Origin of the sequence: Vibrio cyclitrophicus (assembly GCA_023206055.1) — a bacterium.
GTDB lineage: Bacteria > Pseudomonadota > Gammaproteobacteria > Enterobacterales > Vibrionaceae > Vibrio > Vibrio cyclitrophicus_A.
Genome location: CP065367.1, coordinates 692,056 through 749,726, shown reverse-complemented (window position 1 = coordinate 749,726; position 57,671 = coordinate 692,056). Strand labels below are relative to the sequence as shown.

The following is a 57,671-nucleotide window of genomic DNA, read 5'->3' as shown; positions in this document are numbered from 1 at the left end:
TATTCATCAGTCCATTCAAGCTTTACCCACAACCGAATCTATCCTGATAACCGTCGGTGAGAATCGTGAACAGCGAAAGAAAGCCAAGGGTGATGAGCAAAAGATGCAAGCAATGAAGAAAGAGGCACAGTCTTTTCTTCGAACTCACTACCGACAACAAGCTCAAGCTCGCCATCTACAAAGCGTTGAAACGCCTTATGGTTTTCAAGAGCGCATTATTCAGTTTTGGAGCAATCACTTCGCCATTTCGGTCGACAATCGAAAGTTGATGCCCTTAGCTGCGAGTATTGAAAACGATGTGGTTCGCAAGCATTGGAATGGTAATTTCAGCGATATGCTGATGGCTTCTTCAAAACATCCAGCCATGCTTCTTTATCTAGATAATCAACTCTCGATTGGGCCCAATTCCAAAGTCGGTAAGCGTCGTGATAAGGGGCTCAACGAAAACCTCGCTCGTGAAATTCTAGAGCTCCACACCCTCGGCGTTGATGGTTCCTATACCCAACAAGATGTAATTGCTTTGGCCAAAGCGATCTCGGGGTGGGGTATTAAATTCCAATCTCCAAATGCTGGTTTTCGATTCGCCAATAACCTCCATGAGCCCGGCAGCATTATCTTACTTGGAAAACCTTACTCCCAATCAGGTATCTCACAAGGGGAGTCGTGTTTAGGAGCCTTAGCTAACCACAAAGACACGGCCAAACATTTGGTTGATAAGCTTTGCGAGCATTTTATTGGTGACACGCCTAAAGATCTCTCAGAACAAATGATCGCGACATATCTAAAAGGTAATGGTGAGTTACTGCCCGTTTATCGCTTGTTGCTGGGAAGCAAAGAAGCAAACGAACCCAAGCCCAATAGATTCAGACCACCGAAAGAGTGGCTATTTGCGGTACTTCGCAGTGCCGACATTCCTCTTAATGATAAGCAAGCACTGAACACTCTCAACACACTAGGCCAACCACCCTTTAAACCGGGTTCACCTGCAGGATGGTCGGATCAAGACAGAGACTACAATAGCCCTTCGGCATTAACCCAGCGTATGCAAGTCGCTAATCGGCTAGCCTCAATCGCGATAAAGTCGGCTAAGGCCTCGGGTACAAAACCAAAGGTGGTAGTAGATGACGTGATCGCAGCTTTATATGGCGATGCGATTGATGAACATACTCAAATTGTATTGAGCAAAGCCGACAGCGCTGCAATGCAACTTTCCCTGTTGTGGTTAAGCCCACAGTTTCAATATCGTTAGGAGTGGGTATGAAAAAGACAAACGGTTCGCAGAATATGAAGTCGCAGAGTCATGAGCCACACAATCACGACCTACAAAGTATTGATCGTCGCCAGTTTATGGGCCTTGCCGCAGCTGTTGGTGTGAGTGCGATGTTGCCATTTCCAAGCTTTGCCAAAACACGTTCAGACAATATCTTTGTTTGGATATCACTGCGTGGCGCGATGGATGGGTTAAACGTTGTGGTACCTCATGCTGATCCTGATTATGCAGATCTAAGACCGAATATTGGCTTGAAGACTAAGCAACTACTTAACCTAGATAGTTTCTTTGGGTTACACCCTTCGCTTAAAAGTTGTCATCAATGGTATGAAAATAAAGAAGTCAGCTTTGTTCATGCTTGTTCAACCGCTTATCGCGAGCGTTCTCATTTTGATGGACAAAAGATATTAGAAAACGGCACTTCCGATCCTTTTAATACCGAAGGGTGGCTTAACCGTTTACTCACGCTGAGTTCCTCCCAATACGATGGAATTGCGATTGATTCCGGGCTGCCGCTCATCATGCAGGGTGAATCTACCGTGGCAAGTTGGTATCCAAACCGCTTGAAAACACGCGACAAACAAACCGAGCTACTTGAAGAACTCTTCCAAAGTGACCAAATGTTGTCTGCTAATTTCGAAAGTGTAATGAAAATCGACGAGTTGGTGGGTGACCAAGGCGTTGGCAAACAATTTAAGTCATTGATGCGTAAAACGGGCGACATCTTATCTGCTGAAAACGGGCCAAACATCGCAGCACTAGAATTAGGTGGTTGGGATACCCACGCAAATCAAGGCAGCGTCAATGGTAGATTGAGTAACCAGCTTAAAACCTTGGATGCAGGGTTAGCGGCGCTTAAAGAGTCGTTAGGTTCACGCTGGAATAATACGGTGATCATCGCCGCAAGTGAATTTGGCCGAACAGCGAAGGAAAATGGCACAAAAGGCACCGATCACGGCACTGGTAACGTCATGTTGGTTGCGGGTGGTGCGATGGCTAGCAAGGCTTTAAACACATCGAGCTCAGGCGCATCTGGAGGCAGAGTTATCGCAAACTGGCCGGGATTAAGCCAAGAGAATCTGTACCAAGGGCGAGATCTCAAACCAACTACCGACATGCGAGGCGTAATCAAAGGCGTGTTGAACCAGCATCTGTCGATAGAAGAAAAGCAACTCAACACCATCTTCCCTGATAGTGAGATGATAAAGCCACTTCAAATGATATGAAGTGGCTTTGAGCCTTAGATTGTGGGCTTTGGTACATCGCTTTGGATGTGGTTTAAGACTTAACCGCCAACAATGCCCCGAATGTTACCAATCCAACCCCACACGCTTGGTTGAGCCTTTTCTTGGCTTTCAACAAGTGTTTTTGCAGCGTCTTCGAAGTAAATAACATAGCGACAATTCCAAACCACAAGCCGTGAAGGACAATCATGTAAAGCCCGTAACCGAGAGCGACATGTTGGTTAGCAGCATCGGGTGAGATGACTTGGCTGAAGATGCTCAGGAAGAACAACATGGTTTTAGGGTTGAGCACGTTACACAGAAAGCCTTGCGCCAAGTAGCGCCAAATACTGATGTTTTGCGTCGTTCCTTCCATAGGTGCGAGTTTGCTGTCTGCGCTTAGAATGCCTTTTATTCCAAGGTAAACAAGGTAAGCGGCCCCTGCGTATCGAATGATGTCGAAAATCTGCTCATTCTGTGAGATTAAGTAACTAATACCCAGCATCGAATAGCTAATGTGAACACAAATCGCTAGGCTGACACCTAGTGCTGTCCAAATACCGGCTTGTCTTCCTTGATTAACGCTATTTTTCAAAACTAAAACGAAATCAGCACCGGGGCTTATAACAATCAATAGTCCTAACACCGCTAAGCTTAACCACTCCATAAATACTCCAACTCTCTTATTTAATGAGCTGGCATTGTATGGTTTTTTATTGCTGCCTATAATCGAAATGAATTCCATCTATCTGTGAGAAAAAATCACACATGAGACATTTGAAAGCATTTCATATTTTCCACGTAGCAGCGCATTCGAGCAGTTACAGTGATGCGGCGGATAAACTCAATATCACACATGGCGCAGTGAGTAAGCAGATCAAGGTATTGGAAAATCACTTATCTCACGCCTTGTTCTATAAACAGGGCAGGAATGTGTGTCTCACCAAAGAGGGGGAATTACTCAAAGGTTACACAGAGCAAGCGTTCCAAGCCTTGGAAACTGGAGTCCATAAGCTTAATCAGCTGAATCATCAAGCGTTGGAGGTTTCATGCGAACCCACATTGACCATGCGCTGGTTAATGCCTCGACTCGGTGATTTCTATAACGAATCCGGAATTGATGTTCGATTGTCTACCGCAGGTGGGCCTGTGACATTAGGCGCAACTGGATTAGATATGGCCATTCGCCGAGACGACTTCAACGTAACCGAGCATTACAAACAGATACCGTTAGTTGAAGAGTGGGTTGGCCCTGTGTTCTCGCCTGATTACTGGCAACAGGTCAAAGACAAGTTAGCCGATGTAAAATTACTGCACAGCAGCACGCGACCAAACGCTTGGAGCCACTGGGCATCCATCACCAAAGATAGTGAATTTGATCGCCGATTGGTGTCACAAACTATATCAAACCAGACCTTTGCACACTTCTATTTCTGCTTTCAAGCGGCCGTTGATGGGCTAGGAGCGGCTCTTGGTTCTTATCCATTGGTGGTTGATGATTTGAATAGAGGCAACTTAATCGCACCGTTCGGCTTTGTGCCTTCCGGTCATCAGTACATATTGCTCACACAAGATAACAAGCGCGATGAGCCAGAAAGCCCGTTTGTGGTTTGGCTGAAAAATGAGTTATCGCAGTGTGTTCCAACCTTAAAGGAATGACAGTCTTCGACCTAGAAGTTTACTTGTCTTATGTCAGACTCTAGTTCGTTATTGTGGAAATCACTCAATAGGCAAAGACAGCACACCGCCATTGAGTTCGACTTGTTTTAGCCATTCGGTTGGAATTTCACCATCTTCTTCGTAGAAACACGCCGCTAATACAGCGCCAATCACAATCGCACGCCCGCAGCTGTCACCACCACATAAGATATTGTCACGAATGCCTTGTTTAAAGCTCTGAGCGCCAGCAATAATGCGAATCAGTAGTGGGAACGCGGCACTCAATTCACAATGTAATCCGAACTTTTTCGCGGCATCTGTTATGGAAAGTTCGGGCTCAGCCAGTGCTTCATCGATTTGATCGTGGATAAACTTGCTGCAGGTTTGTCGTACCATTTCTACTGACTGTAATGGTGAATTGCCTTGTATCGCGGCTTGAATCAGTAGGGTGATGGCTTGTGCCCACTCTACTGCTTTATCATTATTATTAGTGACTCGAACCGCACTTTCGACCATAGCCGGTAAGGTGTGAGAGGTGTAGGTACACGCCACCAAAGGAATCAGTTTTGAAACCGCAGGTAATTGGGTGTCATCTGCGCCACAGGCTGTAATTGGAGCATCTGCTAGCTCTAGTTGATGTATGTTCAGCAAGCTCATACGAGTCGCTTTATCAATGTAACCTTGCCAACTGCCACCAAAATCAAACCAGAAACGGAAGTGCTTAATGTAACTCGCTTCATCGTAGTGTTGGTTACCGACTAAGCTATCGACCATCGCCAATAACTGAGCACCGTATTGCGATTGGTCGCCAGCGGATTTTCCTTGGTGGGCAAAGTAACCTTTGTCTTGATAATCGAACTGGTTTGGTGAGCGAAATTCTGGTTCAAAACCCGCAACCTGTAAGATCCTCTCTTGGTCATACAGCCAATGTAACCCCATTGAAGCGGCGTCTCCAACCAATGCGCCCACAACGGCGCAAAAAGCTCTTTCTTTATGATTGTCCATGCTGAGTGAAGTCCTTGAGAAGATCCAATGGAATTTGATACTTCAAGTATAGTGTCTAAATGATGGGTTTGCTGTGTTTCAGTAGAGAGTTTTGAAGCAATTAATCCTGATTGGTCAATGGGTTAAACCAATCAGGGTAAGTGGATGAATATTATGACTTAGGTGGCTGTGTTGGCATCTAACCGACACTTGAATACTCGTCTAAATAAACAATGACACTAGCGGTTAAGGTAAACACTCGAGCGTTGTTCAATGACTTTGAAAATACGTGAAAGGGTGAAACATAACGCGAAGTAAACCGCGCCAACAATCAACCAGATCTCGAAGATCAAACCGGAAGAGTTCGCCATTTCAGTGCCAACAAATGTCATTTCTTGAATCGAAATCAGCGACACAATCGAGGTATCTTTTACTAGAGAAATTGCCTGACCTGCTAAAGGTGGCGTGATTGCGGTTAATACCTGTGGGCCAACCACATATCGATACTTAGAGAATGCAGATAAGCCGAGAGAGTCGGCCGCTTCCCATTGGCCTTTAGGAATGCTTTCTAAGCCGGCTCGAATAACCTCAGCGATATAAGCGGAAGAGAGCAGGCCAATACAGATAACGCCAGACGCTAAGTTTTCCCATAGGTTTGCAGGCCCGAATAGGAAATCTTGAACAGCGTTAATTTCACCATTGTGTTCACGTAAAAGGCTTTCTAAACCAAGCAAAGGGATCAACTGGTTAGACACAAAGAAGTAAAAGATAAACACAAACACCAATGGTGGAATGTTTCGAACCAACTGGATGAAAAGCAGTGCCGGTGTTTTGAATAAAGCGATCTTAGAGTGTCTTGCTACCCCTAACAGTGTGCCGAAAGAGAGTGCTAACACCATGCTCCATAAGCTCAAACGCAATGTTGCGACCAAGCCTTGGAAGAAATAAGGAATACTGCCTTGAGACGGTGGAATAAAGATTAACGTGAACGCGTCTTCCCATCGCCACTGATAATTAATACCGACAGCAGAGCGATAATACAGCCAACCTGCGAACGCACAAATGATGGCAAACAACACTCCATCTAATAGATTGAGGCGTTGATACCAAGGCTTCGTGTGAAGGTTGGGCTTGGGCGTTGATAATGCGCTAGTACTACTCACGTCATTCCTGTTTAAACGATGATAATTAATGTGTTGTGAGAGGTGGCTATGAGTTTATAGCTAACTCGAGTGTTTCTTAAAAGGCAGTACCAGCAAGGTACTGCCTTGATTGGTTCTTTAGCGTTCAATTGGCAGTCGATTACTGACCTTGAGCAATCTGATCTTGCCAATCTAGAGTAGAGAACCAGTACTCGTAACGCTCTTTCAACCAACCGTCTTCAGTACGTGCTTTGATCCACTCGTTGAAGAACTCAGTTTTGTCTGTTTCGCCTAGGCGCACAGCAAATGCTTCGTTGCCTTTAGAAAGACGCTCTTCAAATGGAATGAATAACGTGTCTGCGTTTTTGATCGCTTCGTGCTCTGGTTTCGGGCTAGATGCGATAACCGCGTGTGCATTGCCGTTTAGCACTTCTTGGAACGCTTGAGCATCGTCATCGAACTGAAGTACTTTTGCTTTCGGGAAAGTTTCACGAGCCACTTGAACTGTGAATGCACCACGGCGTGCTGCAATTTTCACACGGCGAGAATCGAAATCAGAGATCTGAGTAAAGCCTTCAGCCAATTCTTTGTTTGCTGCTAGTTGAACACCAGAATGAGAGTAAGGTTCAGTAAACAAAACACTCTTAGAACGCGCTTCAGTGATCGACAAACCGCCGATGATCACGTCGAACTTGTTCGACAGTAGAGAAGGAATAATGCCATCCCACGCCGTCGGTACAAACTCAACTTTCCAGCCTGAATCTTCAGCTAGGCGTTTTGCCACGTCGATTTCAAAGCCAACAAGATCACCTTGTTTGTTACGCATCGCCCAAGGTACAAAAGTCGACATACCAACACGCAGAGAGCCACGTTCGTTGATTTTATCTAGGTTAGGCGTTTCAGAAGCAAGTGCAGGCAAACTTACGGCAAGCGCAAGTAGAGCTGTAATTGCGGTTTTAAATAGCTTCATGCTGATAAATCCTTATTGTGTTCGCCAGTTAGCCCCGAGCTTATGCTCAAGCCAAGCTGCAACGGCAGAAAGTGAAAGTGTAAGTGCGAGATAAATGATCGCCACAGAGAACCAGATCTCAAATGGCATCGCGGTTTCAGAAACAATGTTTCTGGCTTCGGTTGTCAGGTCGAAAATCGCCATGACACTCACAATCGAAGAGTTTTTGATAAGGGAGATAACCTCATTCGTCAAAGGCGGCAACGTGCGTTGAATCACCTGAGGAAGAATCACATCCCAATAAGTATAGGTCTTTGATAAGCCCAAAGATTGAGCGGCTTCAAATTGTCCTTTAGCTATGCCATTTAAACCGGCACGAAATATCTCGGCAGTGTACGCCCCTTGGAAAAGTGCCAGGGCTAAAACAGCCGTGCTAAAGCGATCCAGCCCTAGTACGGGACCGAACACAAAATAAAGTAAATAGATTTGTACTAATAACGGCGTATTACGAATCAACTCGACATAGCTGGTGGCTAAGGCTCGCCCAACCACAGAATTAGAGTTGCGTAATAGGGCTGTGGTTAAACCAATAGCCAGCGTCGCGACCAAAGAAATCAAAGAGATATTGATGGTGACGAGTAGCCCTTCCATCAATTCTGCAGGCCACCATTCGCCGTCTTCATAAAAGGCGATGTAGTCGGGCACGCGTTCCCACTGCCAGCTGTATCCCATGGCTTGTGCGCCAGAATCGAGGATCCAGATAACAGCGGCCGCGAGCACAACAATTTGTACCAATGCAGATAGGGCAGGTTTTACAATTTTAAGCAGCATCAGTAAGTCAGAATCTGATTTAGGAACGCTTGAGTACGCTCGTGTTGAGGATTCTCGAATAGACATTGTGGCGTATTGGATTCCACGATTTGCCCTTCATCCATAAATATGACACGGTCGGCAACACGTTTCGCAAAGCCCATTTCGTGTGTCACACACACCATGGTAATCCCTTCACTTGCTAGCTCAACCATTACATCAAGCACCTCATTGATCATTTCCGGATCAAGGGCGGATGTCGGTTCATCAAACAATAGCAGTTCTGGCTTCATACAAAGAGAGCGAGCAATCGCAACACGTTGTTGTTGGCCACCAGAAAGTTGAGCTGGGTATTTATTGGCTTGCTCGGCAATGTGCACACATTCGAGATAATGCATTGCCGTTTTCTCTGCTTCTTCTTTGCTTTTCTTGAGCGTACGAATTGGGGACAGAGTCAGGTTTTCAAGCACAGTAAGATGGGGGAACAAATGGAAGTGCTGAAACACCATTCCGACTTGACCTGGAGTGTTGAATTTGCACGGAAGCGCTTGTTCTAGCACGGAAAGCTCGCCACTTTCGAAGGGTTCTAGCTGATTGATACAGCGGATCAAGGTTGATTTACCTGAACCAGACGGTCCGCAAATCACCACTATCTCTCCCTGTTCAATATTTAAATCGATATCCTTTAGGGCATGAAAATCACCATACCACTTGTTAAGTGACTTAAACTTAACCATTTCCTTGAGATTGTTCAAATCGTTGTTCATACCTAGTAAAGAGACAGGTTTACCTTAACAATATAGAAATATGATTGCACATAAAATTAGGGACTTATGAGAATTTAATAGCATCTTGTAGGGCAAATAAAAAGCAGCGCCCAAAATGGACGCTGCTTTTGATATACGTAGGGCCAAAGTATTTGGTTCAGTGTGATGTCATAAATCTTGTTTACGGCACTTCACTTGTTCAAATTGTCTTTGTAATTCTACTTTGTTCAGTCTGCTTTAAGCTTTAACGAGATTAGTGAATTGCAGACTCTAGAATCTCACGTGTTTTCTCTGGCGTGATTGCTTGGTTCTCACCAAGTTGCAGGTAACCGTGTGATTCAAGCTGAGCAACAACGTTGTCGATTGCTTCCGCTTTAGTTGCTTCGTAACCGTCGAACATAGTTGCTACGTCTAGGCTGTGGTAGAACGCTTCGATTGCATCGATAGTGCGCTCTGCCAAGTCAGCACCCGCTTCTAGGTCAAACACGTTACGACCCATTTGCTCTAGCTTGCCACGCTTCGCTTCGATTTGGTTACGAAGTAGTGAAGGTTGAACAATCGCAAGTGAACGTGCGTGGTCTACGTGCCATAGTGCTGTGAACTCGTGGCCAATCATGTGTGTTGCCCAATCTTGAGGAACACCCGTACCAATCAGGCCATTAAGTGCTTGGTTTGCTGTCCACATTAGGTTTGCACGCCATGCGTCGTTGTCACGCTCGTCGTATTGTTTACCCAGTACAAGAAGGTTTTTAAGCAATGTTTCTGCGTAACCGTCTTGAACCATCGCGTCTGTTGGCATTGTGATGTATTGCTCACACACGTGCACCCAAGCATCAACCAAACCATTCACTAATTGGCGCTCTGGTAGAGACTTCATTACATCTGGGTCCATTACCGCAAACTTAGGCTGTACTGCAGGGTTAAGGAAAGCCAGCTTCTCTTGAGTCGCTTTACGCGTGATTACCGCACCCATGTTAGATTCAGAACCTGTAGCAGGAAGCGTTAACACTGCACCGATTGGCGTTGCTTCTGTTACTTGGTGTTTGCCCGTTAGGATGTCCCAACCGTCACCGTCGTATTTAGCTGCTGCAGCCACATACTTAGAACCATCGATTACCGAACCACCGCCAACAGCGATAATGAATTCTACGTTTTCTTCTTTAACAAGAGCGACGGCTTTGTCTAGCGTCTCTTTCGTTGGGTTTGCTTCAACACCAGAAAACTCAATCCAAGCGTGATCTTTAAGAGATGCGACTACTTGGTCGTAAACACCATTGCTCTTGATTGAACCGCCACCGTAGATGACAAGTACTTTCTTTGAAGTATCAACCGCTTGGCTAATAGCGTTGATTTGGCCTTGGCCGAAGTGGATTACTGTAGGGTTAACATAAGTAAATTGCATTGTAGGTTCCTTGTGTAAAGCTAGATTTTTTATTCTGATTTATTGCTCAATTTCTATATTTGCATATTAGTACAGGAATTTAGGGTGGTGAAGGCCAGCTCCTCCAAATTAATTGCCTATTTCTACAAACTTGTTATTCTTTTTGGGCTTTTGTGCAAATACACTCCGCACCTTGAATGGAATATCACCCGTTATGAATACACTCGCTCAGTTAATGCAGTCTTACGTTGAATACAAAGGTTGGGATGATCTCGAAGGGATCAGAGAAACTGAGATCGAGGGTGTCTGGTTTTACCGAAGCAGTGGTGGTAACCAGCGCCAACCTTTTACCTATCAGTCTGGCATCATCATGCTTGGGCAGGGTAAAAAGAACATCTATATCGGTGAAAGGCCTGTTACTTACGCCGCGGGCGATTACCTCGTAGTTGGCGTGCCAATGCCATTAGAGTGCGAAGCCTTACCCGTCGATGGAGAACCCTTGCTTGGTTTGTCTATTAACATTGATTCTCAGCGTTTACACAGCTTGGTGAAAAAGCTGGAAGACCAAGGCTTTCTCGAAAGCTACTGCAACAAACATAAGCAGAACTCGAGCGGTTTAGAGTCGACCCCTATGGAAGACAGGATGCTAGAAAGCTTTACTCGACTGATCAAAACCCTGCATTGCGATATCGAAGCCAACATATTGGGCGATGCGCTTGTTAGCGAAATTGTTTATCGCGCACTAACGGGCTCAGAAGGGCGTGTGTTATTCGATCTTGCCCATCACGATGGCCATTACGCACGTGTTGCTAAAGCACTGTCTAAAGTACATGAAGAGTATGACCAAACCATTACCGTTCAATCGCTTGCCGATGAAGCGAACATGAGTGTGTCTGCTTTCCACAATGCTTTTCGTAACGTCACCTTTGAATCACCACTTCAATACTTGAAGAAGGTAAGGCTCAACAAAGCCAAAGAGTTGATCCAGTTAGAAGGCCTACGAATCAACGATGCCGCACGCCGAGTCGGCTATTCCAGTCCATCCCAATTCAGCCGCGAATTTAAGCGCCACTTCAATACTACTCCAAGAGCGGTTTAGTCTTTACTCAATATTTATGTCCCGAAACGTGCGGCATTTCATGTTGTGCGATATCACGCATATCTTTTGGTTGATCGAGAAGTATTTATTTTATAAATATCTGTTTAGTCGTTGCTTTTCTCTCGTCAGGAAAGCTTAATTTACAGACATTTTCTAGGAGTTCTCTTGCTCGATTTATTGAAGAAAGTAGCATTAATTAATCTAACAGCAGCATTGGTTGTTTTAGCGCTATCTCAGTTTTTTCCTTTCTTTGCCACGACAAGACTTGTCGACTTTCTGTTTTTTGTGGTCATTGTGATTTGGGTTCTAGCGAAGTTAATGTGGGAAGGTGGTGTTCATAGTAAGACGACACGTCTTGATGACCCTAGAACAGATAAAGTCTACAAAATGGTCGAAGGGCATGACTTTGATAAAGACCAACAAGAACACTACCGAATGAATTACCAGACAGGCTTAGTGTTATTCATCGCTGGTTTACCCGCTTTCATTGCTTGCTTTGTTCTGCAATTTCTCTGAGTTCCAGTAAAGTAAATGAGTCCAACGATACTGAATGCTTGGGATTTTTAGCTTAAAGTGTGTTTTGTGCATCTATGATATTTAAAGGTTCACCAATAAGATGTTAGCTGACAAGGAAGTGATGGAAGAGTATTTGGAACTAGACATGCTCACGTTAGAGGTTATTTCTAAAGAAGCCGGGTTTCCAATCGACAGAGATGTATATTTAGCATCACGAACTGAATCAATTGAGCAAGGGTTATTGTTTGAATATCGCCGTGGAGATAAGTTAATTGGCTATACGACGTTGCGTGATCTAGGCGATGGTCAGTGGTTTGTGCCTATGTTTGTGGTGCACCCAAACTATCGTAGTAAGGCCGCTTTCCTTTCTTTGTTTCGCTCCATTGCCGATAACCTAAAAAACAAACACTCAACTGTGTTAGTGAGTAATGTCCTACGTCTTAATGACTTGTCGGTGCGGTTTCACAAGCATCTAGGTTTTGAGATCACACGTGAAAACCATTTAGGCTACGAATTCTCGCTAGATTTAACGCCTGAAGTAAAAGACAAATGGTCAAGCTTCTTAGGTGCTCGTCGTTAATGTTTTGAAAATTACAGTGGCTACTCCTAGGCTGACTTATCGGATACCTTGAACGAACACTGATGTATTGTTGAGTTAAGTGAGTAAATGTATCTAATTGTAGGTATTTTTAGTGAGTTGGTATTTGATTGTCGAGTATATTATTAACGTATTTATATAAAATAGCCTTCTAAAATAATTAGTTAAATAGCTTAAGATTTTATTCAGTATATATTAATGTAAATTCAATGAATCTGATAATAAGGCTGTTTTATTGTGAACAACCTATCAAACAGTAGCTAAATTTTTGGAATGACTCATAGAATTATCTGAGAGAGTATTCAAGATTATTGAATAGTTTAAAAATTAAAGAGAATTTAGCTGTTGATAAAGCCAAATATGGCGGATATTTAGTCGTGTGATGACTAATTATTCTGTAACTTACTGATTTATAGTCAACTGAGACTCTGATGGATATCACGTTCACCCTAAAACAATTCACTTAACATGGCGCTACTTTAATCATTCTTTCCAATACGATTGTTCAACATAAACACGTATTCCTATATTATTTAAAGGATAATTTCGATGAGTAGCGATATCATTAAAGTTTCAAGAAATACTGAAAACGCACCAACAAATTCTGTATCTACACAAACGGTCGCTTTTTCTCATTATAATAACTTTTCAGCTCAATTACCTGTCGACCCTAAAACAGGTGAAGTTGTGATTGGTGATATTAAAGACCAAGCAGCACAATGCTTAAATAATATTAAGGCCATTGTTGAAAGCATCGACCATGTTATGGATGATGTCGTGAAGATTAATGTTTTCGTTAAGAATATTTCTGATATCGATGCTATTGATGAAGTCTACAAAAGCTTCTTCAACAACAGTCTTCCTACACGTACAGTCGTGGGTGTCGCTGCGCTGTCGAACAGTGACGCTTTAGTTCAAATGGATGCGCTTATTTCAAACGGCGAAGGCACTAAACCACAAGCACCTTGCGCACTAGTTAAGGTCTCAAGAAATACGGATAATGCGCCTCAAAGTGCTGTGTCCACTCAGACCGCGGCTTTTTCTCACTATAATAATCTTTCAGCTCAATTGCCTATCGATGTAACCACAGGTGAGTTGGTTGATGGTGGTATCGAAGCGCAAACGGCACAATGTCTATCAAACATTAAAGCGATTCTAGAAAGCATCGGTCATGTCATGAATGATGTGGTTAAAACCACGATTTACCTTAAAAATATTGAAGATGCAGAAAAGGTGAATGAAGTTTGCTCTAAGTTCTTCCCAGGTTATGTGCCAGCACGAACGGTTGTTAATGCCGCTGACCTACCAATGGGCGCTGTAATTCAAATCGATACGTCTGTTTCACATGGCGATGGCACGCCGCCACAACTGCCAGAAGACACTCGCTTACTGGTTATCGAAGCTAATAATACGGTTGATGCGCCATTTATGGCTTATTCGCACACTGTTGCTTTTTCTCACTACAACCATATTTCTGGTCAACTGCCTGTAGATCCGAAAACCAATGAGGTGGTTGCTGGTAGCATAAAAGAGCAAGCTGAACAGTGCCTACAAAATATTAAGGCGATCATTGAAAGTGTTGACCACAGCATGGACGATACGGTGAAAATTAATATTCAGCTTAAAGATGTTTCAGATATTGATGCGGTGAACGAGATCTACACTACGTTCTTTAACGCTGACTTACCGGCAAGAACGGTGGTAGGGGTTTCAGAGATTCCTATGAATGCTTTAATTCAAATTGATGCAGTCGTTTCTAACTGTGAAGGGACACCACCACAAGACGTAGTTGCTTAAACCCTCGATAATATCGATCAGATCTCGGCTTTAGCTTCTAAACAGGCCGTGATCTGATTCGCTCACCTCATTACTCAAATCAATAGAAGCGACCCGCCTAAGCTTATCCCTTAAATATGGTATTTATAAGGTTGAAGTGTTTTAATATGAAAAACAGACGCTTAACGTAATCAAGAAACCAGTTTATGCAATTTCGAGCCATTTTACTGCTGTGCCTTATGCTCATAGGGTGTTCGTCCAATCAAGAGTTGGTACCCGACCCAACAACCATCACGTTATTTTATGGTGATACATCAATATCCGCGGGTATTTTGGAAGATAAAACATTCAAATCAGTCCTCGCTGATAGGGTCGAAAGCGTTACGTTTTCAGGCTCAATATCAAAGCAAAACTCAGGTTATTTTGTCGATATATTAGTGATTCGAGAAATGAAAGAGCCACGTTCAACACGACAACTGAACACCTCGCTTGTTATGAAGCCGAGGGAGTTAGTGGATGTTGGCGGTGTGAATAACGATGTTTTTAGGGTAATCCTCGAGTAACAAAACTAACGTGTTCAATTAATCTGAAATTTTGCTTTACCTCAACCTAACTTCAAGTCTTAAGCTTCTCTTACTCATTGAAAAGGAGCTTATTATGCAAAACAACTACGTAAAAGAACTTGCCGTTAAAACTTACCAAGAAGATCTTCAAAAAGAGTACGTTAAATCTAAAGTTCGCCCATTTCATGCCCCGAGTTTTATTGGTGGGGTGTTGTTGTCAGTTGTGTTAGTTGGACTGTTTTAGTAAATAGGCTCGTGGAATCTTTGATCTACTGCCAACTATCACCACTCCAATTGACTTGAAGGCTCACACATTTGCTTCGGCTTGTTGTGATTTTAGTATTAGGGTGAACATGACATATTAAATAAGTGTAGGGGATTAATTATGGATGTATTTTTACACTTACTTCACCCAAGTGATGTCAGTGCTTTATTAGAGTTTGAAGTTGAAAATAGAGAGTGGTTTGAGCAATTTGTCCCAGCTCGGGAAGACCGTTTCTATTCCAATGCGGGCGTTGCCGAACAAGTCACGAGCTTTCTAACAGCGTATGACAATGGCGAGATGATTCCTATGTTGATCAAAAACGTTAATGGCACTGTTTGTGGACGAATCAACGTTCGTGATATCGACCAGAACACTGAAAGTGGAGAACTAGGTTATCGAGTCGGCCACGCATTTGGTTCTAAAGGTGTTGCGTCTAACGCAGTGAGGAAGTTACTTATCTACTTGACCGAGCACTCTTCACTTAAATATGTTGATGCCTATGCATTCGTGGGTAATGTTGGTTCCAACAAAATCTTATCCAAGGCCGATTTTGACTTAGTTGAACATGTAGAGAATTACGCAGTATTCAAAGGACAAAATCAAAACGCCAATTATTACCGTAAAGCGATACTTTCTTAAGCGAATGTTTGATATTTATTATTTGTCCTATGATCAATACGATAATAGATTTAGACAAGATGAGTTCACACCAACTGTGGTGCGAAACAATACAGAGATCAGTTTATGAACATTGTGACAGTCTATAGTGGTAATCAACAGGTATACGCGAATCTATATCAGGGTTATGCCGCAGAGTTTTCAAAGATCATCGGAGATAAACCAGACGAGTATGGCTTGTTTGAGATTTACCCGACGCTTGGTGAGACCGTAACGGGTTACTTACTCTACATTGATGGAGTTCCTGCAGCGTTAACCGCTATTGAAACCAAAGCGCCAAACGAGTTTGAGATCTGCGATTTCTATGTCGTGCCTTATTTTCGAAAAAACAAAGTCGGGAAACGGTTTATCTGTGAGCTGTTTGAACATCTAAAAGGCAGTTGGGAGATCAAGCAAGTACTCGGCGCAGAGCATGCTGTTAAGTTCTGGAGAGAGGTCGTGAATGACTACACATCAGGTAACTACGTGGAAGATCAATATCAGGACGAAAAATGGGGCTTGGTAACGAGACAGTGCTTCAACCACGATGCGAGTGCAGAGTAAAACTTTATACATTAGAAGCTGGCAGCGTCCTTCTAGCCAGCTTCGAGCCTTTTTATTTCAAGGTTTAAGGTTACTTCTAGTTACGGCCACTTATAGATTTACGGTTACTTCTGAGGTTTGTTACGTTCGATTACGCTTATAGCAATCGCCAAGAACAGGATGTCTTTCACTAGGAAGAAGTTAGTGACTAAGATGCCATCCGATACTTTCCAAGCATTTGGCGTTGTAATTAGGAAGCTGAGTGTCACAACAAAGATAGCCGCTGCAGCGATGCCTGAATAGAAGGCAACTGTCGGTTTCTTAAATCCAACGATCAATCCAATCGCGACAATGATCTCCGCGCCACCTACCATGTTAGACACAGCTTGTACTGAGAACAGATTGTAAAGCCAGTTCATTGCAGGATGATTTGCGATTAACGGTTCAATGAGCATCGCTTCGGTTGGCGTAAACTTGTAAATACCAATCCAAGCGAGCACTAATGCTACGCCAACCACTCCAAGGTTATATCCCACATTAGTCTGTTTTAAATCATAGGTTTGAACATGCATAAAAGTACTCCATTTAATAAAATCCCTGAATATGACCGCATGAGTACAAAATTAATTTCGATGTGAGAATAATACTTAATCTTTTTTAGTAAGCGCTAGTTCGAGACTTCATGAATCAAGCCGAAACGTGGTTGGTTGCAAAGGGGAGTTTTAAAGCAGGAAGAGGTCCATTCTAATTTTTGTTTTCAATATTAGGAATTTGGATTAGATTACGCTGACGTAAATCCTAATTATAAGAAGAGAATCGCACGTGAAAATCCATAGAATTAACCCGACCAAACGTTGGTCAGATGTAACCGTATTTAATGGCATCGCAAGCTTTGTTGAAGTACCAGAGACGGATACATCGGCAGGAATTAAGAGTCAGGTTCAGCAAATTTTTGATCAAGCTGAAGAAATGATGAGCTTGGTCGACAGCGATAAATCTCGCGTATTGTCGGTGACTATTTACCTAACGGATTTTGCTAACTTCGATGCACTGAACGAAGTGTGGGATTCATGGTTCCCTGAAGGCAGCGCACCAAGCCGTGCATGTGTAAAAGCTGAACTGGCCAACCCAGAGCTATTGGTTGAGATGTCGTTTATGGTTGCTGCGGGTGAGAAGTTTCAATAAGCCGAACTATCGGTAGCAATAACCTTCGTCAATTCAAGTAACCAACAGATAAAACAAAGCCACTCAGGTGAATCACTTGAGTGGCTTTTTCGTTTTACACGCTACCCGAAACTAAATCGGATTAGGTATTAGGCGATGCCTTGATCTCTTGCCATCTGCTTCGCAATCTTCGGTGCGTGCCATAAACACGGCAGCAAGATGAAGGATACAGGAACGGCTGTGATCACAATGAACGACTGTAGGGCAGAAATACCGCCAGAGCCCATCGAGATAAGTGCAATAGCTACCGCACCCATGATGATACCCCAGAAGGTACGTACTGCTGCGTTCGGCTCTGTTGTGCCTGTCATTACTACACTGATTGTGTAAGTCATTGAGTCACCTGTCGTCACGATGAACGTGGTCGTCAGGATAAGGAACAGAATCGCGATCAGAGTAGGGAACGGCAGTTGCGCAGTAATTGCTAGAAGAACTGCTGGAAGGTTGAACCCTTCGAACGCGCTAGAAATAACACCTGGGTTCTCTAATTCAAACGCTAAACCACTACCACCAACGATGCTGAACCAGAAACACGTCACAAGTGGTGCAACGATGCTAATAGAAACGATCATTTGGCGAATGGTACGGCCACGTGAGATACGAGCAATAAAGATTGCCATCATCGGACCATAGCCTAAGAACCAGCCCCAGAAAAACACCGTCCAGCCACCTAGCCACGCCGTATCTTGGCGGTAAAGCGCCATTGGGATGAAGTTATCAACCATTTCGCCCATGCCTTGCAGGTAACCGTCAACGATGAAGCTCGTTGGGCCAACAAGAAGGATGTAGCCGATTAGACACACAGACAAGATGATGTTGTAACGGCTTACTAGTTGGATACCTTTATTCACGCCGCTCAAAGCAGAAAGCGTGTACATAGCGATGGCAAAGATAATAACGACACTTTGAGTAGCAAAGCTGTCTGAAATACCAAACAGTTCGCTCAATGCGTAGCTGATTTGTAGGCCAAGGAAACCGATAGGGCCGATAGTACCCGCGGCTACAGCAACAATGCTGCATGCGTCGACTACATTACCCACCCAGCTGTTAATAGCCTTATCGCCAAGCACTGGATAAAGCAGAGTGCGAGGCTTAAGAGGAAGGCCTTTGTCGTAATGCAGGTGCATTAACACGATAGAAGACAAGCCACCTAAGATTGCCCATGCAAGGAAACCCCAGTGCATGAAAGATTGTGATAGAGCGTTAAACGCCATCGCTTGAGGATCAGCGTTGCCATAAAGTGGTGGAGCTGAAACAAAGTGAGCAATTGGCTCTGCTGCTGCCCAGAACACACCGCCGCCAGCTAGCAGCGTACATAGGACGATAGACATCCATTTAAAGGTGGTCATTTCAGGGAGGGCAAGCGTTCCTAAACGAACGTGGCCTGTGCGCCCTAGTGCAAGCACTAAGCCGATGATGAAGTTGAGTAGTAATAGGACTTGCCAGAAAGCACCGAACCACTTAGTTGAGTAACTAAAGCCGATGTTAACAAGTTCGGACAACACGGAGGTGTTGGTGAAAGCGAGGATGACAAAGAGGGTTAAAAAACTGCCACTAAGCCAAAAGACTGGGTTTCCGAGTTCCAGTTTTTCACCCAAAGATTGAGCTTTATTGAAATCGATAGAAGTAGATTCTGCGTTGATGTTTTCGTTGGCGACTTGCGTCAAGTTGGACATTATTTCTTCGCTATATTTGGCTCTTTCAAGCCTATGTATTTCTCCCACACTTGCATAGAAATGTGAGGTTCGTCAAAAAAGCCGCCGATACTAACACATTTGTTATCAAAAAGTGGGCGAATTCCCAAAAGAATCCCAATTCGCCTTTAAATCACTACTTTTTGGTTAGTTTTGATACGAATTATTTTCTCGAATCCAAATCACATTTCCGATTCTTGAGACATTATTTTTTAGCTTTCCGAAATAAATTAATATTAGTTGTTGGTGCAAAATAAGTGTCGACTCATTGCATGCTATAAACAAATTAATGCGAGTCATTTTATAAATACCGAATGTTTTAGGTGTTTAATTGGCGCTGTTACCTACAGTTGTTTTGCGAAGAGATTTAAGTGGTGAGGAAAATGCCATTTAGATTAAACATCTTGAAACAACAACTTAAGGGATAGCTAACATGCACCTAAACCAAGGAAGAGTGGCCAAGAAGGTTTTTACACTCAGTACTCTCACCGCGTCATGCTTAATGGCGTTCAACAGTTATGCGGCTGTTGATTGTTCAACGTTAGAAACGTGGGATTCTGCCACGGTGTACACTGGTGGTGATCAGGTTTCACATGACGGCAGCGCGTACTCGGCAAATTACTGGAATCAAAACAACAACCCGAGCCAATTTGAAGGTGACTATGCACAGTGGAAAAAGCTAGATGTGTGTAGCGGCAATGGAGGCGGTGGTACACCAAATGAAGCGCCAACCTCTTCGTTAACAGCGCCAACCGCATCCGATGTGATTGTTGAAGGCGATAATGTGGTACTTAGCGCAACAGCACTGGATTCTGATGGCAGTGTTGCTTCGGTAGAATTCTTTGTCGATGGTTCTTCGGTTGCAGTAGTGACAGCGGCACCATTTGAGGCGGCTTGGGCTGCAACGTCTGGTAACCATCAAGTTTCAGTTGTTGCAACGGATAATGAAGGCGCAGCAAGTGTTGCAAGCGCGGTTTCTGTTTCTGTTGATTCAGCACAACCAGGTAATGAAGCACCAACAGTTTCAGTAGCCCTTTCAGCGACATCTGTGGATGTTGGTGGTGTCGTCACACTGACAGCAACGGCTGCAGACAGCGATGGCACGGTTGATAAGGTTGATTTCTACGTAGCGGGTGCTCTTGTGGGGACAGCAGCGACAAGCCCATACACGCTAGATTACACAACCACTCAAGCAGGCTCTTTAGCGGTTTACGCGAAAGCGACAGACAACCAAGGTGCAACGGCGGATTCAGCACTGGCTTCTTTGACAGTTAACGGCGCTCCAACGGTGAGCACATGTCGACCTGATGGCTTGTATCAAACGCAAGGTATCGATGTCCCTTACTGTACGATTTACGATGATGAAGGCCGTGAGAAGATGGGCGCGGATCACCCACGTCGTGTGATTGGTTACTTCACAAGCTGGCGTGCAGGGGACGACCCACAAGCGGCTTATTTAGTGAATGATATCCCTTGGGAACAACTCACACATATTAACTATGCGTTCGTGAGTATTGGCTCCGATGGCAAAGTAAATGTCGGTGATGTGAATGATCCTGAAAACGCTGCGGTTGGCAAAGAGTGGCCGGGTGTGGAAGTTGATCCTGCATTAGGCTTCAAAGGTCACTTTGGTGCGCTAGCGACAGCGAAGAAAAAACACGGCGTTAAAACGTTAATCTCAATCGGTGGTTGGGCTGAAACCGGTGGTCACTTCGCGACTGATGGCAGTCGAGTTGCTGATGGTGGTTTCTACACCATGACGACAAATGCTGACGGCTCTATCAATCATCAAGGTATCGAAACATTCGCGACTTCAGCGGTTGAAATGCTTCGTAAATACCAGTTCGACGGCCTAGATATTGACTACGAATACCCAACCTCAATGGCGGGTGCTGGTAACCCATACGACAAAGACTTCATGGAACCACGTCGTCAGTACCTATGGGCTTCGTACCAAGTATTGATGAAAGTGCTGCGTGAGAAGCTTGACGTGGCGTCTGCGGAAGATGGCAATCATTACATGTTAACTATCGCGGCTCCTTCTTCTGGTTACCTATTGCGCGGTATGGAAACATTCGATGTCACCAAGTACCTAGATTACGTCAACATCATGTCTTACGACCTTCACGGTGCGTGGAACGATCATGTTGGTCATAACGCTGCCTTGTTTGATACAGGTAAAGATTCAGAGTTAGCACAGTGGAATGTATACGGCACTGCGGCTTACGGTGGTATCGGTTACCTGAACACAGATTGGGCTTACCATTACTTCCGTGGTTCAATGCCAGCAGGTCGTATTAACATCGGTGTGCCTTACTACACTCGTGGCTGGCAAGGTGTGACAGGTGGCGAAAATGGTCTTTGGGGCCGAGCTGCACTTCCAAACCAAGCCGAATGTTCAGCAGGTACAGGTGAAGGTGAGAAGAACAATTGTGGTCATGGTGCAATTGGTATCGACAACATGTGGCACGATACCGATCCTAAGGGCAACGAGATGGGTGCGGGTTCCAACCCAATGTGGCATGCGAAGAACCTAGAGAAAGGTATTTGGGGTTCTTATGCGGATGCTTACAAGCTTGATCCTGTAAACGATCCAACGGATGTTCTAACGGGTACTTACACGCGTAACTACGACAGCGTGGCGGTTGCACCTTGGTTGTGGAATGCAGAGAAGGGCGTATTCCTTTCTACGGAAGATAAGCAGTCTATCGATGTGAAAGCAGACTACGTTATCGATAAAGAGATCGGTGGCATCATGTTCTGGGAACTAGCAGGGGATTATAACTGTTATGTACTCGATGCGAGTGGCAACCGAACTTCAATCGATACGACAGAACAAGCGTGTAACAGCGGTAACGGTGAGTTCCATATGGGTAACACCATGACGAAAGCTATCTACGACAAGTTTAAGTCTGCAACACCATATGGAAACAAAGTAGCGACGGGAGCTATCCCAACAGAAGCGCTCGATATCGCGGTATCAGTTGGCGGCTTCAAAGTCGGTGACCAAAACTACCCAATCAATCCTAAGATCACGTTTACAAACAACACTGGTCAAGCACTTCCGGGTGGTACCGAGTTCCAGTTCGACATTCCAGTATCAGCGCCTGATAACGCGAAAGATCAATCGGGTGGTGGTTTGACTGTGATTGCTTCAGGTCATACTCGTGCGGATAACATCGGTGGATTAGACGGAACCATGCACCGAGTGGCGTTTACTTTGCCGACATGGGAAGAGCTTCCTGCTGGCGGTGTGTATGAGCTAGATATGGTGTATTACTTGCCAATTTCAGGCCCTGCAAACTATGCAGTGAGCGTGAATGGCGTCGATTATGCATTTAGCTTCGAGCAACCCGATCTACCATTAGGTGACATCAGCTCTGGTGGTGGTAACCCTGGCGACGGTGGTACAAACCCTGGTACGTGTGACACTGCAGGTTTAACGGTTTACCCAGATCTACCTCAGAAAGATTGGGCAGGTAATCCAAGCCATGCAAACACGGGTGATCAAGTCGTTCACAACGGTAGTATTTACCAAGCTAACTGGTGGACAAGCTCTGAACCTGGCAGTGATGGTAGCTGGACTCAGGTATGTTCTTAATCTAACGCTAGAACATGTATTTGTAGATAATAAATACGAATGGTTTTGAGTCTATTTATCAGTGTGTTAGTGTGATTTAAACATACAACTCAAACGTAAAATCAAAACGCCGAACTGAATTCAGTTCGGCGTTTTTGCTATAAGTCACAGATTGTGTATAGAAATCTCTCAAAATATCGACACTCGTTCAGTAAAAAACACAATTATGATATAAAACAGTCTGCTTATCAAAAACAACAGCGTTCCCTAAAATTAAAAGCTACGGGGTCATCTTGAAAGTCAGACGTAAATACATTCTTAGTTTTTCAATTGTACTGGCCGTAGTTTCCTTGATCCTTTCTGCTGTTCAGTTCAACCGAACGAAAGAGTCACTATTAGAATCCAACCAATTCTTCTTTCGTACGATTGTTAACGCGAGCTATGACATCGTAGACACTACAGTCAACGAAGCGATAAGAACCTATCTCAAAGGGGTGACTGATACCGTTGCGTCTCATACCGTGCGTGTCAATCCAGAACAAGAAGTCGACGAGGTCATCCGAATTGCCAATGAACTGGTGATCGGAGAGTCAGGCTATATCTATCTAATGTCACCCCAAGGTGTTCACCTGTACCACCCGTTCCTACAAGGGCAAAATCGTGCACACTTAACCCATATTCAACAACAACTGAGTTTAAATTCAGGAATGACTCAGTATTCTCACGCCAATCCACATGAAGTCGGTAAACGTGCGAAGGTTGCATATTCAGTGAGGCTGCCGAGTGGTAATACATTGGTGGCGACTACTTATAAAGATGAACTGATGTATCTGGTTGATCTTGAAGCGCTTAAAGACAAGTTGAGAAAATACTCTTATGGCGATAGTGGTTATGTGTATATCGTTGATTTACAGGGTGAGTTAGTTCTTCAACCTAACTTTGAACACCAGCATTTAAAAGCCTTGATTGAAGACTCTTCAGAGTTGTTGCTCGATAAGGTTGTAGCTGAACCAGAAGGTCACTTTAGTTACTCAATCTCCACGGAAGACGGCACGACAAGCAAAAACATCTTCTATAAGTTCTATCCATACCTAAACTGGGTTATTTCAGCGGGTGTGTTAGAACAAGAGCTCAACAAAAACCACAGTTTATTGCTAGCAAGCTTGATGACGTTGGTGGTCAGCCTGTTGAGTATTATTGTGGTTCTGGTCCTTTACCTGCGGCATCGTCACCTAAAGATCTTAGATGTGGCGAGCCTTGATTATCTTACTGGACTTCATAGTCGACGCAGTTTCATTGAGCAGATTAAGCTGAGAATATCGGATAACTCGCCTTATCCCTTACAAGGTGTTGGCGTTATTCTATTGGATATTGACCACTTTAAATCAGTTAATGACCTCCACGGGCATGCGCAGGGTGATAAAGTGATTTGTGCCGTCGCAAAAACCTTGAAGCAGTTTACAAGTAACCATCGCTTGATTGCTCGTTATGGTGGTGAAGAGTTTATTCTGGTGACGTTTGACTGTGATGAACGTCAGTTGTTCGAGTTGTCAGAAGCGTTAAGACACAGAGTCGAACAAGTACAAGGCTTGGTGTCACCAGTAACGGTGAGTGCGGGGTGTTGTTATGCTCAGGTGTTGTTTCAGATAGAAGGCACAATCGAAAAAGCCGACAAAGCGCTATACCAAGCTAAAGAGAGCGGCCGCAATAACACTCAGATGTATCGAGAGAACGAATATCGCATTGCTTATACTTGATGCACTTTCAACGGTGTCACTGTGAAGACAGCTTATAAAACGATAGATCAAGCGATAGATAAATGACAGACATAAAAAAGCCCAAACTGTGCTTCTGTTCTTACTAGAACGAGAGGAACCGTTTGGGCTTTTTCACAATTTTTTGAAATGCGAGTCGCTAATTTAAGCTTTCGCTGCTTTCATCGCTTCCGTTTTTTTTTCCTTTTGCATTTTTGCAAGGAAGTAGATGTTTACACAAGCGATAAAGCCGTTAGTGGCTGCTACTGGCCATGCGTCAATCATGATGCCGTATGCTGTGAAGAGTGCACAGCCAATAAAGTTAAGGACACGCAGACGAACGATATCTTTCATTGTTAATGAAATTGCGACCATAATAGACGCAGCGTAACCTAAAATTTCAACCATATTGAATTCCATTGTTTGACCCTCTTAAATTTGCCGATACTTTGTCGGTACCAATTCTTCTCTTCATGAGATGTTTGAGGAAGCTCCGTGCCTCGAATGGTCTGGTTTTGTTTAACGGGATGAACTATACCAACTCTGTTTTTGTGATTAAACCCCCAAAACGGACAGAAGTGAAGGTTAGCGATTACGCAAACGTTTAATGACACTTCTCTTAATATAATTACTATTTATGTTGGAGGGTAAATTGATAGTTATTCTTATATAGGTAAGGAAGCCGCGAATGATAAAACGATCCATATATAAAACAAAAAGCATAAGAGAAATTGCTGTGTTAGCTTTGATGGCTATTGGGCTGACAGCATGTACCACGCAAGAAATCCCACCAACGCACAATTATGGTGTGGTCACCAGTGGTGATTTTGAGTTCATGGAACACGGAGTGATGACGTACTCGTGGCACCCTGAATCAGAGCAGGTGTACCTTTCTCAAAAATACGATGAGACCGTAGTAACCGATTTGGTGCGTGATGCGATTGAAGATCAACTCGCTACGAAAGGTTATCAGCTAAGTCAAAATGGTGCAGTTGGTGATGTTGTTATCGGTTTTGGATTGGCCGAAGAATCAGAGTTAAATGATGACTCGATTTTCGACGCGATTAAGCTTTCAACAGGGGTGCCATTTTATGATGGTGACGGAAAGGTCGCCGAGAAAGGATCGTTGTACATTGCGTTTTTCGTGCCTAACTCTCAGGTCGTACAATGGCAAGCATTAGCACAGTCTGGCATCCAAGCTGACTTAGATCCAAGCGAGAGCAAACAGAGAATTACTGGCTTTGTTGAAATGTTATTTAGACGTATGCCTGAGCGATAGAATTAAGTATTGGACGCATTCGTTGGGTCAATATTAGCTGTTGAAAATATGGTCAGATCGCAGATTATACTTTTTTATTTGTAACGAACGGTACAAATACGTAAAGCAACGTAAAGTTCGCGCTTCTTTTACTAGCATTTGTCTATACTGCACAAAACGTTAACTTAGGTTTGATTCAATGAAACTGTTTTCCAAATACTCTCTCCCTCTATTAAGTATATTCATTGTAAGTAACGCAGCGATGGTAAGTAGCACAGCTATCGCAGCACCTTCTATAGTACCAAGCCCACCTAGCCTAGGCGCAAAAGGGTATGTGTTAATTGATTTTAATTCTGGTGATGTGCTAGTAGAAAAAAACGCACACACTAAATTAAACCCAGCAAGCTTAACCAAACTGATGACCAGCTATGTAGCCGGACAAGAGATGAAGCGAGGCAACATCTCTGCTGATGATCAAGTAAGAATCAGTGAGAATGCATGGGCAAAAAAATTCCCAGACTCATCAAAAATGTTCATCGAAGTGAATACCGATGTAGCGATGATGGACCTTTACCGTGGCTTGATTATTCAATCAGGTAACGATGCAAGTGTTGCGATAGCGGAACACGTTGCGGGCTCGCAAGATGCATTCGTCGACCTGATGAACTCTTGGGCTACCTCTCTGAAGCTAGAAAACACCCATTTTGCCAATGCACATGGTTTAGACGCTGACGATCTCTATTCGACTCCTTACGATATCGCGCTACTCGGTCGTGCCATTATTCGTGATTTACCGGATGTGTATGGCTTATACAGCGAGCGATCTTTCAGTTACAACGGCATCACACAGCATAACCGTAATGGCTTGTTGCGTGATAGAAGCTTAACAGTTGATGGCATGAAAACGGGCTACACCTCTGGTGCTGGCTACAGTTTGGCGAGTTCAGCGACACAAGGTGAGATGAGACTTATCGCGGTTGTGATGGGCGCATCAAGCGTTAAGAGCCGTGAATCAGACAGCAAACAGCTGTTGAGCTATGGTTTCCGCTTCTTCGATACGCTAAACCCGCACAAAGGCGGCGATCTAGTAGCAGAAGAGAAAGTGTGGTTTGGTGGTCAAGATACATTGAAGCTAGGTGTTGCTGAAGATACGTTTATCACGTTGCCTAAGTCAGACAGTAAAAAGTTGACTGCGTCTATCGAGCTGAACTCTGAACTGAAAGCTCCAATTGCAGAAGGTCAAACTTTAGGTGTGGTTCATTACACCGTTGATGGTGAAGATGTTCAAACTCAGCCTTTGATCGCGCTAGAAGCGGTTGAGCAGGGCGGTTTGTTCAAGCGCTTAATGGACTATGTTAAGTTGTTTTTTGCGAACCTATTCTAGATAGATTTAGTGGCGATAAGCTGCGCTAAAAAGCCGAAATATTATGGGCGTTGTGATTCACTCACAACGCCCATTGTGATTTATACATCAATGAAAAGACCGCGTCGCATCATCTTTATTAGCCGTAGCGGGCGGTTTCGATTACTATACGCAAAATTTAGCAGTGTAGTCACTTATGACGATAGAGATTAAGAACGTAACCGAACCTGAAGTAACCTGTGCCAATTGTCAGGCATGCTGTTGTCGCCTAGAAGTTATGATCATCACAGATACAGGTGTTCCTGAAGAGCATATTGCTTATGATGAGTGGGGTGGCGAAACCATGCTGAGATTAGACGACGGTTGGTGCTCTGCGGTAGATAGAGAAACACTGATGTGTACTATTTACGAAAATCGACCTTGGATCTGTCGTGAGTTCGAAATGGGCTCTTACGAATGTGTGGAACAACGCACAGATGTGATGGGTTAAGCGTCTGCAATATTGAAATGAGTAACGAAAGTACGTTACCGAGCTGTGATAAACACATTAAAAATTAAATTTCAGGGTTCTATATCTCAAGCAGATTTAGAACCCTGATGCGTTTAACGAGACAAAAATTTTAGCTCGGTAATAGTTTTATCACGATAAGAACAGCTTAAAACTCAGAAGGCACTTCAAACTCCATCCATTCACCGGTTGTCGGGTGAATCAACTTCAAGTAGCCAGCGTGCAGGTGTAAGCGCTCGCGTTTGTATCCGTATAAGTCGTCACCACGAATTGGAACACCAAGCCCTAATGGAGAAGCACAGTGCACTCGCAGTTGGTGGGTTCGCCCGGTTTTAGGGTACAAGTGAACCTTGGTTTTGCCATTATGAGTGCTCACCGCCTGCCAGTGAGTTTCTGCATTTCGGCCGTGTTGGTGGCAAACCAGTTGTCTTGGTCTGTCTGTGATGTCGCCGCGTAAGGGCAAGCTAATATCGCCAGATTTACCGTGGATTTCACCATCAAGCAGAGCGGTGTAACGCTTTTCTACGGTTCTATCGATGAATTGCTTCTGGATGTGTCTATTGGATTCTGCGGTCAGTGCCAAAATCAACAATCCAGATGTCGACATATCTAGTCTATGGATAATCAAAGGGCCTGTTGCATCGGGGTAACGCGCTTTAATACGGGTATAAACTGAATCTTCGATGAATTTACCGGGAACCGACAAGAACTCTTCAGGCTTATTTACGACCACAATCTCGTCGTCTTCATAAACAATATCAAAAGACTTACCTACAGCAGGGTTCACGATAAGCGGGTTATCTTCTAGTCCAATACCACTCAGCTGGTGTTCGAGGATCTCGAAGCTTTTACTTTGACAAACCGGGTAAAGGTTTCCGTGTTGTCGAATGATATCCGTTGGCGGCAATCCCCACCAAAACTCAGACAATGCTAACGGCTTAAACCCGTGTTCAAAAGCGAAGTTAAGCATCTTAGGTAGGCAGCAGTCACCAGAGCCTTCCAGCGCGTCTTTTCCATCGAGTAGCTCAAGTAAATTTTTAGATTGCTTGGCTTGATTGATAAAGCGATAGTGAGAGAGACGTTGAGCTTCCAACTGTTCTGAAACTGCTTGGTGCTCTTGCTTACGGTTTTTCATTTCGCTTTCAATCAAATCAACTTGTGATTGGCGTTCTGCGATCTTCTGTTTCCACTCAATACGAAGTGCTTTTAGATCGCGTTTCTCTTGGCTACTTTGATTGCCCAGTTGTTTAAGTAAACTCGCCGCTGACTCTAGATTCCCTAATGCTTTCTCTTGATTAGCTTGTTCTCTGAGTTTGTTACGCTGAGCTTTGTTCGCGGCCATTGCTAACTGAAAGGCTTCGATAGCTTGTGCTGATTCGATTTTTAACTCTTCTAGTTCAACCAATAATGCATCTAGGTTGTGCGACTGTTGTAGCTTTTCAATGTCGTCCGCTAGTTGCAACTGGTGAGCAAGGTTCACACTATTTTTAGACTGAAATTGTGCTGAATCGAAGGCTGGTGGAACAAAGTGAATGTTGTTTAACTGAGAGACCAAAGCCGGATCTAACTGCAAGCCCGAAAACGCAGAAAGGTAACCCAACTCTTGGGTTTGAGGATGTTGAACAAGAAGTACGGCATAGAGGTTGCCTTGCGAGGTTTCATTCACACCACAGTCGAGTAATGATTGTTGAAGCTGCTGCATTGCTAACTCACACGTTGGATGCGGAGTATAGTAATACGGAAACGTAAACCGAGTGGGTAGCGATAAGTCTTGGTTCGCTGGTTGGTTTAAAGCGTGCAGTGGTGTGTATTGAGCAAGGTTTGCTGACATGAAGATCAAACTCTATGGCTGTTCAGTTAGAGTTCGGTATTGTTGTCGAAATGAAGACAAATGAGAAGCCAAAGCAGAAGATAAATCGGCTTTGGCTTCATTTAGTTGCTCGTACTTATTCTAAGAACGGACGAGCTTGATTGAAACTCGATCAGTTCGAGTGTTCTAGCTCTACTTGCTCTGCTTTTTGGTAAGCAGGGTGGCTTGTTAAAAGCTCACCGTATTTAGCAATGTTAGGGTAAAGCGCAGTTGCCCCAAAGTTACCAACGATTTCTACGATGAACGACATCATAAAATCTGCACCCGTCAGAGTATCAGCAACGAGGTAAGTTTTACCTTCAAGTGCTTCGTTGACAAAGGTTAAGACCTTTTGGTTTTCATCGTCAGCGTAGCCGCCGAGGAAATTAGTCTCGCAACCGTCTTTCATCACAAAGATTTTGAGCAGCATTGGCAAAATACCAGAGCTTTCAGCGAAGTGAAGCCACTGTGAGTATTCTACATAGTCAGCTGTGCGGCGCACTGGTGCGAACTTGCCTTGGCCGTATTTGTCGATTAGGTACTCGGTGATAGCACCAGACTCGCTGATCACAACGCCATCGTCTTCAATGACTGGAGATTTACCCAACGGATGAACTGACTTCAATTCTGGTGGTGCTAGAAACGTGACACTGTCTCGTTGGTATGGTTTTATTTGGTAATCCACACCAAGCTCTTCCAACAGCCAGATGATACGTTTTGAACGCGATTTGTTTAAGTGATGCAAAGTAATCATGATTCTGCCTATTTTATGTTTCAGCTGATTGAGCTATTTTGCTTCGTTAGTTTTAATAACAAGCTTACCGAAGTTTTGTCCTTCTAATAGACCCATGAATGCTTTTGGCGCTTCGTCTAGACCTTCAATTAGGTGCTCGCGGTAGTGCATCTTGCCTTGAGACAACCATTCTGTCATTTGAACAGCAAACTCGTTGTAACGGTGTGCGTAGTCATCAAAGATAATGAAACCTTGCATCTTAATACGCTTGACCAGAAGAGTGCCCATAAGGCTAGACATACGATCTGGGCCTTCAGGCAGTGATGTTGCGTTGTACTGAGAGATAAGGCCACACACAGGAATACGAGCCCCTGTGTTAAGCAGAGGCATTACTGCGTCGAAGACCTTGCCGCCAACGTTTTCAAAGTAAACGTCGATACCGTTGTTACACGCTTTAGCCAGTTGTTCTGCGAAATCATCCGCTTTGTGGTCGATACATTCATCAAAGCCCAGGACCTCTTTTGCGTACTGACACTTCTCCTGACCGCCAGCAACACCAATTACACGACAGCCTTTTAGCTTACCGATTTGACCAACAGTTGCGCCTACTGGGCCTGTTGCTGCTGCTACAACTAACGTGTCGCCTTCTTTAGGTTGGCCTATATCCAGCAAGCCCATGTATGCGGTAAAGCCTGGCATACCCATGATGCCAAGTGCGTACGAAGGGTGACTTGGCTGTTTACCTAGTTTGATAAGGCCTTCACCGTTAGACACACCAAGATCTTGCCAACCTGTGTAAGCCAGTACCCATTCACCAACTTCAAAATCAGCGTTATTTGACTCTTCAACCTGACAAACGGTTGCACCTACCATCACTTCATCGATAGCGACTGGATCAGCGTAAGACTTCGCATCGCTCATTCGGCCACGCATGTAAGGGTCGAGAGAAAGGTAAACCGAGCGAAGTAACATCTCGCCATCTTTGATTGTTGGTGCGGCTACTGTCTCTAAACGGAAGTTGTCTTGAGTTGGTGCGCCAACTGGGCGAGAAGCCAATACGATGCGGCGATTGTCTTGTTGAGTCATTGGATGTCCTTAATTTTATATTATGTTTATTTAGAATTAGACCAGTCGTCTAGTCTTGTTGTCTAAAAAATCCCGCCGTCATCAAATGGATAGAGGGCGGGTGATTTCTTTTAAGTTAAAGCAAGTTGAATCAAGTTAAAGCAAATAAAACGCGGTGCGCGTTATTGGCTTTCACCTTTTAAAATTCGTTCGGTAAGGCTTAAAGCTGACTGTAAACTATGGGAGCTCTGGCTCAGTTTGCTCAATAAGCTTGCGCCTAACCACATTGAGTATAGGTTCTGAGCTGTTTCTTGGCTGTCTTCAGCCTTTATAGAGCCATCTGCAATACCACCGACAATGCACTGTTCGATGGTATTCGTCACTTTCTCAGCACCTTTTAATAGCGCTTGACGCATAGGATCAGAGAGATCAGAAACTTCCGCACTGAGTTTAACGACCAAGCATTTATGAGCATTACAGGTACCGTTTTCGGTCTTCGCCCATAGCGAGAAATAGCTCAAGATTCGCTGATAATGATTACCTTCACCGTGTACTAAAATTGCTTCAATCTTAGTAGTGTAGTTTTCAAAATAGTGTTGAATCAACGCCTCGCCAAATTGCTCTTTAGATTTAAAATAGTGGTAAAACGATCCTTTCGGTACGTCCGCTTCTTTAAGCAATTGCGATAGGCCAACGCCGTTAAAGCCGTTGTTCACTATTAATTGGTAGCCAACATCTAAAACATGCAGGCGTGTGTCATTCGTTTTTTCGTTCATAGGTGGGACTATAATTTAAATTAGACCAGTCGTCTAGTGGTTGATTTTCGAGGGTATATTCGGTCATGGAAAAAGTAACGTCACATGTTCAGATATAAAAAAGCCCCAACATAGCGCGTATGTTGGGGCTAAAATCAGTCACTTCGATTATTTGATAGAGATGAGTTCTACGTCAAAAATCAGAGTCGATGATGGTGGGATAGGGCCAGAACTACCTTTACCGTAAGCTAAAGTGCTTGGAATGAATAGACGAACTTTTTGGCCTTCAACCATGTAAGTCAAACCTTCTTGCCAACCTTTGATTACTTGCTTAAGGGCAAATGAGATTGGCTCGCCACGCTCAACAGAGCTGTCGAAAACAGTGCCGTCGAGTAGCGTACCGTGGTAATGAACCGTTACTTTGCTGTTTTTAGTTGGGTGCTCTGTGCCTGTACCTTCTTCAAGAACAAGGTATTGAAGACCGCTTTCAGTCGTAATCACGCCTTCTTTTGTGCCGTTTTCAATTAGAAATTGTTGGCCTTGTTCGAAGTTTTCTCCGCCAGACTTATGATTCGTCCAAGTACGGTAAATCATGAAACCCGCCAAAAGAAAGACAATGACCGGGATGACAAATTTAGACATAGTAAAACCTATTTATATTGAGTGCTGAATTTCGTAGTTAATGCAGAATGTATTAATCTGCTAACAATGCCGTGATTATGGTTGAGTCAAAAGGTAGTTGATCGTTTTTGCAATGCCAGCAACGTCTTGGTGACCTGCTGTGAGTACTTGGTATTTACCGTTGATGATAAAGGTTGGTACTGAGTTGATCTGACCTTTTACTGAGATCTCTTCTGCTTTTTTAACGTAGTCAAACAGAGCGACTTGTTGTTCTTTTTTCAGTTGGTATGGGCTAACCAAACCACGAGAAGTAAACGCTGTCTCGAGTGCTTGTTGACGCTGCTCAGGTGTTGCATCTGCACCCATTTGAACGGCACCAAATAGGTCGTCCATGAACGCGTGGTCTGGCGTCGCATCAAGCTGCATCACTGCTGTGTAGTAGATCATTGCACTGATTTGAGCACTTTCGTTGAACGTTACGTGCATCTTGCCAATAGTTTGGTCTGTTAGAGATTCAATCTCTGGAATTGCACTTTCCATTTGACGGCAGTGACCACAGTTAAGAGAGAAAATTTCAGTGACCGGAGACAAGTTGAATTCTGTTAGAGCAGTTGGAAGCGCTTCGTATTGAACGCCTTTTTGTGGCTCGTCTGTTTCACTACAACCCGCGATAATAAGCACGACAGCGAGTGCTGTGATGAATTTAGTAAATGGTTTAAACATAATGTTTGCTCTAGCGTTGAGAAGTCGTGAGATTCTAACTATTTAGTACGAATTGGAAAACAATTATAAGGTAAATAAATGCAAACAGTTCGAACTAGCGGCTGAAGACAGACTAGTAGACGGTTAACTGTGATCAACAGCACTTTTTTTGGATCTGCTTTCTTTTGGTCTAAAGTTTTTCCTTTGGTGCCGATATAGACATTAGTGAATGGTTTATCTGCATGAGTGGTTGGTGAAGTAATGAGATATTTAGCGATAATGTTAAGCATAGCTTTGGCTGGGTGTGAAGCCACGTCACCAACTGATTTACTTGGCGGTAACATGCTAGAGACTGCACCACAAACCGATTACGACCTGATGCACCCAGAATGGGGTGTGGTTCAAACGACTCATGTAGCAAGCAATCGTGGGTACTCGATTCAGAGCAGCACTCATCAACAAAGAACCATCACGACCAACTACGGACGTGGCGTTTCGACTAACGATCCACTGGAAGTCTTTTTAAGACAAAACCGTATCGATTTTGAAGTGTTGCCAGGTAACCATGTGATGGTAAAGCTTGAGCAGCACGTGAACTTTAAAACAGGTTCAGCATTCCCTGATCCAGCTTATAATCAATGGTTAGATACGCTAGGTAACTACCTTTCTCAACGCCAAGATATCGATGTTGTGATTGAAGGGCACACCGATAACACAGGCACAGATCGAATTAATGATCCTCTGTCAGAGCAGCGCGCAAAAGAAGTAAAAGCTCGATTAGAGAGTAACTATGTGTCCAGTCGTTCTATTTATACTCGTGGCTTCGGTGAGTATGTTCCAGCTTGTACTAATGCTTCTGCGCAAGGCAAGGCGTGTAACCGCCGTGTGGAATTGATGCTGATTGTAGCGAAGTAGTCGTTTGAACTTTCGCTCCTAATTTGAAGCGATTAACGCCAAATAACAGCCATAAAAAATCCCTCACATTCGAGGGATTTTTTGTATCTGGCTTTTATCGCTTTTTTGCTTATGCAAACTGCTTTTCTAAGTAAGTCACGATATCTGAAGATTCGTACATCCACTCAGTTTTGCCGTCTTTTTCGATACGTAGACAAGGCACTTTTACACGACCGCCACCAGCTTCAAGCTCTGCACGGTGTTGCTCGTTGTTTTTTGCATCACGAAGTTCAAATTGAACCGACTGACGTTTCATCGCGCGGCGCACTTTCACACAAAATGGGCACGCGTCGAATTGGTATAACGTGTGCGTTTTTGCTTGCTCATTCACTTTGCTTTGTTCTTCTTGAGAACGCTTCACACCACGTGGGCTGAAAACAAAATTCAATAACAAGATAACACGACCTAAGAACCAACGGATAAACTTCATAACTCTCTCTACATATTTAAAATTAGCGTTACAATTTGCAGCATTATATACACAAGTTTTGTCAGATGCTCGCAACAAACCGCTAATATCTATTTTGTCCGTTCGATCGTGTGAGACTTAGCCACATTTAGCCCTAAACGCTTAGACAGTCGAGTCAGGTTTGCTCGGTCTGTTTTCAAAACTCGCCCTGCTTGTGCCCAGTTAAAGTTGGCATCTTCCAACACCTCAGTAATGATACTGCGCTGAAAATCGTCCGTTGCACCACGTAGCCCTTCAGAAAGATCGATCGTTGGTGTCGATAACGGTGTGTTTTTCACCTGTGTTGTCGCAATAGGTTGATCTTGATCGAGTGGACCACAATCTTCCTTGGTAATTGTCACTAGGTTTTTATTGGTGCTGCGCGCTAACGCTTTCAATGCTGAACGACTGATCACGTGCTCAAGTTCACGCACGTTACCCGGCCAACCATAACGGTTTAGGAAAGAAAGGACGTCAGAGCGGAACTTAACTTGGTTGATACCAAGCTTACGACGCGCTTGTTCTAAGAAGAAACCAGCTAATAGGCTGATGTCGTCACCACGATCTTTCAGTGCAGGCACAGCAATAGGGTACACACTCAATCGGTGATATAAATCGGCTCTGAATCGGCCGTCTTCAACTTCTTGTTTTAGATCTCGGTTTGTCGCTGCCAATACTCGAACATCGATGGTTTGAATGTTGTCTTGGCCAACAGGTTGGATTTCGTTGTTTTGCAGCGCACGTAATAATTTACTTTGCGCGGCTAAAGGCAACTCACCAATCTCATCAAGGAACAGTGTGCCACCATCGGCTAAAGCAAACTTACCTAAGCGGTTTTTGTCTGCGCCAGTGAATGCGCCACGAACGTGACCAAACAATTCACTCTCTACTAAGTTTTCAGGGATTGCAGCACAGTTTACGTAGACGAGTGGGTTACGCTTACGTTGAGATTGATGGTGCAGGGTACGAGCCACGAGCTCTTTACCAACCCCCGTGTCACCATGAATCAAGATATTAAACTCAGACGGCGCTACCACAGCGATGTCGTTCTTAAGTGCGACCATGGTGTCACTGTTACCAATCAACTCACCACCGTCACGTTCCCATGACTCTACATTCAACTCTTCCAGTAACTGTTTTGACTGTTTCGCTTGATGTTCAAGTTGCGAGAAGGTCAGTGCCATTTGCATGCTTGAAGCCGCAATCGCTGCCAGTACTTCAAGGTTACGCGCTGGAATATTAGCGAAGACATCTGGTTTCAGGCTGTCTAGAGTCAGAATACCCAATAGCTTGTCGCCAAATAGTAAAGGTAAGCCCATACAAGCGTGCATCGGTAAATCGCCATCATGGTCAATAAGCAAACCATCGAAAGGATCGGGTAGGGAGCTGTCAGAATCGAAACGAACAGGAGAGCGAGACGCGCAGATCTCTTCAAAACGCGGGTGTTCTGAAATGATAAAGCGACGACCGAATGTATCTCGGCTGAGCCCTTGCATTGCAATGGGTACTAGCGTGTCACCTTGAAGGCTTAAAAGCGCGACACAATCACACGTTATGGTTTTGCGAATAGCATCAATGAGGCGATTGAAACGATCTTGATCGTTCACACCACTCGCGAGGCCAATGGTCATTTCCATGAGGGTAGATGCGGAGATATCTTGCATAAAAAACTCTAACTGTGTGTGTTTATCTACATAGTAGAGTCTTATTGACTTAAAAAAAAGGTCTTTTTGACATTTTTATAAGATGGGTTTTGAGAAGAAAGCCAGAAATGGCGGGGCGTTATAAACTTGGCACTGATTGTGCAGAAGAGACAGTGAATCCCGATTATAGCGCTGATTAAACAGACTATTCTTGATCTCAATCAATCAGGTTGCATTAATCAGGTTTTACGATTTTTTGAAATAAAAACGAGTCAAAATAACTCAGTTTCTAAAAATAACTAAGGTTTCAGAAAATCGATAAGTCATTCTTAATTTTTAAGTAGTCAAAATGACATATAGGTCATAAGGCTCAGTGTTCGGAGTAAATTCATGCTTAACAATGCACATATCGAAATCATCAAATCTACTATCCCTCTACTTGAGAGCGCAGGCCCTGCTTTAACTCAGCATTTTTATCAACGTATGTTCACGCATAACCCTGAGTTGAAAGATATCTTCAATATGACTCACCAAAGAACAGGTCGCCAAGGCGTAGCACTGTTTGAAGCTATCGCGGCATATGCAAAGAACATTGAAAATCTAGCAGCGTTAACAACAGCCGTTGAACGTATTGCTCAGAAACACACAAGCTTTAATATTCAACCAGAGCACTACCAAATTGTTGGTTTGCACCTGATTGAAACACTGCGCGAATTAGCAACAGAAGCATTCACTCCAGAAGTGGAAGAGGCGTGGACAGCGGCTTACCTTTTCTTAGCTCAAGTATTCATCGATCGTGAAGCAGAGCTTTACCTACAGCGTAAGCAAGCGGTAGGTGGCTGGGAAGCAGCACGTACGTTCGTGATTGCAGACAAGATTGAAGAATCAGCGCTAGTAACTAGCTTCATCCTTCAGCCAAAAGACGGCGGTGAAGTTCTGGATTACACGCCAGGTCAATACATTGGTATCGAAGTGAAACCAGAAGGCTCTCAATACAGCGAAATTCGTCAATATTCTCTGTCTGATAAGCCAAACGGCAAACAATACCGCATCTCTGTTAAACGTGAAGGGCAAGGCCAAGATACACAAGGTGTTGTATCTAACCACCTACACGATACAGTTGCTGTTGGTGATGAGGTTAGCCTATACGCACCAGCGGGTGACTTCATGTATCAAGAGCGCAGTAAACCAGTAACGCTTATCTCTGCAGGTGTTGGTGTAACGCCAATGCAGTCTATGCTTGAGTTCCTAAACACGGAAGATAAAAACGAGCCAGTACTTTACCTTCACGCTTGTGAGAACGTAGGCCAACACTCTTTCACGAGTCGTGTTAAAGATATTGTTGCAGACAAAGGTTGGGAAGCGAAAACGTGGTACATGAACAAAGACGAATCTGCATGTGAAAACACACATCAAGGCCAAATGGATCTAGCGTCTATCTCTGATACTAAAGGCTTTGAAGAGAGCGATTTTTATATCTGTGGACCTGTTGGTTTCATGAAAAACATCGTGGAGCAGCTAGACGCACTTAAAGTTGATCGTTCACACGTACACTACGAAGTATTCGGACCTCACGCTAACTTCTAATGATAGTTCTATTAACACTCGCCTGAACTATTAACACCTTACCTATTCAAAGGCCTCACAGTGTGAGGCCTTTTTTCGTTTTCGTCCCTTCAAATCGTGTTCGTCATGACTAGGCGACATGTGACACGCAATTGAGATTGAGTCGCAGAAATCCCCAATTCTAGCTAGTCGAATCGTTTACGCCGATCTTATTGACTTACATCTCTTATAAATGACTTTTTTTACTCGAAATAAATCATTAGAAAATCCGTGTTATTGAGTGAAACGAATTTGTTTCATAAATTAAAGTGTCGCCATTTGCTTTAAAGGTGCTTTTAACGTTGGTTAAAAGTATAGATATCGCCTGTTTTCATTAATAAAACTGTCACACCCGTCATCTAGTCTTGCGTTCATCAATTAACGGGATGGATAGGGATAACGAATGAATATCAAGGATGTGGCAGTTCTCGCGGGTGTTTCTCCTGCGACAGTCTCTCGATTCGTTAACACACCAGAATCTGTGGCTTCTGCTACAGCTCAAAAGATCGAGCGTGTCATCGATACGACAGGTTATCGAATAGACAGGAAGTCGCATGCTCTTGAGTTCAATAAAAACCCAACGATTGGCGTATTGATTCCGAGTTTATTGAATCCCGTATTTTCAGAAGTTGTTGCAGGTATTCAGCAGCGCGCGCGGCATTTTGGCTACTCGACTATAGTGCTGGACACTCAATATGACAGTGAACAAGAACAACAAGCAGCTATCGATCTGATCCGTCAAAGAGTGGAAGGTGTGATCTTAACGATAGCCGATATGTCTGATAATGCTGCACTCGAATTACTCCGAAGTTTTAAATTTCCTTACTGTTTGCTTCATAACCAATCTGTTGAAAATGAACCTTGTGTCTATGTTGATAACTATCAAGCAGGTAAGGATGTTGCACAGAAAATTCTAGAATATGGCCATATCAAAATAGGAATGATTACAGGGCACTTTGCCTCATCCGACCGTGCAAAAAAGCGTTATGAAGGGTTCAAACAAGGTCTCTATGAGAAGGGGGTTGAATTAAGCCAGCTTCTTGAAGTCGACCAAAACAAGCTTGTTCCGTTCACTGACTCTGAGATGAACTTATTAAGCGGTGAGTGTGGTCCTACGGTTTGGTTTTGCAGCAATGATTTACTTGCGCTGAAAACAATGAATGCGTTGAAGAGTACAGGTAGACGAATCCCACAAGACGTTTCGGTTGTGGGCTTTGATGGTATGGGGCTTGGGCAATTGGTGAGTCCGAATTTGGCTACTGTGGCTGTTCCTCATATTGATATGGGGAAAATGGCCGTCGATATTTTGTTTAACGCAAAAGCAGGTTCAATCGAGCGGTTTGAATTTGCGTTGAAGTATGAATTACAAATGAAGGGATCGCTTGGTGCGGTTCCCGTTATAACCCAATTTAATTAATGGAAATTCGTTGGAGAACATAATGGCACCACATCAATTACTACGAGTTAACAAGTCATCAAAAACTAGAAAATTAGCGAGCTTAATTCTTGGTTTTGCTGGCATCGCTTTTCAAGCGCAGGCATCTGATGCGATTTGTTACAACTGTCCACCGGAATGGGCTAACTGGGGAGGACAACTTCAGTTAATTAATAAGGAGTTGGGCATCCGAGTTCCTATGGACAATAAGAACTCAGGTCAGTCTTTATCTCAGTTGGTTGCAGAGAAGAATAGCCCAGTTGCTGATGTGGTCTATTACGGTGTTTCTTTTGGTATTAACGCAACAGAACAAGGCGTTGTTGATACATATAAGCCTAAAAATTGGGATCAGATTCCAGAAGGTATGAAAGATCCTAATGGGAACTGGTTTGCTATCCATTCCGGCACTATTGGCTTTTTTGTGAATGTTGATGCTCTTGATGGCGCAGAAGTGCCGACGAGCTGGGAAGACCTGTTGAAACCTGATTATAGAGGCATGGTTGGGTATTTAGATCCAACGAGTGCTTTTGTTGGTTACGCAAGTGCTGTAGCAGTTAATGAGGCTATGGGTGGCGATATTGATAATTTCAAACCAGCCATTAAGTATTTTCAACAGTTGGCAAAGAATCGCCCAATTGTTCCTCGACAAACTTCTTATGCTCGTGTGATTTCTGGTGAGATCCCTATTTTAATTGATTACGATTTCAATGCCTATCGCGCAAAATACAACGATTTTACTAATGCGGCTTTTGTTATCCCCAAGGAAGGCTCTATCGCTGTTCCTTATGTAATGAGTAAAGTGAAGAATGCTCCGAATTCAGAGAATGCTCAGAAGATTTTAGACTTTGTCTTGTCAGATAAAGGCCAACAATTATGGGCAGAAGCCTATTTACGCCCAGTAATTGATGGTGTGATGAGCGAAGAGGCGCAAAGTAAGTTCCTCCCAGCTTCAGAGTACGAACGAGTAGGCTCTGTTGATTTCGCAAAAATGTCTGAAAATCAATCTACATTTGCGGATATGTATATTCGAGAAGTGAACTAATAGCCTATTAAAATGTTGGATGGCGGGTTACACCCGCCAATATCTCTATGAAAAATGATCGTATTTCCTTATTTCTGATTTTGCCAGCCATCACCGTTAGCTGTGCATTTTTTCTATTGCCAGTCGTGCAGTTAATCAAGGTTTCGCTAATAGATGGCGGCGCTATAAGTTACTGGCATATTTTAACTAGACCTATCTATTTAAAAAGTTTGATTTCGACAGTTGGACTGTCTGTTTTAGTCACTCTGGTTAGTTTAGCGATAGCGACCATCTCAGGACTGTTTTTGACTCGCTATGACTTTAAAGGTAAGCAGATCTTGGTTGCAATGCTGAGCTTCCCATTGGCTTTCCCAGGTGTTGTTATTGGTTTTTTTGTCATCATGCTTTCAGGGCGACAGGGACTTTTCGCTCAGCTTGGGTTGATGTTGACGGGTGAACGTTGGATGTTTGCTTATACGATGGCAGGGCTGTTTTTGGGTTATTTATATTTTTCTATTCCACGGGTTGTATTGACCGTAATGGGAACGGCGGAAAAGCTTGATCACAATCTACTTGAAGCCGGTCGATCCCTAGGTGCAAATCGTTGGCAGATCTTTAAAGACGTCACGCTTCCGGCGCTAACCCCCGGCCTAATCTCTTCGGGTTCGATTTGTTTTGCTACATCTATGGGAGCATTTGGTACCGCGTTTACGTTGGCGACTAATATCAACGTTCTTCCTATGACGATATATACCGAATTTACGCTCAATGCCAATTTCGCAATGGCAGCTGCACTGAGTTTGATTCTCGGCCTAGTGACTTGGTTTTGTTTGGCGTTGGCTAAGCGTTATGGCAACGCATCTGCAGCGATGGGGGGATAATAATGAAAAAAGATAAATACTTTTACATGCAGCTGTTTTTCACATTGACGGTATGTGCGTTCTTGATTGTGCCGGTGTTTATGTCGGTAGTCGCTGGTCTTACAAATAACTATTTTGTCGGTGTTAAAAGTGGGTTTACCTTTCGTTGGGTTGAACAAGTATGGGCACTGTATTCAGATACGATTTGGTTAACCCTACAAATAGCCATTGCAACCACGTTAATCAATGTTGTCATAGGTGTACCGTGTGCTTACGTACTTGCGAAAAGTAAAAGTAGATGGGCTTCTATTTTTGACGAGCTACTTACACTCCCCATTGCAATTCCGGGGATGGCAATTTCGTTAGGTTTGATTCTAGCGTATGGAGGGTTTAATGACTTCCGCTCAAGTTGGATGTTTATTCTTGTTGGTCATGTGATTTTCACACTGCCTTTCATGGTTAAGTCTGTTCTATCAATTTTGCAGAGTATTAACTTCCGTGTTCTTGAGGAAGGCGCTGCAAGTCTTGGAGCGACTTTTTGGCAGCGATTTTTCGATGTGATTGTACCCAACTGCAAGGCTGGTATTGTCGCTGGTATGTTGATGACACTCACTTTGTCTATTGGCGAGTTTAACCTGACATGGATGCTACACACACCATTGACGAAAACGCTGCCTGTTGGACTTGCTGATTCATATGCTTCTATGCGACTTGAGATAAGTTCAGCGTACACACTTATTTTCCTTTGTTTAATTCTCCCTCTATTGGTCTTGGCTCAAGCGTTGAACAAGAAACCAGTGATAAATAATTAAGATCAAAATCAATATGTTAGAACAACAAAATGGCGTGGAAATTTCGCTAAATAATATTACGAAGACATTCCCAGATGGAACCTTGGCATTAAAGCCGACAAATCTCAAAATTGAGGCGGGCGAAATCTTAGTTTTGCTGGGCCCATCAGGATGCGGAAAGACAACTACATTGCGTATGATTGCAGGCCTAGAGTTTGCGGATGAAAATGGCGGCACGATTGTGTTTGGTGATCATGATGTTACGTGTTTACCAATCGAACAACGTAAAGTTGGGATGGTGTTTCAGTCTTATGCTCTATTCCCGAATATGAATGTTAGCGAAAACATTGCTTATGGACTTAAGGTTCGTGGAGTCGCTCCGTCTGAGATAACCAGAAAACTAAAAGAAATGCTTAACATGTTCGACTTAGAAAAGTATGCGAGTCGAAATGTCCATCAGCTTTCAGGAGGCCAGCGTCAGCGCGTCGCTTTAGCAAGAGCAATTACCACTGAACCAGATGTTCTTTTACTTGATGAACCGTTATCTGCATTAGATGCTCTTCTGAAACAAAGGTTACGTGGTGATATCCGAAATCTCTTAAAAAAACTCGGCATTACAGCGGTATATGTCACTCATGATCAAGAAGAGGCAATGGCTATGGGGGATCGCATTGCGGTTTTAGACCATGGAGAAATTGCGCAAATTGGTTCAGCAAAAGATATCTATTTGAAGCCAGTTAACAACTTTGTTGCCGATTTTATTGGTCAAATGAACCGACTCGAAGGGAGTGTGGGTGATGGACAACTGATGTTGGATACAGGCAAACAGATTACTTTGTCTGATCAAGTGCTCTCACAGGTCTCTACTAATAAAGAAATCAGCGTAATGTTAAGGCCTGAAGATATTTTACTAACGCAAGTAACTGATGAAAACAGCGCACTAACTGCAACGGTTATTAGTACTGTATTTCTTGGCGACCGCACGCGCGTAACGTTGTCGGGCTTACAGAAAAACAGAACTCTGATGGTTGATTGTTTTGCTCGAGTTGATTATCAAATTGGTCAAGTTGTCATTATCTCGTTCGCCCCTGAGCGGCTAATTCTTTTAAAGAAGTAATACTATGTTAATTGCACAACTGACAGACCTGCACATCAAGCAGGGGGGCAAGCAGGCCTATAAGAAAGTTGATACGTTGAAATGTTTATATGATGCCGTAAACCATATCAACGACTTACGCCCGAGACCTGATTGTGTCGTGGTTACTGGTGATTTAGGTGACTTTGGTTTGATCGAAGAATACCAACTGATCAACGAAGCTCTTGAGAAGTTCGACATGCCGTTATATGTCATTCCTGGTAATCATGATGATAGACACAATCTGCGTGAGGGCTTGTCGAATCTTGTTTCGTTTGACCACGATGAATATTGTAATTTTGTCGTAGATAATCATGACGAGGTGCTTATTGGATTAGACTCTTCAGTTCTTGGTAAACCCTATGGATATTTAACTGCGGATACTTTGGAATGGCTTAGTTTGGTCTTAGACCAATATCAAGATAGGGCAATAATGTTGTTTATCCATCATCCTCCGATGGTCGTAGGCTTGAACCATATGGATGTGCAGAACTTGCAGAATGCTGATGAGTTTTACGAAGTCATTAAGCCTTTTAGCAATATCCTGGGTATTTGTGCTGGCCACCTACATCGACCAATTACAGCAGTTTGGAATTCAATTCCAGTTTGGGTGGGGCCTTCTCATAGTCATTCAGTCACATTAGATCTCGACCCAAAGGCAAATTCATCTTTTTCATTAGAACCTAAAGCGATACAACTTCTGACTATAGCTAAGAAGTCCGTGGTTTCTCATATTAGTTATATAGAAGATAGTGATGGTCCTTATCCATTCTTTGACGAATATGGTGCTTTGATCGATTAAACATTATTGTTGTAAGTTGATTTAGCGCGAACGAATAACGCCATTTGTTACATGTAACAAATGGCGTTATTTTTGGGTCTAGGCGCTAAGTTTTGTTGGCACAGATAAGCAACAGAATTTCATTAAGTAAACGCTAAGAACGTTTGATCTTTTTAGACATGTAGTCAGAATCGAAAAACTCCGGCCAATACATCTTCACATAACCGCCTGCAACCCAAATGACCAAGATCGTCGCGATGGTCAGCTCGAAGAAGCCAAACTTGTGTAGCCAGTACCATTGTGGGTATTCAGCACCGAAAAAGGTGGTTAAGCGATGCATGGCAATGGCGCTAATCACCGATGGGAAGGTAACAGCAGCAATTGAAGGCTGGAACTTGAGGCGCATTAATCGGATGTAACACAAGTAAATCAACAGAGTCATGGTGATGGCAATACCAGCCAGCGCGCCTGTCAGAATCGGGTCTGGGTTGTCGAAGTTAACCAAGTAAGCAGCTAAAGATAAGTTAACCGGAGCTGCCATGATGGCGAGTGTTGGTCTTGCCCGGCGAGGAAGATTGCCTTCGAACACCAAGCGGTACAACACCACTGGCAACATAAGGAAATAGATACCAATACAAGTGGCTGCAAGTGTTTCTGAAAAGACGGTATGTCCAAACTGTGTGCCCGCTAAGGAACTGCTGATCAAACCGACCGGATACAGAAACCAACTTGGTACAATGTTCGACATTTTGAAGTTGATGATCTGAAAACTAAAGAACAACACCATCATAGTAAAATGCAACAACAACGCGCAGAACCAAACTGGGTAAGCGATGACAGGCGATATCTCGGCTAAATAGTCGCACAGAATCAGTAAAGCCATGCTCATGGGTGCCATCAAGCTTCCACTTAACGGGTGGCGAATATCATTAAGGAAAGTATTAAAGTTTGTTAAATAGCGTAGTAAAACAGGCAGCAGCAACAGTGCGCCGAATGAAGCTAGATAGGGACGAATAATCTCGCCAATGCCCGGGACATATAGCGCCCAAGCTTGTCCTAGCCCAATAACGCCAAGTGCTAAAGACGCCTGAGATGGCGGCACATTTTTTACTTGGGTTAATCTTCTCCAGTTCAACGACTTGCTCCGACTTAGTTAATTACAGAATATTGGATTATTTGCTTTAGTTAGAGCGTGTAGGCGTTTAATCAATAGATTTTGAGGGCACTCAACTAATTTTGAGTGGATGATACCAAGTTTAACGTTTGCTTTTTTGATTTTGATACGGAATCGGGAGATTAAACACGTCGAATGTGTATTTTTTCATGAGTCATTTGTAATTAACGGACTTCCTCTTGCTGGGGGAGGTCTTGTTGTCTTAGCTTCTCGTTTTTCAGCGTACGGTTAAGCAGTTGGCTGTAAATTGGCTGCCCACCTAACATTTGAGCAATGATTACCGCGCCTAAGCAGGTGATGATCAACGGCAGGATGAGGTAGTAGTTATTGGTCATTTCAATAACCAACAGTATGCCCGTGATAGGTGCTCGCACGGTGGCGGCAAATAAGGCTCCCATGCCAGCAATTGCAAACATACCCGGTTCAATATTCAGTTCCGGAAAGAATGCTGCCGCGATAAGCCCGAACGCATAACCAAAGAGTGTTCCTAGCGCAAGCATTGGTGCAAAGATACCGCCTGGCGCACCAGAGCCGAAACAAAGCAGAGTAGTCAGAACGCGCCCTAGGAAGATCAATAACAATACGTTGGTGCTGTAGCTGCCATTAGTGATGTTAGGGATGATACCAATACCACCACCAGTTAATTCAGGTATATAGAGCAGCAACAAGCCAAAGCAACCGCCAAGTAGGGTACCAGTCATCAAGTAGCGTTTACGGTCATTCTTGTGTATTGCCACAAACAGGTCTTGAGAAAGCGTAATCAGTTTATTGAAAATCACACCAAACAGACCGAATAACACACCTAACAGCAAGAACAACCAAAGTGCCTCGAGTTCAGGCGGGTGGTATTGAGGCATTGTGATAACAGCAGACTGGCCGTTTATAGAGCGAAATACAATGTTGGCTGAAACTGCTGAGATAATGACGGCTTTGATTGATATGAGTGAGTAGCGAAATTGTGGTCTCATCTCCTCGACCACAAACATGATGCCAGCTAGCGGTGCATTGAATGCGGCGGCTAAACCACCAGCTGCGCCTGACGCCAACAGGGAGTGACGAGTGTCATCATCTTTAACTCGAAATATATCTGTGACCATACGACCAATACTACCGCCCATTTGAACGGTTGGTCCTTCACGGCCTAACACCATACCAGAGCCTAACGCGCCCATACCGCCAAAGAATTTTACTGGTAATACTCTCCACCATCGAACAGGACGCATGCCGTCCATCGCACCTTCTATTTCAGGGATACCTGAACCGGCAGCTTCTGGAGCAAAGCGGTGGACGAGGAAATAGCCAATAAAGGCGAATGCAGCACTAATAAGGAAAGCAGCAAGCCAAAGTGGTAAATGGCTACCGATTTCATCTTTCAGCCAATCGGTACGAGTTTCTGTGATGAAATGAACCGCAACCTCAAAATAGGTACCCACTACGCCAGCAAGTACCCCCACAATACAAGAAAGAAAGAGAACGGAAGCTGGAGTTTTATCTCTTGAGAGAAATTGATTAATAGCATCCCTTGGCATCTTGGCTAATAAGGACTGCTTAATTTTCTCTCTTCTGGTCATAGAGATAAGTCTCCTGAATGAGTTAGGGCGGGATTGAAATAAATTATACGCTTCCTCTGCATATCCTATAGCAACAAAGATGCAAAGTTGAATTTCATTTATGGAATATACGTGTTACATAAATGATATATATGGTCAATAGTGGAATCACCGTCACAATTTTGAACGATTCTCTGGTGGCGGCTTGAATATCACCAAAAATGAACCATAGTTAAATCGTAAAGCAACATAACAAACCGCAAGGAGAAGTGAGGTTTTACACACAATTTGGATGGATTCAGAAACAAATTTTTAGTTCCTCGTTAAATGTTCAGGTCGATATTTAAGGCTTCCTGATTCGCGAACTCACGATTGAGTAACGAGGGTGAGGCGTACTGAGTAAGTACGCCTTTAGTTCGTTTGGAGCATCCAAAATTTAACTTTCACTTCTATTATCTATTTATCAGCTTAAGCCTTCACACTTCGTTAAGTGCAATCTCTCTGTGAGTTAGCCTAATCTTCGGTATCAGCCAATCCATTCTTCTGCTCGCCAATCTGAGTATAAACAAGCGATTGGGGTCAACTTTTTGGTGATTAAGTATATACTCCCTTAAAAAGGAGAACTGATATGACCAAAAAAGTTCCTACAAACATCATTACGGGCTTCTTAGGCGTTGGTAAAACGACAGCCATTTTGAACCTACTAAAAAATAAACCTGAAAATGAAAACTGGGCTGTTCTTGTTAATGAATTCGGGGAAATCGGCATTGACGGCGCATTGATGACAGATCAAGGCGCTTTGATTAAAGAAGTGCCGGGTGGCTGCATGTGTTGTACTGCGGGTGTGCCTATGTCGGTAGGTATTAATGCCTTACTTCGCCAAAAACCAGACCGTTTATTGATTGAGCCGACAGGGCTTGGTCACCCTAAACAAGTGATTGCGACACTGACTTCCGATCAGTACACGCCTTATGTTGATCTAAAAGCGACGCTTGGTTTGGTTGACCCACGAAATCTATCCAATGAAAAGTACACCTCGAATCAGAATTTCAATGACCAATTAAACAGTGCTGATGTGATTCTTGGGACTAAGGTTGATCTTGTTCATTCTGAAGACATCGATGTGTTCAATGATTGGGTGACGGATCAAACGCCAGCAAAAGTATTCCATAAGCTAATTCACGATGGTGAAGTGCCATTGGAAGTGTTGGATATTGAAAGAGTATACGGCAGTGCTTCATCTCATCTTGAAGCGCATCATCACGATCACGCTGAACAAGAGCCACAATTCCAACTTCCTCCCGGTGAAGTTTTCATCCGTAAAGAGAATAAAGGTCAGGGCTATTTCAGTTGTGGTTGGCTTTTTGGTGCAGAGCATAAGTTCGACTTCGATGCACTATTCTCAATGTTGTCAGATCTAACGGCTGAGCGTGTAAAAGCCGTAGTGAACACCGACCAAGGTTGCTACGCATTCAATGTGGCGAATCAAGTGGTGTCAGTGAATGAAATTTCCCTTGATGGCTTCGAATCTCGTCTTGAAGTGATCGACTCGCAGCTCATGCCGTGGGGCGAACTCGAGCAGATTCTTCTCAAGCTGTGTGGCATCCAATAGCCCTGTTTTTGCTGTTTGAACCAAGGATCTTGGTGTTTACTTCGTTGAAGGCGGGATAAACACCAGATTAAATGAGAAAGTTTGCGTTATATCACGATAAATGTGAGATAAATCACTCTAATTACTTTATAGTGCTCGGCTGAAATAAGAATGTAGGCTGTCTGCTTAAGGAACCCGTAACAATGTCATTTTCCTCTCAAGGTTTTGCTCCTGAATTAGTCAAAGCGTTGACTGAGTGTGGTTATGAAAAACTCACTCCAATTCAACAAAAGGCGATTCCAATGGCTCGTAAAGGCCATGATATTTTTGCTACTGCTCAAACCGGTACGGGTAAAACAGCGGCATTTTCATTGCCTGTTATTCAGCACCTTTTGAACAGCGGTAAAAAGGCGTCTAGAGGAACGGCTCGCGGCCTTATTCTTGCTCCAACTCGAGAGCTCGCTGCGCAGATCGCTCAAAACATTAAAGACTACGTTAAATACACTGAACTAAGCGTTTCAGCGGTTTACGGTGGTAACAAAATGTCTTCACAAGTTCGTCAATTAGAACTGGGTGTGGATATTTTGGTTGCAACACCTGGCCGTTTGGAAGAACACTTAGAAGCGGGTAACGTATCTATCGCAAACCTAGAATTCCTAGTATTCGATGAAGCTGACCGTATCCTTGATATGGGCTTTATCAATGCCGTTCGTAAGATCATGTTGGATGTAGAAACATCGCCGCAAATCATGATGTTCTCTGCAACGACTTCTACTCAGTTAAACCAGCTGTCTGTTGATATTCTGCGTAAACCTAAACGTATTAGTGTTGAGCGCGAAAACTCAACGGCTGCTACTGTAGGTCACGTGGTGTACCCAGTGGATCAAGAGCGTAAAACTGAACTGCTTTCTGAACTAATTGGTCGTAAAAACTGGCGCCAAGTGCTTGTTTTCGTGAACTATAAAGAAACAGCGAACGATGTAGTTAAAGAGCTTAAGCTAGACGGTATTAAAGCAGTACTTTGTCACGGTGATAAAGCGCAAAGCGCTCGTCGTCGTGCTTTGGATGATTTCAAAGAAGGCAGAGCACGTGTGATGGTGGCAACCGACGTTGCGGCTCGTGGTCTTGATATCGAAGACTTACCACACGTAATTAACTACGACATGCCTTTCCTAGCGGAAGATTACGTTCACCGTATTGGCCGTACAGGTCGTGCTGGTAAACAAGGTCACGCAATCTCTTTCGTCAACCGCGAAGAAGAGCTGACTGTTGTCCAAGTTGAAAAACTGATTCAACAGCGTATTCGCCGTGTTGAACAACCGGGTTATGAACCGAAAAAACGTGATGCTTACATCGAGAAACTGAACACTAAATCGGCGTACAAAAACCGTCAGGGTCGTAAGAACAACGCGAACGAAGAGCCACAAGATCAAGCAAGCGCTGAACGTCGTTTGACTATGATGAAGCGAATTAAAAACCGTCGTAAGTAAAATTACGGTTGGTAATGAAAAAGAGCCACTGTATTGTGGCTCTTTTTCGTTGTGTCGCTAAATACAAGGTCGCTACTTACAAAGATCGCTCAACAAGCTGAACACTCAAATAAAAATAAGTCGATAAGGTAATAATATGGATAGCGCACTACTTTGGGCTTTTATTCCCACGTTTTTCTTCGTGTCAATCACGCCCGGCATGTGTATGACCTTGGCTTTGACACTTGGAATGAGTGTTGGATACAAGCGTACATTATGGATGATGATCGGTGAATTGGCTGGTGTCGCTGTGGTTTCAGTTGCCGCAGTATTAGGTATCGCTTCGATTATGTTGAATTACCCATGGCTATTTACAGGCTTCAAGTTTGTGGGCGCAGGGTACTTGTTCTATTTAGGTGTTCAGATGTGGCGTTCAAGAGGTAAGCTGGCGATCAGTACTGATAATCAAGAAGCTCAAGTGAACAATGATTGGGACTTGGTGGTTCAAGGCTTTGTTACTGCGATCGCTAATCCAAAAGGCTGGGCGTTTATGATTTCTCTACTGCCTCCTTTTATCAACAGCAGTAAAGACTTAGCACCACAGTTGTTGATTCTTGTGTCGATTATTCTGGTCTCTGAATTTGTTTGTATGACTTTGTATGCGACAGGCGGTAAGAGCTTAAAGCATATGTTGGGCAAAGCCGATAACGTTAAGTTGATGAACCGTATTGCAGGTACACTGATGATGGGTGTTGGTGTGTGGTTGTTCGTGAGTTAATTCTGGTTAGTCTACAACGAGAAGAGATCCCCGACTCAGTCGTTCCTACTTCTCGAGGATGACGCGTACTTGGTATGGTGAGTACTTGGGATGACTAGCTTTTGGGAAGATGATGAGCTTGAAGGTTCGGATTCTTACTTAAATCCAAGAATGAATAGAATATAAAAAGAGCGATAGGGTATTTGGCCTTATCGCTCTTTTTGATCTTACTTAGCTAGCCTATGTATTTAAACCGCGATTTCACCACCGTCTTCACGACGAATCACTACGGTAGATGCTCTTGGGCGAACGTTGCCTTGAGTTTGAGCCGTTGCATCTTCAGACGATGGCCAGTTTGCAGGGTGTTGAATGTTCACAAACAGTGATTTGAAGTCTGGGCTGATAGTAAAGCCAGTTACTTCACATCCGTTTGGACCCACAAAGAAGCGTTTAAGCTGTGCTTGGTTGTTTGCATCAATCACTGCGCTGTTGCCTTTGTCATCCGTTAATTGAGATGGAACAACAGCCAGCATTTGGTCATTGGTGTAGCCGGTTACTTCGTCTGCGCCGTTATCTGTCTGAATCCACAAGATGCCACGAGCATCAAACGCTAAGCCGTCAGGGCTCGCGAATTGGTTCATGTCTGTTAGACCAGAGCGGTTAATAGACTTGTCTTCCACTGCTGGAGAGCCAAATACGAAGATATCCCAATCGAACTCGCCTGCCGTTTTGCCTTCATCCCAACGGATAACATGACCAAATTTGTTGTTTACGCGAGGGTTCGCAGAGTTCGCTTCTTTACGCTTGTTGTTATTAGTCAGCGTTAGGTAAGCGGTACCAGTCATCGGGTCAACAGAGCACCATTCAGGGCGATCCATTGGCGTTGCACCAACAAGGTCGGCAGCGCCTGCTGTATTGATGATAAGCGCTGCTTGAGAGTCAAATGAATCACCTAGCTTGCCGCCATTTGTTGTATTGCTGCTCAGAGTCAGTGGTAGCCAAGTACCTGAACCATCATCATTGAACTTAGCCACATACAGTGTGCCTTTGTCCATGTACTTGTCACCCGCGCTTAGGCGATTACGTGGGTCTGCGTCACGCGGGTCCCATTTCTCTTCAGATACGAATTTGTAGAGGTATTCAAAGCGAGAATCGTGACCAGAGTAGAATACGATTGGCTCGCCTTCGGTCAACTTACCAAACGTACAGCCTTCATGGCGGAAACAACCCAGTGCAGAACGTTTCTTAGCGCGAGAGTTTGCAGTGTATGGGTCGATTTCAACAATGTAGCCGTGACCGTGAGCTTCGTTACGGTAATCATCCATTGCTGACTCACCTGTTGGTGTTACGTCAAAGCGAGCAAATTCGTCTAAGCGTTCTTGTTTGTTACCTGAAAGCGTGTCCCAACCGTAACGTGTTTTGTCGGTTGCGATACCAATACGTTCTTGCGCTGGCGTTGTCTCGCCTTTGTTAACGAAATAACCCGGCCAGTTTTCTTCACACGTTAGGTAAGTGCCCCATGGCGTGTAGCCATTACCACAGTTGTTCAACGTGCCACGAGCTTGGCTGCCGTCTTGTGAGAACTTGGTTTTGGCAAATTCACTGTGAGCAACAGGGCCAGACAGATCCATTACTGTAGCGCCCGTGTAGCGGCGGTTCAGTGGATCGTTATCGACCATTACCCATTGGTTACCTTCTAGTTTCACGCGAACCACACTCACGCCGTGCGCGTTGATCTCTTTACGCACTTCATCAAGGCTAGGGCGGTTGCCTTCATCGTATGTAGGACCATTAGCGTGCAGTGCTTTTTGGTCGATGTATTCGTGGTTGATCACCAATAAGCCGTCGTTACTGTTGCCCTCAAGCGGGAAGAAGTGCATGCCGTCGTGGTGCATGCCCAGTGAGTTTGCTTGATCTTGTGCGTTGTTGGTGCCGTCTTTTAACCAAGCCTTGCCTTGCTTGTTAAGTGGAGTACCCCAAGGAACCAATACTTGTGCTGTATAGCCTTTTGGCACAACGACACTGTCTGTCAATGAGCCTTTAACCGATTCGAATGCAAGTGTAGCAGTGCTTTTTTGCGGTGCGCTAGATGATGCTGTCGCAGCGTGCGCTGTACTGTGGCCTGCTAAACCAAACGCGCCAAATGCGGTCATTGCACTGATGCCTAAGCCGCCTTTCAGAACGTTTCTTCTTGAAAGATTCGCATCTAACACTTCTTCGAAGGGTTTGTTGTTACTCTTGTTAAAACGAGTGCTATCAAATGTTTCCTTGCTCATCTCGACTGCTTCCTATTGGCTGATTTTATTATTCGTTATTCATGACTAACCCAGTTATTAACTAACGAGTTAATAAGTTGGGTCAATGTGTGACTAATCGTGAAGTAGTTAAGTGACAGATTTTTATAGATTTGATTAAGGTTTTGTTTCTGTAGCACGAATTTTGCCATTAACACTCTCGTGCAATACAAAACTCTTGGGGATTAGGGTAGAACTGTGTATAAATGCTTTATCAAACCAAAAGAGAGACAGTTATGAAATTAGATAAAATCGAAAACAAAAATCGCCGCCTACGCAAAAAGTTATATCTAGGTGAATTCGCGATTCTGGGTTTTGAAGTAAGCTGCAAGACTTCGATTGCTGATTTTGACCAATACGATGTGTTCATTGACGAGTTCATTGATTTCATCGACAGCATCGGTCTGTGCTTTGGTGGCGGCGGCCTTGAGCTGTTTGAAGGTTTCTTATGTTCAATTGAGCGCTACCGTTCAGTAACAGAAGCAGAACAACTGCAAGTTGCACAATGGCTTGAAGCCCGTGCTGAAGTAAGCAAAGTGGAAGTTAGCGAGCTGATTGACGCAAACTACGCGTTCTAATTTGAGGTTGTGTTGTTAGCTCGATTGAAAGGCTAAATACGGCTTATGAAAGAGTAACAACAGTACGCCAGAATAAAGGCCGAATCGTTAAATCGATTCGGCCTTTTTGCGTTTAATTCGTTCCACTTCTATTCTTTACCTTCTTTTCTATCCCTTCCTTCGTAAGTAATGAATTGATACTTTTCACTTAAATATTAGTGCTTTATCGCTACTTTTGTTGGCAGTAATAAGTTTGGATAAACTTGTGAGAGTTTTATGAGAATTCAATGAAGTTGCTGATAGATTTGATCGCCATTCTTAGAGTCAACAACACAACAGTTCGTTCTGGCAAAGGTAACGGTATACCGCTGTTATTCGTTTTGTTGGCAACGATAGGACTCGATAAAGGATGGAATCAAAATGAATAAACGTACTCAAATCAGCTTAGTGATCAGCTCGGCTATGTTGGCCTTCGGAGCGGCTCAAGTTCAGGCTGCTGAGCTTGAAGTCACCGTCACTAATGCAACGAAAGGGATCTACTTTACGCCTATCTTAGCGGCGGCTCATGACTCAAGCCTGTTCATGTTTAGAACGGGTGAAACGGCTTCTGCGGAACTAGAGTCCATGGCCGAAGGTGGCGATATTTCAGGTTTATCTGGTGTCATTGCCAACGCGGGAGGCGTGGTGGTTGAGAATCCAGCCGCCGGAATTCTCAATCCAGGCGTCTCAACTACGTTTGATATGAGTACTGGTGATTTAGAGTACCTATCATTGGGTGCCATGCTGCTGCCGACCAACGACGGCTTTGTTGGTCTAGATAGCTGGAAAATCCCAACTCAAGCGGGCACCTACAAAGCGACGTTAAATGGTTATGACGCAGGCACAGAAGCCAATGATGAGCTGGCGGGCAGCATGCCGAACCCTCCATTCATTACCTTTGGCGCTGGTGGCTCTGGTGTAGAAACGGCAGTATCAAACGCTAAGGTTCATATTCATCCGGGTAACATTGGTGATAGTGATGCTGCAGGCGGCATTAGTGACCTTGACAGCAGTAGCCATCGCTGGTTAAACCCTGTGGCAACCATTACCATTGTTGTGAAGTAAGGGGGATGTATGAAAGCTAGAATTCTATTTATCGCTGCATCAGTAGCTGTTTTGGCGGGTTGTCCGGACGATGACGACGATTACTATCGCTATGATGTGAGTGTTACTAATCTCACCCCTAATCAACCAATGTCACCACTCGCGGTGTTGACTCACAATACGAACTTTGACCTGTTCGAAGTTGGGCAAAGTGCCTCTGTCGATCTTGAATACTTGGCGGAAGGTGGCAGTAATGCACAATTACTTGCGCTTAGTGACAGTGACGGCAATGTTTATCAAGGCATCTCAGGCAATGGGCTGATTCTTTCAGGAGAGCAAGACACGGTATCGATTCGTGTCGACCCAAATCAAGAAGGGTATATCTCAGTTGCTTCCATGTTGGTGAACACCAATGATGCGTTTGTCGGCGAATCCGGATTATCGCTTAAGTCCTTAGCGGTGGGTGATACCTTTACCATGAACATGAATGTTTGGGATTCGGGAACTGAGCTGAACGATGAGCTTGCTGCAACCATTCCGGGACCAGCAGGCGGTGGTGAAGGTTTTAATACCACTCGTGACGACACCGATGTAGTGAGTTTCCACTCTGGAGTAATCAGCCAAGATGACGGCCTTACGACTTCTACGTTAAGTGCAAATCATCGTTTCCTTAACCCCGGTGCAAGAATCACCATTACTCGAACTGAGTAACAGGTTGAAAGCACGATGAAAGAATTCCTGCTCTGTTCCGGTCAATTGAAAGGTGGGCAGACTCAGAATAGAGCAGGGATCATGAATAGTGTTGCGGCAAATTTGATGGCAAACATATTGTTGGTTGAAGACGATGATGACTTGGCTGAACTGGTGCAGATGCATCTTAAGTTCCAAGGGCATAACATAATCAGAGCTAATGTGATTGAAAAGGCTCAGGCGCTCTATAAAGATGGTCATTTCGATTTGATCGTACTGGATCGTGGCTTACCAGACGGTGACGGACTCGATTTCTGTCGAATGTTGCGTCAGCAAGAGGATTGGACGCCGGTACTCATGTTAACAGCAAGGGATGCTGAGCTAGATAAAGTGTCAGGTTTAGAAGCCGGTGTTGATGACTACATAACGAAACCTTTCAGCGTTCTTGAATTTCAAGCAAGAGTAAGGAACGTACTTCGTCGTTTAAGCCATGTTGAATCAACTGATCAAGATACTTCAATAATAGAATCGGTTATGAGCTTTGGTGGTCTCACGATTCAACCAGAGCGCCATCAGGTTTCACTCAATAACCAAGACGTACCGCTGACTGCTACCGAATTTACCTTACTTCATTTTTTAGCAACCCGCCCAGGGCGTGTGTATAGCAAAGACGAACTGCTCGATCATGTTTGGAATACTCATCACTCTGGCTATCACCATACCGTCTGTAGCACAGTCAACCGCCTAAGAACCAAGCTTGCGATGCCGAATAGTGATGATGACTTTATCAAAACCGTTTGGGGTGTTGGTTATAAATTTGAGTCAAAAGCTTAGGTTTATGTGTTGCGTCCCAAGCTTAAGATCCTTCGAGGAGAAAGCATGAGTTTTAAATCGCGTTTAGTGCTGTTCACAAGCTTGTGGTTCCTGATCGTGAGTGTGGTGATTGCTTACACCTATCATTGGCAAAAAGAGACCATAGAACAGAGAACTAAGCAGAGCTTACATAAAGATCTGGCGGTGCATATGCGTGATGATAATCCACTGATGATTGGCACTGACTACAACCCTAAAGCGCTCAAATCCATCTTCCACACCTTAATGTTGATAGGGCCAGATTTCGATATCTATTTCCTCGACAGTCAGGGCAATATTACGACCCATGCTGCGCCGGAAGGCACTGTGTTAGCGAACCAGATAGACCTAGCGCCTATTCAACAGTTTTTAAACAACGAGTCTTATCCCATTCTGGGAGAAGACCCGATCAATCCGGGGGTTCGCAAGGTGTTCTCTGTGGCGGCGATTGAAGAACTAGGTTCGACCGTTGGGTATCTGTACGTTTTGATTGGCAGTAATCGCCACACCGTGATTGCCAATTCGCAGGTCGACACGCCATACATTGCGTTAGCAGGGCTTATGCTGATCTCAATCTTAGGTTTTGCGGTTGGGGCTTATCTGTTGGTCAAACGTAGTCTGTTAAACCCAATAGAAGCAGTAACCAACAAGCTGCAGCAACAAGCAGAGCAAGATTTTCGATTGGATCCGAACTTCATTCATCAAGTACCAGAATTGGTGCCGATTGCGCGCTCGTATCAATTGATGGCGAAGCACATTCAACAGCAATTTTTGCAACTTGAATATCAGTCATCACACCGCAGACAAAGCTTATTGCAACTCAGTCATGACTTGAAAACGCCATTGTCGAGTGTATTGGGGTATCTAGAAACGTGGAAGATTCAAAACCCGCAATCAGATCCGTTAATTGACGTCGCTTACCGCAATGGCAACAAGTTGTCAGAACAGCTCCATTCACTACTCGATAGCGCTAAACGTGATAACCCTGTGCCAACCTATCAGTATGCTTCGATTGATATCAATGTGTTGATGGGAGAGTGCTTAGAGACGATACGAAGCCAATACTTACAGAAAAATGTTCAGATTAATATCGAAATACCTGATGGGATTAAGGCTGTAGGTGACGGTGATCTGCTTGAGAGATTGATCTTGAATCTGTTAGATAATGCATTAAGGCATAGTCCAAGTGGGACGGCGGTATCGATGAATGTTGGTCTAGAAGCGGATTCAAAACGGGTGAAAGTGGTTATACACAATGAGATCGAGTTGGAAGCACCTAATGGATCGCTGGGTATTGGGACTAAAATCGCTCAGTCTATACTGATGTTGCATCACAGTGTGTTAGAAACAACAAAGGCAGAGAACTCATTTCAGCAAAGTTTCTACTTGCCTTCGGTATAGTTCTGTCTGCCTTCGGTTCGGAGATATTCGAGTCTATCCGTTTTCTTTGTCGTCATTCACTTTGGCATAGAAGTGAAGCAACTCTGTTAGCTCTTTTACCCAACCAAATGCTTCTGTCGGTGCTTTCAACAAAATCTTCTCGACTTTGTCACAGTGAGTTTCAAGGCTAATCGCTTGCTCAAGGTTGAACGACATTGCATAGAAGTGCCAAAGCAATAGTCGAGTCATGCGCTCGATGTTTTGTTGTGAGTTATCTGACTCGCTAAATGCAA

The 57,671-nt window shown here is 43.9% G+C and carries 56 protein-coding genes (2 of these 56 only partly in view); 34 read left to right on the top strand and 22 right to left on the bottom strand.

Features of this window, described 5'->3' with window-relative positions:
• Both ITG09_19065 and ITG09_19060 read left to right on the top strand, forming a co-directional pair.
• On the top strand, positions 1–1,249 hold the 3' portion of the coding sequence (locus ITG09_19065) for a DUF1800 domain-containing protein (GenBank protein ID UPR55031.1). It extends 113 nt beyond the left edge of the window; only the last 1,249 of its 1,362 coding nucleotides appear in the window; its start codon lies off the left edge, out of view; it ends in the stop codon at positions 1,247–1,249.
• An 8-nt stretch (positions 1,250–1,257) separates the two neighbouring features.
• Positions 1,258–2,496 carry a DUF1501 domain-containing protein gene (locus ITG09_19060; protein ID UPR55030.1) on the top strand — a complete coding sequence of 413 codons (1,239 nt, stop codon included), beginning with the start codon at positions 1,258–1,260 and terminating at the stop codon, positions 2,494–2,496.
• A 52-nt stretch (positions 2,497–2,548) separates the two neighbouring features.
• Here the strand turns inward: ITG09_19060 and ITG09_19055 are convergent, their stop codons facing one another.
• Entirely contained in the window at positions 2,549–3,160 is a 612-nt protein-coding gene (locus ITG09_19055) for a LysE family translocator (protein UPR55029.1), read from the bottom strand.
• A gap of 101 nt (positions 3,161–3,261) precedes the next feature.
• Here ITG09_19055 and ITG09_19050 point away from each other — a divergent pair, with 101 nt between their 5' ends.
• Entirely contained in the window at positions 3,262–4,152 is an 891-nt protein-coding gene (locus tag ITG09_19050) for a LysR family transcriptional regulator (protein ID UPR55028.1), read from the top strand.
• 60 nt (positions 4,153–4,212) lie between these two features.
• On the opposite strand, the gene ITG09_19045 is transcribed toward ITG09_19050, so the two are convergent.
• From ITG09_19045 to ITG09_19020, 6 genes are all read right to left on the bottom strand, one after another.
• On the bottom strand, positions 4,213–5,157 hold the full coding sequence (locus ITG09_19045) for an ADP-ribosylglycohydrolase family protein (GenBank protein UPR55027.1): 945 nt from the start codon (positions 5,155–5,157) through the stop codon (positions 4,213–4,215).
• A gap of 218 nt (positions 5,158–5,375) precedes the next feature.
• On the bottom strand, positions 5,376–6,299 hold the full coding sequence (locus ITG09_19040; protein ID UPR55026.1) for an amino acid ABC transporter permease: 924 nt from the start codon (positions 6,297–6,299) through the stop codon (positions 5,376–5,378).
• Positions 6,300–6,438: 139 nt separating this feature from the next.
• Positions 6,439–7,248: a transporter substrate-binding domain-containing protein gene (locus ITG09_19035; GenBank protein UPR55025.1), complete on the bottom strand. Its 810-nt coding sequence runs from the start codon at positions 7,246–7,248 to the stop codon at positions 6,439–6,441.
• A 12-nt stretch (positions 7,249–7,260) separates the two neighbouring features.
• The gene (locus tag ITG09_19030) at positions 7,261–8,058 is read right to left on the bottom strand and encodes an amino acid ABC transporter permease (GenBank protein ID UPR55214.1); all 798 of its coding nucleotides are present in this window, start codon (positions 8,056–8,058) and stop codon (positions 7,261–7,263) included.
• The gene (locus ITG09_19025) at positions 8,058–8,774 is read right to left on the bottom strand and encodes an amino acid ABC transporter ATP-binding protein (protein UPR55215.1); all 717 of its coding nucleotides are present in this window, start codon (positions 8,772–8,774) and stop codon (positions 8,058–8,060) included. The genes ITG09_19030 and ITG09_19025 overlap by 1 nt, the downstream gene beginning before the upstream one ends.
• A gap of 283 nt (positions 8,775–9,057) precedes the next feature.
• Positions 9,058–10,206, bottom strand: coding sequence for an iron-containing alcohol dehydrogenase (locus ITG09_19020; protein UPR55024.1), 1,149 nt, complete (start codon positions 10,204–10,206; stop codon positions 9,058–9,060).
• Positions 10,207–10,399: 193 nt separating this feature from the next.
• On the opposite strand from ITG09_19020, the gene ITG09_19015 reads away from it, so the two are divergent.
• The 8 genes from ITG09_19015 to ITG09_18980 all read left to right on the top strand — a co-directional run bounded on the left by ITG09_19015 (position 10,400) and on the right by ITG09_18980 (position 16,223).
• Complete coding sequence (locus ITG09_19015; GenBank protein UPR55023.1) at positions 10,400–11,284, top strand: AraC family transcriptional regulator; 885 nt, start codon at positions 10,400–10,402, stop codon at positions 11,282–11,284.
• Between the two features lie 165 nt (positions 11,285–11,449).
• The gene (locus tag ITG09_19010; GenBank protein UPR55022.1) at positions 11,450–11,800 is read left to right on the top strand and encodes a hypothetical protein; all 351 of its coding nucleotides are present in this window, start codon (positions 11,450–11,452) and stop codon (positions 11,798–11,800) included.
• A 121-nt stretch (positions 11,801–11,921) separates the two neighbouring features.
• Positions 11,922–12,380: a GNAT family N-acetyltransferase gene (locus ITG09_19005; GenBank protein ID UPR55213.1), complete on the top strand. Its 459-nt coding sequence runs from the start codon at positions 11,922–11,924 to the stop codon at positions 12,378–12,380.
• Between the two features lie 567 nt (positions 12,381–12,947).
• Positions 12,948–14,195: a reactive intermediate/imine deaminase gene (locus ITG09_19000; GenBank protein UPR55021.1), complete on the top strand. Its 1,248-nt coding sequence runs from the start codon at positions 12,948–12,950 to the stop codon at positions 14,193–14,195.
• A 185-nt stretch (positions 14,196–14,380) separates the two neighbouring features.
• Positions 14,381–14,737, top strand: coding sequence for a hypothetical protein (locus tag ITG09_18995; GenBank protein UPR55020.1), 357 nt, complete (start codon positions 14,381–14,383; stop codon positions 14,735–14,737).
• 94 nt (positions 14,738–14,831) lie between these two features.
• Positions 14,832–14,981, top strand: coding sequence for a hypothetical protein (locus ITG09_18990; GenBank protein ID UPR55019.1), 150 nt, complete (start codon positions 14,832–14,834; stop codon positions 14,979–14,981).
• Between the two features lie 141 nt (positions 14,982–15,122).
• Positions 15,123–15,641 carry a GNAT family N-acetyltransferase gene (locus ITG09_18985; GenBank protein ID UPR55018.1) on the top strand — a complete coding sequence of 173 codons (519 nt, stop codon included), beginning with the start codon at positions 15,123–15,125 and terminating at the stop codon, positions 15,639–15,641.
• Positions 15,642–15,746: 105 nt separating this feature from the next.
• Complete coding sequence (locus ITG09_18980) at positions 15,747–16,223, top strand: hypothetical protein (protein ID UPR55017.1); 477 nt, start codon at positions 15,747–15,749, stop codon at positions 16,221–16,223.
• Positions 16,224–16,327: 104 nt separating this feature from the next.
• Here the strand turns inward: ITG09_18980 and ITG09_18975 are convergent, their stop codons facing one another.
• Positions 16,328–16,774 (bottom strand): DUF417 family protein, encoded by a 447-nt coding sequence (locus tag ITG09_18975; protein ID UPR55016.1) that lies wholly within the window; start codon positions 16,772–16,774, stop codon positions 16,328–16,330.
• A gap of 250 nt (positions 16,775–17,024) precedes the next feature.
• Here ITG09_18975 and ITG09_18970 point away from each other — a divergent pair, with 250 nt between their 5' ends.
• On the top strand, positions 17,025–17,387 hold the full coding sequence (locus ITG09_18970) for a RidA family protein (GenBank protein ID UPR55015.1): 363 nt from the start codon (positions 17,025–17,027) through the stop codon (positions 17,385–17,387).
• A gap of 128 nt (positions 17,388–17,515) precedes the next feature.
• Here the strand turns inward: ITG09_18970 and ITG09_18965 are convergent, their stop codons facing one another.
• The gene (locus tag ITG09_18965) at positions 17,516–19,102 is read right to left on the bottom strand and encodes a BCCT family transporter (GenBank protein UPR55014.1); all 1,587 of its coding nucleotides are present in this window, start codon (positions 19,100–19,102) and stop codon (positions 17,516–17,518) included.
• A 451-nt stretch (positions 19,103–19,553) separates the two neighbouring features.
• On the opposite strand from ITG09_18965, the gene ITG09_18960 reads away from it, so the two are divergent.
• Together ITG09_18960 and ITG09_18955 are read left to right on the top strand one after the other, a co-directional pair.
• Positions 19,554–22,721 (top strand): chitinase C-terminal domain-containing protein, encoded by a 3,168-nt coding sequence (locus ITG09_18960; GenBank protein UPR55013.1) that lies wholly within the window; start codon positions 19,554–19,556, stop codon positions 22,719–22,721.
• Between the two features lie 272 nt (positions 22,722–22,993).
• Positions 22,994–24,457 (top strand): sensor domain-containing diguanylate cyclase, encoded by a 1,464-nt coding sequence (locus tag ITG09_18955; GenBank protein UPR55012.1) that lies wholly within the window; start codon positions 22,994–22,996, stop codon positions 24,455–24,457.
• A 162-nt stretch (positions 24,458–24,619) separates the two neighbouring features.
• On the opposite strand, the gene ITG09_18950 is transcribed toward ITG09_18955, so the two are convergent.
• Positions 24,620–24,874, bottom strand: a complete 255-nt coding sequence (locus ITG09_18950; GenBank protein UPR55011.1) for a YgjV family protein — start codon at positions 24,872–24,874, stop codon at positions 24,620–24,622.
• 268 nt (positions 24,875–25,142) lie between these two features.
• Between ITG09_18950 and ITG09_18945 the strand changes: the two genes are divergently transcribed.
• From ITG09_18945 to ITG09_18935, 3 genes are all read left to right on the top strand, one after another.
• A complete protein-coding gene (locus ITG09_18945) occupies positions 25,143–25,733 on the top strand; it encodes a DUF4136 domain-containing protein (GenBank protein UPR55010.1) in 591 nt (196 codons plus the stop codon).
• Positions 25,734–25,911: 178 nt separating this feature from the next.
• Positions 25,912–27,096 (top strand): D-alanyl-D-alanine carboxypeptidase, encoded by a 1,185-nt coding sequence (locus ITG09_18940; protein ID UPR55009.1) that lies wholly within the window; start codon positions 25,912–25,914, stop codon positions 27,094–27,096.
• Positions 27,097–27,271: 175 nt separating this feature from the next.
• Entirely contained in the window at positions 27,272–27,565 is a 294-nt protein-coding gene (locus ITG09_18935; GenBank protein UPR55008.1) for a YkgJ family cysteine cluster protein, read from the top strand.
• 166 nt (positions 27,566–27,731) lie between these two features.
• Here ITG09_18935 and ITG09_18930 read toward each other — a convergent pair whose 3' ends face one another.
• The 6 genes from ITG09_18930 to ITG09_18905 form a co-directional block, all read right to left on the bottom strand.
• Complete coding sequence (locus ITG09_18930) at positions 27,732–29,414, bottom strand: RluA family pseudouridine synthase (GenBank protein UPR55007.1); 1,683 nt, start codon at positions 29,412–29,414, stop codon at positions 27,732–27,734.
• 151 nt (positions 29,415–29,565) lie between these two features.
• Positions 29,566–30,186 (bottom strand): glutathione S-transferase, encoded by a 621-nt coding sequence (locus tag ITG09_18925; protein ID UPR55006.1) that lies wholly within the window; start codon positions 30,184–30,186, stop codon positions 29,566–29,568.
• A 33-nt stretch (positions 30,187–30,219) separates the two neighbouring features.
• Positions 30,220–31,251 (bottom strand): NADP-dependent oxidoreductase, encoded by a 1,032-nt coding sequence (locus ITG09_18920; GenBank protein ID UPR55005.1) that lies wholly within the window; start codon positions 31,249–31,251, stop codon positions 30,220–30,222.
• Positions 31,252–31,412: 161 nt separating this feature from the next.
• Positions 31,413–32,006, bottom strand: coding sequence for a TetR/AcrR family transcriptional regulator (locus ITG09_18915; GenBank protein UPR55004.1), 594 nt, complete (start codon positions 32,004–32,006; stop codon positions 31,413–31,415).
• 147 nt (positions 32,007–32,153) lie between these two features.
• Positions 32,154–32,627 (bottom strand): FKBP-type peptidyl-prolyl cis-trans isomerase, encoded by a 474-nt coding sequence (locus ITG09_18910; GenBank protein UPR55003.1) that lies wholly within the window; start codon positions 32,625–32,627, stop codon positions 32,154–32,156.
• Positions 32,628–32,702: 75 nt separating this feature from the next.
• On the bottom strand, positions 32,703–33,329 hold the full coding sequence (locus ITG09_18905; protein ID UPR55002.1) for a thioredoxin domain-containing protein: 627 nt from the start codon (positions 33,327–33,329) through the stop codon (positions 32,703–32,705).
• A gap of 258 nt (positions 33,330–33,587) precedes the next feature.
• Here ITG09_18905 and ITG09_18900 point away from each other — a divergent pair, with 258 nt between their 5' ends.
• Entirely contained in the window at positions 33,588–34,223 is a 636-nt protein-coding gene (locus ITG09_18900) for an OmpA family protein (protein UPR55212.1), read from the top strand.
• Positions 34,224–34,332: 109 nt separating this feature from the next.
• Here the strand turns inward: ITG09_18900 and ITG09_18895 are convergent, their stop codons facing one another.
• Positions 34,333–34,692, bottom strand: a complete 360-nt coding sequence (locus tag ITG09_18895; protein UPR55001.1) for a glutaredoxin — start codon at positions 34,690–34,692, stop codon at positions 34,333–34,335.
• 89 nt (positions 34,693–34,781) lie between these two features.
• On the bottom strand, positions 34,782–36,374 hold the full coding sequence (gene norR, locus ITG09_18890) for a nitric oxide reductase transcriptional regulator NorR (protein UPR55000.1): 1,593 nt from the start codon (positions 36,372–36,374) through the stop codon (positions 34,782–34,784).
• Between the two features lie 369 nt (positions 36,375–36,743).
• Here norR and hmpA point away from each other — a divergent pair, with 369 nt between their 5' ends.
• The 7 genes from hmpA (at position 36,744) to ITG09_18855 (ending at position 44,002) form a co-directional block, all read left to right on the top strand.
• Positions 36,744–37,940 carry an NO-inducible flavohemoprotein gene (gene hmpA / locus ITG09_18885; GenBank protein UPR54999.1) on the top strand — a complete coding sequence of 399 codons (1,197 nt, stop codon included), beginning with the start codon at positions 36,744–36,746 and terminating at the stop codon, positions 37,938–37,940.
• A gap of 421 nt (positions 37,941–38,361) precedes the next feature.
• Complete coding sequence (locus ITG09_18880) at positions 38,362–39,375, top strand: substrate-binding domain-containing protein (protein ID UPR54998.1); 1,014 nt, start codon at positions 38,362–38,364, stop codon at positions 39,373–39,375.
• Positions 39,376–39,397: 22 nt separating this feature from the next.
• Positions 39,398–40,435, top strand: coding sequence for an ABC transporter substrate-binding protein (locus ITG09_18875; GenBank protein UPR54997.1), 1,038 nt, complete (start codon positions 39,398–39,400; stop codon positions 40,433–40,435).
• A gap of 47 nt (positions 40,436–40,482) precedes the next feature.
• Entirely contained in the window at positions 40,483–41,295 is an 813-nt protein-coding gene (locus ITG09_18870; protein UPR54996.1) for an ABC transporter permease, read from the top strand.
• A gap of 2 nt (positions 41,296–41,297) precedes the next feature.
• Positions 41,298–42,086, top strand: coding sequence for an ABC transporter permease subunit (locus ITG09_18865; protein UPR54995.1), 789 nt, complete (start codon positions 41,298–41,300; stop codon positions 42,084–42,086).
• Between the two features lie 13 nt (positions 42,087–42,099).
• Positions 42,100–43,182: an ABC transporter ATP-binding protein gene (locus tag ITG09_18860; protein UPR54994.1), complete on the top strand. Its 1,083-nt coding sequence runs from the start codon at positions 42,100–42,102 to the stop codon at positions 43,180–43,182.
• 4 nt (positions 43,183–43,186) lie between these two features.
• Positions 43,187–44,002, top strand: a complete 816-nt coding sequence (locus ITG09_18855; protein ID UPR54993.1) for a phosphodiesterase — start codon at positions 43,187–43,189, stop codon at positions 44,000–44,002.
• 133 nt (positions 44,003–44,135) lie between these two features.
• On the opposite strand, the gene ITG09_18850 is transcribed toward ITG09_18855, so the two are convergent.
• Positions 44,136–45,116 carry a TDT family transporter gene (locus ITG09_18850; GenBank protein ID UPR54992.1) on the bottom strand — a complete coding sequence of 327 codons (981 nt, stop codon included), beginning with the start codon at positions 45,114–45,116 and terminating at the stop codon, positions 44,136–44,138.
• Positions 45,117–45,319: 203 nt separating this feature from the next.
• Positions 45,320–46,726, bottom strand: coding sequence for a H(+)/Cl(-) exchange transporter ClcA (gene clcA, locus ITG09_18845; GenBank protein UPR54991.1), 1,407 nt, complete (start codon positions 46,724–46,726; stop codon positions 45,320–45,322).
• Between the two features lie 607 nt (positions 46,727–47,333).
• Between clcA and ITG09_18840 the strand changes: the two genes are divergently transcribed.
• The 3 genes from ITG09_18840 (at position 47,334) to ITG09_18830 (ending at position 50,543) form a co-directional block, all read left to right on the top strand.
• Positions 47,334–48,317, top strand: coding sequence for a GTP-binding protein (locus tag ITG09_18840; protein ID UPR54990.1), 984 nt, complete (start codon positions 47,334–47,336; stop codon positions 48,315–48,317).
• A 182-nt stretch (positions 48,318–48,499) separates the two neighbouring features.
• Entirely contained in the window at positions 48,500–49,786 is a 1,287-nt protein-coding gene (locus tag ITG09_18835) for a DEAD/DEAH box helicase (GenBank protein ID UPR54989.1), read from the top strand.
• A gap of 136 nt (positions 49,787–49,922) precedes the next feature.
• A complete protein-coding gene (locus ITG09_18830; GenBank protein UPR54988.1) occupies positions 49,923–50,543 on the top strand; it encodes a LysE family translocator in 621 nt (206 codons plus the stop codon).
• 227 nt (positions 50,544–50,770) lie between these two features.
• Here ITG09_18830 and ITG09_18825 read toward each other — a convergent pair whose 3' ends face one another.
• Positions 50,771–52,798 carry a PhoX family phosphatase gene (locus tag ITG09_18825; protein UPR54987.1) on the bottom strand — a complete coding sequence of 676 codons (2,028 nt, stop codon included), beginning with the start codon at positions 52,796–52,798 and terminating at the stop codon, positions 50,771–50,773.
• Between the two features lie 254 nt (positions 52,799–53,052).
• Between ITG09_18825 and ITG09_18820 the strand changes: the two genes are divergently transcribed.
• From ITG09_18820 to ITG09_18795, 6 genes are all read left to right on the top strand, one after another.
• Positions 53,053–53,394: a YggL family protein gene (locus ITG09_18820; GenBank protein UPR54986.1), complete on the top strand. Its 342-nt coding sequence runs from the start codon at positions 53,053–53,055 to the stop codon at positions 53,392–53,394.
• 266 nt (positions 53,395–53,660) lie between these two features.
• Positions 53,661–53,801 (top strand): hypothetical protein, encoded by a 141-nt coding sequence (locus ITG09_18815; GenBank protein ID UPR54985.1) that lies wholly within the window; start codon positions 53,661–53,663, stop codon positions 53,799–53,801.
• Positions 53,794–54,477: a spondin domain-containing protein gene (locus ITG09_18810; GenBank protein ID UPR54984.1), complete on the top strand. Its 684-nt coding sequence runs from the start codon at positions 53,794–53,796 to the stop codon at positions 54,475–54,477. Before ITG09_18815 ends, ITG09_18810 begins: the two co-directional genes overlap by 8 nt.
• A 9-nt stretch (positions 54,478–54,486) precedes the next feature.
• Positions 54,487–55,167 carry a spondin domain-containing protein gene (locus ITG09_18805; protein UPR54983.1) on the top strand — a complete coding sequence of 227 codons (681 nt, stop codon included), beginning with the start codon at positions 54,487–54,489 and terminating at the stop codon, positions 55,165–55,167.
• An 81-nt stretch (positions 55,168–55,248) separates the two neighbouring features.
• Positions 55,249–55,980, top strand: coding sequence for a response regulator transcription factor (locus tag ITG09_18800; GenBank protein UPR54982.1), 732 nt, complete (start codon positions 55,249–55,251; stop codon positions 55,978–55,980).
• Positions 55,981–56,025: 45 nt separating this feature from the next.
• Complete coding sequence (locus tag ITG09_18795; protein UPR54981.1) at positions 56,026–57,399, top strand: HAMP domain-containing histidine kinase; 1,374 nt, start codon at positions 56,026–56,028, stop codon at positions 57,397–57,399.
• A gap of 33 nt (positions 57,400–57,432) precedes the next feature.
• On the opposite strand, the gene ITG09_18790 is transcribed toward ITG09_18795, so the two are convergent.
• Positions 57,433–57,671: the 3' portion of an exoribonuclease R gene (locus tag ITG09_18790; GenBank protein ID UPR54980.1), read on the bottom strand. Its footprint extends 217 nt past the window's final position; 239 of the gene's 456 nt are visible here — the last part of the coding sequence; the start codon falls outside the window, past its right edge; it ends in the stop codon at positions 57,433–57,435.

Excerpts from the sequence above, each read along its gene's own strand:
- ITG09_19060 (UPR55030.1), top strand. The coding sequence starts at position 1,258 with ATGAAAAAGACAAACGGTTCGCAGAATATGAAGTCGCAGAGTCATGAG.
- ITG09_19055 (UPR55029.1), bottom strand. The coding sequence starts at position 3,160 with ATGGAGTGGTTAAGCTTAGCGGTGTTAGGACTATTGATTGTTATAAGC.
- ITG09_19050 (UPR55028.1), top strand. The coding sequence starts at position 3,262 with ATGAGACATTTGAAAGCATTTCATATTTTCCACGTAGCAGCGCATTCG.
- ITG09_19045 (UPR55027.1), bottom strand. The coding sequence starts at position 5,157 with ATGGACAATCATAAAGAAAGAGCTTTTTGCGCCGTTGTGGGCGCATTG.
- ITG09_19035 (UPR55025.1), bottom strand. The coding sequence starts at position 7,248 with ATGAAGCTATTTAAAACCGCAATTACAGCTCTACTTGCGCTTGCCGTA.
- ITG09_19030 (UPR55214.1), bottom strand. The coding sequence starts at position 8,058 with ATGCTGCTTAAAATTGTAAAACCTGCCCTATCTGCATTGGTACAAATT.
- ITG09_19025 (UPR55215.1), bottom strand. The coding sequence starts at position 8,774 with ATGGTTAAGTTTAAGTCACTTAACAAGTGGTATGGTGATTTTCATGCC.
- ITG09_19020 (UPR55024.1), bottom strand. The coding sequence starts at position 10,206 with ATGCAATTTACTTATGTTAACCCTACAGTAATCCACTTCGGCCAAGGC.
- ITG09_19015 (UPR55023.1), top strand. The coding sequence starts at position 10,400 with ATGAATACACTCGCTCAGTTAATGCAGTCTTACGTTGAATACAAAGGT.
- ITG09_19005 (UPR55213.1), top strand. The coding sequence starts at position 11,922 with ATGGAAGAGTATTTGGAACTAGACATGCTCACGTTAGAGGTTATTTCT.
- ITG09_19000 (UPR55021.1), top strand. The coding sequence starts at position 12,948 with ATGAGTAGCGATATCATTAAAGTTTCAAGAAATACTGAAAACGCACCA.
- ITG09_18995 (UPR55020.1), top strand. The coding sequence starts at position 14,381 with ATGCAATTTCGAGCCATTTTACTGCTGTGCCTTATGCTCATAGGGTGT.
- ITG09_18990 (UPR55019.1), top strand. The coding sequence starts at position 14,832 with ATGCAAAACAACTACGTAAAAGAACTTGCCGTTAAAACTTACCAAGAA.
- ITG09_18985 (UPR55018.1), top strand. The coding sequence starts at position 15,123 with ATGGATGTATTTTTACACTTACTTCACCCAAGTGATGTCAGTGCTTTA.
- ITG09_18980 (UPR55017.1), top strand. The coding sequence starts at position 15,747 with ATGAACATTGTGACAGTCTATAGTGGTAATCAACAGGTATACGCGAAT.
- ITG09_18975 (UPR55016.1), bottom strand. The coding sequence starts at position 16,774 with ATGCATGTTCAAACCTATGATTTAAAACAGACTAATGTGGGATATAAC.
- ITG09_18965 (UPR55014.1), bottom strand. The coding sequence starts at position 19,102 with ATGTCCAACTTGACGCAAGTCGCCAACGAAAACATCAACGCAGAATCT.
- ITG09_18960 (UPR55013.1), top strand. The coding sequence starts at position 19,554 with ATGCACCTAAACCAAGGAAGAGTGGCCAAGAAGGTTTTTACACTCAGT.
- ITG09_18950 (UPR55011.1), bottom strand. The coding sequence starts at position 24,874 with ATGGAATTCAATATGGTTGAAATTTTAGGTTACGCTGCGTCTATTATG.
- ITG09_18945 (UPR55010.1), top strand. The coding sequence starts at position 25,143 with ATGATAAAACGATCCATATATAAAACAAAAAGCATAAGAGAAATTGCT.
- ITG09_18940 (UPR55009.1), top strand. The coding sequence starts at position 25,912 with ATGAAACTGTTTTCCAAATACTCTCTCCCTCTATTAAGTATATTCATT.
- ITG09_18935 (UPR55008.1), top strand. The coding sequence starts at position 27,272 with ATGACGATAGAGATTAAGAACGTAACCGAACCTGAAGTAACCTGTGCC.
- ITG09_18930 (UPR55007.1), bottom strand. The coding sequence starts at position 29,414 with ATGTCAGCAAACCTTGCTCAATACACACCACTGCACGCTTTAAACCAA.
- ITG09_18925 (UPR55006.1), bottom strand. The coding sequence starts at position 30,186 with ATGATTACTTTGCATCACTTAAACAAATCGCGTTCAAAACGTATCATC.
- ITG09_18920 (UPR55005.1), bottom strand. The coding sequence starts at position 31,251 with ATGACTCAACAAGACAATCGCCGCATCGTATTGGCTTCTCGCCCAGTT.
- ITG09_18915 (UPR55004.1), bottom strand. The coding sequence starts at position 32,006 with ATGAACGAAAAAACGAATGACACACGCCTGCATGTTTTAGATGTTGGC.
- ITG09_18910 (UPR55003.1), bottom strand. The coding sequence starts at position 32,627 with ATGTCTAAATTTGTCATCCCGGTCATTGTCTTTCTTTTGGCGGGTTTC.
- ITG09_18905 (UPR55002.1), bottom strand. The coding sequence starts at position 33,329 with ATGTTTAAACCATTTACTAAATTCATCACAGCACTCGCTGTCGTGCTT.
- ITG09_18900 (UPR55212.1), top strand. The coding sequence starts at position 33,588 with ATGTTAAGCATAGCTTTGGCTGGGTGTGAAGCCACGTCACCAACTGAT.
- ITG09_18895 (UPR55001.1), bottom strand. The coding sequence starts at position 34,692 with ATGAAGTTTATCCGTTGGTTCTTAGGTCGTGTTATCTTGTTATTGAAT.
- norR (UPR55000.1), bottom strand. The coding sequence starts at position 36,374 with ATGCAAGATATCTCCGCATCTACCCTCATGGAAATGACCATTGGCCTC.
- hmpA (UPR54999.1), top strand. The coding sequence starts at position 36,744 with ATGCTTAACAATGCACATATCGAAATCATCAAATCTACTATCCCTCTA.
- ITG09_18880 (UPR54998.1), top strand. The coding sequence starts at position 38,362 with ATGAATATCAAGGATGTGGCAGTTCTCGCGGGTGTTTCTCCTGCGACA.
- ITG09_18875 (UPR54997.1), top strand. The coding sequence starts at position 39,398 with ATGGCACCACATCAATTACTACGAGTTAACAAGTCATCAAAAACTAGA.
- ITG09_18870 (UPR54996.1), top strand. The coding sequence starts at position 40,483 with ATGAAAAATGATCGTATTTCCTTATTTCTGATTTTGCCAGCCATCACC.
- ITG09_18865 (UPR54995.1), top strand. The coding sequence starts at position 41,298 with ATGAAAAAAGATAAATACTTTTACATGCAGCTGTTTTTCACATTGACG.
- ITG09_18860 (UPR54994.1), top strand. The coding sequence starts at position 42,100 with ATGTTAGAACAACAAAATGGCGTGGAAATTTCGCTAAATAATATTACG.
- ITG09_18855 (UPR54993.1), top strand. The coding sequence starts at position 43,187 with ATGTTAATTGCACAACTGACAGACCTGCACATCAAGCAGGGGGGCAAG.
- clcA (UPR54991.1), bottom strand. The coding sequence starts at position 46,726 with ATGACCAGAAGAGAGAAAATTAAGCAGTCCTTATTAGCCAAGATGCCA.
- ITG09_18840 (UPR54990.1), top strand. The coding sequence starts at position 47,334 with ATGACCAAAAAAGTTCCTACAAACATCATTACGGGCTTCTTAGGCGTT.
- ITG09_18835 (UPR54989.1), top strand. The coding sequence starts at position 48,500 with ATGTCATTTTCCTCTCAAGGTTTTGCTCCTGAATTAGTCAAAGCGTTG.
- ITG09_18830 (UPR54988.1), top strand. The coding sequence starts at position 49,923 with ATGGATAGCGCACTACTTTGGGCTTTTATTCCCACGTTTTTCTTCGTG.
- ITG09_18825 (UPR54987.1), bottom strand. The coding sequence starts at position 52,798 with ATGAGCAAGGAAACATTTGATAGCACTCGTTTTAACAAGAGTAACAAC.
- ITG09_18820 (UPR54986.1), top strand. The coding sequence starts at position 53,053 with ATGAAATTAGATAAAATCGAAAACAAAAATCGCCGCCTACGCAAAAAG.
- ITG09_18815 (UPR54985.1), top strand. The coding sequence starts at position 53,661 with ATGAAGTTGCTGATAGATTTGATCGCCATTCTTAGAGTCAACAACACA.
- ITG09_18810 (UPR54984.1), top strand. The coding sequence starts at position 53,794 with ATGAATAAACGTACTCAAATCAGCTTAGTGATCAGCTCGGCTATGTTG.
- ITG09_18805 (UPR54983.1), top strand. The coding sequence starts at position 54,487 with ATGAAAGCTAGAATTCTATTTATCGCTGCATCAGTAGCTGTTTTGGCG.
- ITG09_18800 (UPR54982.1), top strand. The coding sequence starts at position 55,249 with ATGAATAGTGTTGCGGCAAATTTGATGGCAAACATATTGTTGGTTGAA.
- ITG09_18795 (UPR54981.1), top strand. The coding sequence starts at position 56,026 with ATGAGTTTTAAATCGCGTTTAGTGCTGTTCACAAGCTTGTGGTTCCTG.